Below are 57671 nucleotides of genomic sequence, written 5' to 3'. Positions count from 1 at the left end.
TTATTTTATTTTTAGTTCTATTTATTCTAGGCAATGTGATCGCTGGTGCTGTAGCAATTCAACAATCCACTGCCAACGTGGAGCGAGAGACGAAACGCAAAATGGGGAACGTAGCTACGGTGGAAATGGATTGGGAAGGTTTTGATAAAGACCATGCGGATGTTTCGGAGGAAGAACGGTCTCAAGAGGATTTTTATCCGAAACCACCAGCGCTGGATGTTTATAAGCAAATCGGTCAGTTAAGCTATGTCAAACAATATGACTATCAAATGATGGGCAGTTTAGAAACGAAAGAACTGAAAGCGTATGTACCAGAAGATGGTTCAATACAGATGGGCGGTCAATATTTCACATTGAAAGGCGGCAATTTGACACAGCCAATAGATATGCAAGAAGGGTTGATTCGTCTCGATGAAGGCGAAGGCCTAACGGAAAAAGATTTAAATGAACTGACGAATGCGGTATTGATCAGTAAAGAAGTTGCTGAACTGAATAACTTGAGCGTTGGTGATCAGTTGGTTTGGGATATCCGGACAGATATCATGATGGGCGGTGGAAGCGAGATCGTGGATGACGAAGAAAACGATGGCACAGAAGAAACTAGTGATGACAGCAACAGTGCCAGCTTTGATTATCCTGTGACGATCGCTGGAATTTTTTCGGTAGTTAAAAAAGATCAGAGCAATCAAAATGATTCATCGGATCAAAGTGGTAGTCAAAACTCCGATACGATATGGCAAGTGATGGATCAAATCAATACGTTTTATGCTAGTAATAATCTAGTCCTCGATTACACTAAGATTCAAGCAGAGAAGGTTTGGGGTGAAACAATCGATGAAGATGCAGATAACTTTTATCAACCGATCTTTGTCCTAAATTCAACGGATGACGTCGAAGCCTTTAAACAAGAAGCTGGTGCGTTATTGCCCCAATATTACCGCGTCGTTGCCAATACGGATCAATACGAGCAGATCGCCGGTGGTTTTACTCGTTTAGGAGTGATCGCAAATTACATCGTGATCATTGCATCGATCGCTACCATCTTTATCATTTCCTTAGTGGTCTTGCTTTTCTTACGAGATCGGAAACAAGAATTAGGCATCTATCTTTCCTTGGGGGAAAGTCGTGGGAAAGTCATTGGTCAGATCGTGATTGAAGTCTTGCTGGTTAGTTTAGCCGCACTGCTATTGTCCTTAGTGACCGGGAACTTATTAGGTGGTGCCGTTTCAAATACCTTGATGCAAAACGATTGGATGAGCAATCAAAATGAGATGGGCGGTGTTTATTATGGCAGTATGATGGCAGCTAATATTGATTACATGGATATCAAAAATGCTTATCAAGTATCCTTCTCAGCCGGCTACATCATCACGTATCTGCTGTTAGGTCTAGGAACTGTCTTACTCTCAGCGATTTTACCGCTATTGTATATTTTACGCTTGAATCCAAAGAAAATCATGATGTAGGAGGAACCAACGATGACTTTATTAGAAACGAAAGCAGTCGATTACTATTACCAAGACGGCGATCAGCGCCGCTATATACTGAAAGAGACCTCTGTTTCTTTTGAAAAAGGGACTTTCTATGCCATCTTAGGACAATCTGGTTCGGGAAAAACGACGTTTTTGTCCTTGATCAGTGCGTTGGATAGTCCGAAAAGCGGTCAAGTACTTTATGAAGGCACCGATATCGAAAAAATCGGGCATGAGAATTATCGCCGCGACGACATCAGTATCATTTTCCAAAGCTATAATCTGATTCCCTATTTGAGTGCAGTCGAAAATGTCTTAGTGCCGATGGCGATCACGAAAAATCAGCTACCAGACAATCAACGAGAAGTGGCGTACAATTTGCTGGATTATATAGGCATCACTAAAGAAAAAGCCGATCGTCTCGTCAATCAATTATCTGGTGGGGAACAACAACGGGTAGCGATCGCCCGGGCGTTAGCCACCAATGTCGATATCATTTTAGCGGACGAACCAACCGGGAATTTGGATGAAGAAATGGAACAAGAAATCATCGATATCTTTAAAGAGCTGGCACACGTCCACAACAAATGTGTGATCGTCGTGACCCACGCCAACGAGATCGCTCAACAAGCGGATGAAGTCTTGTATTTACGTAAAGGTGTGTTGAGCAAACATGAGTGATTTTTTATCAAATTTTAGCCCGGACAACTATGATGGCAAAAAGAAACCCACGCCCGATCGCGAGAAAAAAACCAGCGAACCTGTCGGAGATCAAAACGCAAGTGGCGCGGAGCAAGCGGGCAAACCAGCAGAGCCGACGACGGTTCACCAATCAGAAGAATCGACCGCTAGTGAGCCACTGAGTCGTTCGGCAGCCCGTCAACAAACACAGACGACTGAAGCAAAAGCGGCGAGTTCTTCGACGGAGAAGGTAGCATCAAAGGAACCAGTCAGCCGGTTTGGGAAAGAAGAAACGGAATTTGATCCGACCTACAAAAAGCGTAAGCAGAAAAAAATCTTGCTGATTGCCCTACTGACCGCCTTGGCGATTGCCGTGATTGGGATCGTCTACTATCAAATGACCCATGTGAAGGTGCCAGATTTCACTGCCCAAGATCTGTCAGAAGCGCGGACGTGGGGCATGGAAGAAGGCGTCGCTATCAAAGTGGAGCAAGAATATGATTTTGACAAAGACGTCAACCAAGTGATTGACCAAAGTGTTGATCCTGACAAAAAGATCAAGAAGGGTGCCACATTGACACTGACGGCGAGTCTCGGGCCTGATCCTGAAGAACGCTTAGAGCTGCCAGATTTTTCAGCGATGCAAGTGACCGAAGCAAAAGAATGGATCGCCAGCAATAAAGCCGAGAACCTCTCTTTGATCGAACAATTTGACGACAACGTAGCAGCAGAAGCCTTTATTAAACAAGAGGCGGCCAACAAAGAGCTTGATTTGGCGGAATACAAACGCAAAGACCGTTTGAGTGTCTATTATTCAAAAGGGAAAGAGGTCTTTGAAAAGAATATTGAAGTACCTGATTTTACGGGCAAAGCCAAGAGTGAAGCTTCTGAATGGGCGAAAAAGAATGACTTGAAATACAAAGAAGAAACCGTCTTTTCTGACAGTGTCGCCCTGGATCTGGTGGTTTCACAAGAACCAGTCAAAGGCAGCAAACTCGCGAAAAAAGATGAATTTGTGGTGAAGGTCTCAAAAGGCCAAGCATTAACCGTTCCAGATTTTTCACAATACACGATCGAAGAAGCCCAAGGAATAGAATCGAAAATCCCGCTGCAAGTCAGCACAGTCTATTCCGATCAAGTGGCGTATGGTAGTTTCTTGAGCCAGTCGGAAGAAGCAGGCAAAGAATACAGCGAAAGCGATACTTTGCCAACCGTCAAAGTCGTCTACTCATTAGGCCGACCATATTTAAAAGACATCCGTTTCCAAGCAACGGAAGGCGACTTGCCAAAACTATTCTTTGATGAATACAAATCAAAAGGCGCCAACGTCTATTACGAAATCTACTATGTCGATTCGGCGGAACCAAAAGGAACCGTTGTTGAAATGAGCCGCTACGGCGAGTTTATTCCCCTAGAAACGTGGATCACCATCGGGATCAGCCGCGGCAATCTGCAAGGCAGTACCCAAACACCGCCGGCAGATGATGGCGGTGACGATGTCGATGAACCGATCAGTACCGCTGGTTCAAACGCTACCGAATAATCCTTACTAAGTGCTTTTACAAACCGCATCAAAAAAGCAAGCACCCTTCTTTTTGGAAGGGTGCTTTTTACTTACTAATTGTAAAAAAAACACAAGCGAGCCGCTTGAAATCGCTGGGTCGATAAAGTAAACTTGATGGTAACGATAAAAAATGGCTCCGCAGTGCCATCTATAGAAGGGACGAAACAAATGATAAAAAAATTACTCGCGAATGTTGGCAGCTATAAGAAGGACAGCTTGCTGACCCCTGTGTATGTAGCAGGAGAGGTTGCCTTAGATGTCATTATGCCCCTGATCATGGCCATGATGATCGACCAAGGGATCGAAAAAGGAGACGCCGGTGTGATTCTAAGAGATGGCGGCTTGCTTTTTTTATGTTCCTTGATCGCATTACTTTTAGGAACGCTTGGCGGACGAACGGCAGCGATCGCTTCGGCTGGTTTTGCCCGCAACCTGCGGCACAATCTGTTTCGCCGAATCCAAGATTTTTCCTTTTCAAACATTGACCGCTTTTCTTCCTCCAGTTTGATCACCCGCTTGACCACTGACGTGACCAACGTCCAAAATGCTTACCAAATGATTATTCGTATTCTGGTCCGTAGTCCGTTAGTTCTGATTTTTTCACTTGCAATGGTTAGCACCATCAGTCCAGAACTTATGACGATCTATCTGGTTGTTTTACCGATCTTAGCGATTGGCCTGGCTTTAGTTATACGTTTTGCCCACCCGCTGTTTCTAAAAGTATTCCGCATTTATGACCGCCTGAATAATGTGGTGCAAGAAAATTTACAAGGGGTTCGCGTCGTGAAATCGTATGTTCGGGAAGAACAGCAAGAAGAACTGTTTGGCGAAGTGTCCACCGATGTTTATCGGAATTTCACGCTTGCGCAACGAATCGTCTCTTTCAACATGCCATTGATGCAATTTTCTGTCTATACGTGTATGCTGCTCCTGTCATGGTTTGGTGCCCAGCTGATCGTGGAACAAAGCAGCCTGACCACTGGTGAGTTAGTCAGCATGTTCAACTACACGATGCAGATTTTGATGAGCTTGATGATGATGTCGATGGCTTTCGTGCAGATTTTGATCGCACGAACGTCGGCAGAACGGGTCGTAGAAGTATTAGATGAAGAAAGTGACTTGAAAAATCCCGCCGATCCAGTCAAAGAGATCAAAGACGGCTCCATCGTTTTTGAGAATGTCGGCTTTAGTTACGCCAATGACAAAAACAAGCTGGCGCTGACGGATGCAAATCTGCGTATCGAATCCGGGGAAGTCATTGGAGTCATTGGCGGGACCGGGAGCGGAAAATCCACCCTTGTCCAGCTGATCCCGCGCTTATATGATGTGATTGAAGGGCGTGTCATCGTCGGCGGTCATGATGTTCGCGACTATGATTTAGAAGCATTGCGGGACCAAGTAAGTATGGTCTTGCAAAACAATGTCCTTTTTAGCGGCACCATCAACGACAATTTACGTTGGGGCAATGAAGAGGCGTCGGATGAAGAGATCCAGCGCGTGGCAACGATCGCACAAGCCGATCCCTTCATTCAAGAATTTCCTGATAAATATGAAACGCAGATCTCACAAGGAGGAAACAATGTTTCTGGTGGACAAAAACAACGGTTGACGATTGCTCGTGCCTTGTTGAAGAAACCGAAAATCTTGATTCTCGATGATTCTACCAGTGCCGTCGATACCAAAACCGACCGCAGTATTCGTGAAGGCTTGAAACGAGAAATCCCGGGAACGACGACGATCATTATTTCCCAACGGATCAATTCGATCGAAGATGCAGATCGGATCATCGTAATGGATGATGGCAAAATCAACGGCATCGGTACCCATGAAGAATTATTGGCAAACAATGCCATCTATCAAGAAGTGTACCATTCGCAGCAGAAAGGATTTGGTGAAGGTGAAGAATAGACAAGCAGCAAATCCCAAGCGCACATTGAAACGCTTATTGCGGACGATGTTTGGCGACTACAAAGGACAACTTCTATTCGTCGTTGTTATGATCTTATTAAGTGCCTTTGCCAACGTTCGCGGTTCGTTGTTTTTACAAGTCGTGATCGACGATCATATCACACCGCTTTTAGGGCAAGCCAATCCTGATTTTGGCGGTTTGTTTCGGGCGATCGTTCAAATGGCGATCATCTACCTGATTGGGATCTTGGCCGCACTGATCTATAACTTTATGATGGTCAAGATCAGTGAGGGTACGCAGAAAAAAATCCGTGACCAAATGTTTACGCATATGCAGTCTCTACCCGTCGGTTACTTTGATGCCCGCTCAGATGGCGACATCATGAGTCACTTTACCAACGATACGGATACGTTGCGCCAAATGATCTCCCAAAGTATTCCAAACTTGATGATGGCGGCGGTAACCTTTTGTTCTGTCTTTATCGCTATGTTCTCCATCAGTGTCCCATTGACTTTGTTCGTGATGCTGTCGATTATTTTGATGCTGAATGTGATCCGCATCATTTCTCGCCGCAGCGGCCGCTTCTTTGGCGCACAGCAACGAGATTTAGGCGCTGTCAACGGGTATATCGAAGAAATGATGCACGGGCAAAAAGTCGTCAAGATCTTCAATCATGAAAAAATCGTCATGGAAGAATTTGATGCTTTAAATGACCAACTGCAAGAAAGTGCCACTAAAGCCAATGTCAATGCCAATACCTTGATGCCGATCATGATGAACTTACTGAATGTCCAATATGTCTTGATCGCCATCATTGGGGGCCTGTTTGCCATCAATGGTGTTTCTGGCCTAACGGTCGGGATGATCGCTTCTTTCTTGCAGCTGAGCCGTTCATTAAATGGTCCTATCAGCCAGGTGTCACAACAAATCAACTTTGTGATCATGGCGTTAGCTGGTGCCGAGCGGATCTTCCATCTATTAGATGAAACGCCAGAAATCGATCATGGCTACGTCACACTGGTCAATGCCAAATGGTCGCAAGGTCAGCTAGTTGAAACCAAAGAACGAACAGGCACGTGGGCGTGGAAACATCCCCACGAGGATGGGACCATTACCTATACGGAAGTGACGGGAGACGTGCGATTTGAAGATGTTGATTTCGGCTATGTCGACAATCAGCTGGTCTTACATGATATCAATCTGTATGCAGAGCCTGGGCAAAAAGTTGCTTTTGTCGGTGCCACAGGTGCTGGTAAGACAACGATCACCAATTTGATCAATCGGTTCTACAACATCCAAGACGGGAAGATTCGTTATGATGGCATCAATATTGAAAAAATCCATCTAGAATCTCTGCGCCGCTCCTTAGGGATCGTGTTGCAAGACACCCATTTGTTTACTGGAACGATTCGCGAGAATATTCGCTTCGGAAAACTGGATGCTAGTGATGAAGAAGTGCTGGCAGCTGCGAAATTAGCCAATGCCGACATGTTTATCAACCACTTGCCAGAAAAATACGACACCGTGATCACGGGCGATGGCGAAGGGCTTTCCCAAGGGCAACGTCAGCTGTTGGCAATTGCGCGGGCAGCGATCGCTGATCCGCCAGTGATGATCTTAGACGAAGCCACCTCAAGCATCGATACCCGTACAGAGCGGATCGTCCAATCAGGGATGGACCGTTTGATGTCTGGACGGACCGTGTTTGTGATCGCCCATCGATTGTCTACGATCCAAAACTCCGATGCCATCATGGTGATGGATCATGGCCGTATCATTGAGCGGGGGACTCATGAAACGCTATTGGCGGAAAAAGGCACCTATTATCAGCTCTATACTGGAAAAATCGAATTGGATTGATCCTGCCACGGCTACGGCTTGAAGCTGCAGCGACTGGCGATCTACCTATTTTTCCCTTGTTTGCAACGACCGATTGGCAGTAAGCCAGTCGGTTTTTTTGCGCAGCTCGAAAAAATGGTATACTGTCACTGAGACAGCCGCACAACGGCGGCAGCACGTCAGCAGTTGTGCGGCGAAAAATGGATTCCATGAGGTGAAAACATGAAACTAGCATTGGCAAAGATCGTTTTAGATGATGAGTGGTATGAAGTGGTCCAATCGGAAAAAGGGCTAGTTTATTTTGGTCGGCAGCAGGATCATCATGAATTACTCAAGTTCTTTCCATTGGCTGAAATCAGTGATACAGCTGACCTTGATCCAGTAATTGAAGCGCAGCTGCAAGCGTATTTTGCAGGGGAACCAGTGACATTTACTTTTGCGTTTGATTTTGTCGGGACACCGTTTCAACAAACCGTTTGGCAAGCACTGACCCAAATTCCTTATGGACAAACCACTACGTACAGTGACTTGGCGCTGCGCATTCAACGACCGACTGCTGTCCGCGCTGTCGCAAATGCAGTGGGGCGTAACCCGATGATGATCGTGGTTCCTTGTCATCGGGTGTTAGGAAAAAACGGCCGCTTGACGGGGTACCGGGGCGGGTTAGCAACCAAACGCCGACTACTGCAACTGGAAGGGATTCCGTTTAAAGAGTAAGGGAAGCAAACTATTTATAGTAAAAAATACTAAAAAGCAATTTCATTTCCTTTTTTCTCTGGTATAATAAAATTGATTCCGGTTACAAGAAGGGGTGGAGGAAATGAACATCGTTGATTTGCAAAATGGTTCTGATATTCGAGGAATTGCGATCGCAACAGAAAAAGAGCAGGTGACACTGACAGAGCAAGCGGTTCGGCAAGTTGCTTCGGGCTTGCGCAACTGGTTGGCAACAAAGGGCAGCGGTCCTTTTCGCGTGGCAGTCGGTCGTGACAGTCGCTTGAGTGGCGAAGCACTGCAAAAAGTGTTGATGGCACAGCTGCAGCAAGAAGGCGTGGCAGTGATCGATTGCGGCTTGGCAACGACACCTGCCATGTTTATGAGTACACAGTTTGCGGATTTCGACTGTGATGCTGGTGTGATGCTGACAGCGAGTCATTTGCCTTATTACTTTAATGGAATAAAAATTTTCAGCCGCCAAGGCGGTGCCGAAAAAACGGATATCCACTATATTTTGACCCACACTACCGTTCATGAGGCAGCGGAAAAAGGAAGCTATCAGCAAAAAGACTTGCTGACGCCTTATGCCCAAGATCTACTGCAAAAAATTCGCCAAGGGATGGGAACCAATGAGGAAAAACCTTTGGCTGGATTAAAGATCATTGTTGATGCAGGCAATGGCGCCGGCGGCTTTTTTGCTGAAAAAGTGTTGCTGCCGCTAGGGGCAGATACGAATGGCTCGCAATTTTTAGAACCGGATGGGTATTTTCCCAATCATATCCCGAATCCAGACAATAAAGAGGCAATGGCAAGTATCCGCGAAGCCGTCTTGCGGGAACAAGCTGATTTAGGCATTATTTTCGATACCGATGTCGACCGCTCGGCCGTCGTGACCAAAAGCGGTGAGCCCTTGAACCGCAACAATATGATCGCTGTATTAAGCAAGATCATCTTAGCGGAACACCCTGGCACGCGTATCGTCACCAATTCGCCAACCTCTAATCATTTAAAAACCTTTATCGAAGCACTGGGAGGGCAGCAAGTACGCTATATTTCTGGCTACCGCAATGTGATCAACAAAGCGATCGAATTGAATGAAGCAGGACTGGACACACAGTTAGCCATCGAAACCAGCGGGCATGCCGCGTTTAAAGAAAATTTCTTTTTAGATGACGGGGCGTACGTGATCGCCAAGCTCTTGATGATGCTGCCTCAATTGCAAAAGCAAGGCACGACACTGGATGAGCTGATCGCGGCGTTGCAACAACCCGCCGAGACCCAAGAATTGCGCTTTGCGATCCAAAAAGCCGACTATCAAGACTATGGTCGCCAAGTGATCAAGGATCTAGCCGATCATTTGCTGCCAGGCTGGCAGATCGATCCAGAAAATGAGGAAGGTATTCGCATCAACTTGACAGCGCCTTATGGCCAAGGCTGGTTCTTGCTGCGAATGAGCCTGCACGAACCACTGCTGGTGCTGCAGATCGAAAATGATGAAGCGGGTCATCTACCGGCAGTCGTTCAAGCGATCGGTCGCTTTCTATCGCAGTATGAAGCCATCGATCAAAGCAAACTGACACAGTTTTTAGCACAGCAACCAAAAATTTGAAGAAAAGCAGGGAACTAAAATGGTGATCTTGATGCTGCTGATCATGGCAGTGACGTATGGTGTGAATTTTTTCTTGTTTCGTTACTTGAACAAACGACCAAAAATCGATGTCGTTGAACGGTTATCGATGTTATTAGGTGTCAACATGAGTGTGCTTTTTTTCGATGGGATCTTATTGTTTATCGGTAAATTACTGATCGAGACGGTAGAGATCATCGAATAACCCAATAGACATTTTTGCTTTGCCTCTCCACTGGCTTCTACCGTCAGTGGCGAGGTTTTTTAGGGTTTGCTAAAAACGGCGATTAATGTTCGCATTCGTTTTTGATATTTGATAAAGTAAAGAGGAGAAAATTACACAAAGTGAGGGAATTCACGGATATGGCAAAAATAATGGTAGTAGAAGATGAAGCGGTGATTCGCCAACTGATTATCGAAGAACTAGAAAAATGGCAGTTTGAGACCTTTGGCACGACGGATTTCCATCAAGTGTTGACTGACTTTGAAGAACAAGAGCCCCAACTGATTTTACTGGATATCAACTTGCCGGTTTTTGATGGCTACTATTGGTGTCAAAAAATCCGCGAAGCTTCCAAAGTACCAATCATTTTTATTTCTAGCCGCAATACCAATATGGATATGATCATGGCCATGAATATGGGAGCGGACGATTTTGTGACAAAACCTTTTGAGATCGACGTTCTGATTGCAAAAATCAATGCGCTGCTGCGCCGTTCCTACAACTATGTAGAAAGCAGCAGTGAAACGTTAGTGCATAATGGTTTGACCCTCAATATCGACAACAGCAGCATGTATATCAATGGCGAAAGCATCGATCTTAGCAAAAACGAATACCGCCTGCTGTATATTTTGATGAAAAATCATGGCAAGATTTTAAGTCGGGAAAAACTCTTGCGGGCCTTATGGGATGACGAGCGATTTGTAGACGACAATACCTTGACGGTCAATATCAATCGTTTGCGACGAAAAATCGAACAAGCGGGGATGAACGGCTACATTGAGACCAAGGTTGGTCAAGGGTATATCGTACCATGACAAAGTGGCGGGTTTTGCGCAGTTTTTTGAAAGATCGTTGGCTGCTGTTTATCGGTTGGCTAGTCTTTTTCGTGTTGACGGTCTTAGTTTTTTGGCTGACTCCTCATTCCCCGATGGATTGGGGCACAGTCGGCTATCTCTTTTTGATGCAAAGTGTCTTGATGGTGTTCTTTTTAGCAGTCAGCTACTTATCTAAGCGGCGTTTTTGGCAAAAAATCACCCCCAAGCCTGGAGATAGCTTGCTGCAAAACTACTTGCAAGGAGCACGCTCGGCGGAAGAAGAACGGATCGAATCCTACATCAATCAGTTGATCCGAGAGCACCAAGAATTGATGCAGCAAGTCGTCAGCAATCAAGAAGAACAAAAGGAATACATCGATTCGTGGGTCCATGAGATCAAAGTCCCTTTAGCTGCATCACGATTGCTTTTGCATTCGATCGAATTTGATATTCCCGATGAAAAATTCATCTTACTAGAAAATGAATTGAACCGCATGAACGAATACGTCGAGCAAGTCTTATACGTCGCCCGCTTGGACAGCTTTTCAAAAGATTATCTGGTCCAAGAAATTTCATTGAAAGGCGTCATCCAGCCAGTTTTACGCAGTCAGGCCAATTATTTTATCCAAAAGAACCTGCACTATGCCGTTGAAGGCGAGGATCAGCAAGTGTTGACCGATGAAAAATGGCTCGGCTTTATCTTTCGACAGCTGGTCAGCAATGCCGTGAAGTACACACCACAAAATGGTCAGCTGACGATTCGGATCGAAAAAGATGCCCAAGGGACCTATCTCCACTTGCAAGATAGTGGGATTGGCATTCCTAAAGAAGACATGCGGCGCATCTTTGATAAAGGCTTTACGGGCGAAAATGGACGCCAAACGGACACCCACTCGACGGGATTGGGGCTCTTTTTAGCGAAAAGTTTGGCGAAGGAATTAGGCATCGAGCTAACGGCTTCGTCGACAGTTGGAAAAGGAACCACCATGACGCTGTTCTTTCCGTTGTTGAGTTATTATGAGGAAAAACGTTAATCTGCTTTTTTTCGAGTATCTTTTTGTGTTTTTTGACAAAAATCACTTGTCCCTAGAACGTTTTCACTGATACACTAAAGCCTGTGTTTAAAATTGAATGGTAAGGATGAATGAAATGGAGATACTCGTTGCATTAGTACCAATGTTTGCGTGGGGCAGCATTGGTTTAGTAAGTGCCAAACTTGGCGGGGATGCGAACCAGCAAACGCTAGGAATGACGATTGGTGCCTTTTTCTTTTCGCTGGTCGTATTTTTTGTGACGATGCCAGTGATTGATGGAAAGGTGATTTTGATCGGTCTTTTGTCTGGTCTCTTTTGGTCCGTCGGTCAAAATGGTCAATTCCATGGCATGAAATATTTAGGTGTGTCTGTTGGACTGCCGCTTTCAACCGGCATGCAGCTGATTTTAAATACAGTCGCAGGTGCATTGTTTTTTGCAGAATGGACACAGACCCGCGATTATGCACTAGGTGTTAGCGCATTGATCTTGTTGGTGATCGGGGCGTATCTGACCGCTCGTCAAGATGGCGAAAGTCCGGTAGAAGCTGGCAGCAAGATGCTTGATTTTCCTAAAGGATTTCGAGCATTGATCTCATCAACGATCGGTTACGGCGCCTATACGATTTTGATTACTTGGGCAGGATTGGACCCCTTGGCGATCATTTTGCCACAAAGTGTCGGGATGCTGATCGGTGCCAGCCTATTTGCTTTAAGGAAGACGAAGGTCGACCGTTTTGTAGGGAAAAATACTTTGTCAGGGTTGTTATGGGGCATCGGAAATGTCTGCATGCTGATCACGGTTCATCAAGTCGGACTCGCGGTGGGCTTCTCATTGTCGCAGATGGGGATCATCATTTCAACGCTAGGCGGGATTTTTATTCTCGGCGAAAAGAAAACCAAGAAAGAACTGCGTTATGTGGTGATTGGTTGTCTGCTGGTGATTATCGGTGGTGTTTTGCTGGGGTATATGAAAGCAACATAAACTTATATTTTTGAGGAGGAGTTATGGATTTATTTCGAAAAAAAGTCATACAACGGGAAAGTGTGACGAATTTAAAAAAAGAGTTGAAGTTAAAAGATTTGATTATGTTGGGGATCGGCGCCATTATCGGCACAGGTATCTTTGTTGTTACAGGGACTGCTTCTGCTGAGTATGCCGGACCGGCATTGATTCTTTCCTTTGTTGTAGCTGGTATCGTTGTTGTGTTATCAGGGCTTTCTTTTGCGGAATTTGCTTCTCGGATCCCTGTTTTAGGGGGCGCCTATTCGTATCTGTATGTCGTTTTTGGTGAATTTACCGCGTGGCTGGCAGGCTGGTTTTTGATTTGCGAGTTCTTATTGGCCGTTTCTTCGGTGGCATCTGGCTGGTCAGGCTATGTGCAAGGCTTCTTGGCCAGTGCGGATATCCATTTACCAACCGCTTTGACGGGCGGTTATGATCCAAGCAAGGGGACCTACATTGATCTGATTGCTGGTTTAGTCATTATTTTTGTAACCTTATGGGTCAGCCAAGAAGCGAAAAAAGCGTTGCGTTTGAATAATGCCATGGTATGGGTGAAATTCGGCGTGATCCTCTTGTTTATCGTCTTTGGTGCCTTTTTCGTGGAACCAGACAACTGGCAGCCCTTTATGCCCTTTGGTTTTTCAGGCGTCTTTAATGGTGCAGCGTTAGTCTTCTTTGCTTTTCTTGGCTTTGATGCCGTCGCAATGGCGGCGGAAGAAGTTGAAGATGCAAAGAAAAATGTCCCTCGGGGGATCATTGGGTCCATTGCGATCGCAACAGTCCTTTATATCATTGTCACACTGATCATGACGGGAATCGTGCCGTTTGCTGAATTAGGAGTCAATGATCCGGTGGCTTTTGCGATGCGTTATGTCGGTCATGGAGTGGTCGGATCAATCATTTCCGTAGGGGCGATCTTGACCTTATTAACAGTGACGATCGCTATGATGTACTCCTTGGCGCGTCTGTTATATGCCATCAGTAAAGATGGGTTATTGCCAAAAGCCATGCAAGCCATCGATCCTAAGCATAAAACACCAAAGAAAGCGACCTACATCGCTGGTGTTTTTGCTTTCTTCTTTGCGGCAGCTTTCCCGTTGAATATCTTGGCAGAATTGACCAACATTGCGGCATTGTCGTATATGATCTTAATGTCCTTAGGGATCATCAAGCTGAGGAAGATGATGGGGCCACCTGCTAAAGGTGAATTTAAAGTACCTCTGGTACCTTTATTGCCTTTGTTGTCCGTTGCCAGCTGTCTCTTCTTGATGACCCGTCTAAAAACGGCGACCTGGATCGTTTTTGGGATCTCTTTAGTGATCGGAATCGCGATCTATTTTGTATATGGCTATCGTAACAGCGAATTAAATGAGAAAATCGACGAATAAGATAGTGAAAAGACAAAGACCCAGATGTGGTCTTTGTCTTTTTTTGTGAACTATAGCAAAGCCTCCCAAAGAAATCTTTTGGGAGGTATGTTCTTTTGTTATTCACATTCCGATGATTGCTTGAGTCGATCATTGAAACAACAGTCTTTTTTATCAAAAGTTCCCTACGATTTTGCTTTTTTTGAAAAAATTTGCAAATGACAGATTCACTAAAGGTTCATCCAGTATGCTTTTGTTAGAGAAAAAAAGAGAGGATGTTGGCAAGTGAATTATATGAAACGAGCATGGCTGAGTGTGACGAGAAAGCGAGGGAAATCTGCGATATTGTTTGCTGTTATTCTGATATTAGGAAATGTGATCGCTGGCGCAATTGCGGTCAATCAATCGACTCAAAATGTCGAAAAGCAGATCAAAAACCAATTAGGCTCACTGGCAACGATTGAGATCGATTATGAAGCGTTGATGGCAAATAGTGATAGCGGCGCAAGAATGGAGGAGATTCAGCCGTTGTCAGAAGAGCTGATCAAGCAGATCGGTGAACGCTCCGAAGTCAAGCAGTACGATTATTTACGAGAAACAATGATTGCTGTTGAAAACTTCAAACCCTATAGTTTCAGCCCATAAGAGGAAGATGAGAATGTCATGATCGTTGGGGGCATGCCTTCTGCGGTCTATTTAACAGGAACCAATCTCCTACAGCCGTTAGATTTTGAAGAGGATACGGTGAATTTAACGCAAGGTCGCTTCTTTAACGAAGAGGAGCAGCGTACGGGAAAACGTGTCGGTTTGATTTCTGAAGAGCTTGCTCAGGAAAACGGCTTGACCGTGGGAGACACTATGGTCTTAGATGGACAGTTTGTCGATTATTCGTCAGGGATGGACCCTGAGAAGCAAAAAGGCAATGATTACCCAATCGAAATCGTCGGGATCTTTAAAAATACCAGCTTAGAACAAGCGAACGATCAAGGACAAGATGGCATGGTCAGCTCATTTGCATTTGATGATCGGCCCTTCAATCGTATCTATATGCCCAATGATGCTGTGAAAACGATTGTTGAAGAGGAACGTGCGGGCCAGCAAGCGGCGTTTCCAGCGACAGATTTCGGTTCTGATGAGGAGTTCTTCACACCGCAATTCATTTTGAATCAACCAGAAGATGCAGAGCAATTCAAACAAGAGGTGACACCGCTCTTGCCAAATGGCTATAAGGTCAATGCCTCTACGGATGAGTACGATCGTGTGGGAACCAGCATGAATCGCTTATCACAAATTTCTTCATATGTCGTAGTGATTGCGGTGATTGCTTCCTTGATTATTATCTCCTTGATCATTGTGTTGTTTACCCGAGATCGGAAATATGAGTTAGGCATCTACCTTTCGTTAGGGGAACGACGGAAATACGTGTTTGCACAAATCGTGCTCGAACTCCTGTTGATTGGTGTCAGCGCAATGCTGATCTCCTTGGTCACAGGGAATATGCTGGGCAAGATGGTTTCTGAATCTTTGTTATCCAGCAGTATGCTAGAGGCAAATCAAGCAGGGGTGGAGCAATTCTTTGTGGGCGTTGCGGGCGTACCGAAAATCGATCAAGCAACGATCAACGAAGCGTTTCGCGTTCAATACACCTTGCCTTATATCATTGCCTTTTTAGCGACCGGGATCGTGACGATCTTACTTTCGGCAGTGGTGCCGCTATTATATATTCTGCGTTTGAATCCGAAAAAAATCATGCTGTAAGGAGCGAAGAACATGGCAATTTTAGAGACCAAAGAGATGACGTATTACTACCAAGATGGTGAGAATCGTCGGAAGATTTTAGATAAAACCAATATCTCCTTTGAAAAAGGTAAATTTTACACGATTTTAGGGAAATCAGGCTCTGGAAAGACCACCTTTCTTTCCTTGATCAGCGCATTGGATCAACCAACCGATGGGGAAGTATTTTTTGAAGGAAAAAATATCAAAACGATCGGCTATGAAGAGTATCGCCGCAACAAGATCAGTTTGATTTTTCAAAGTTACAACTTGATCCCATATTTGACGGCATTAGAAAATGTCCTTGTTTCGATGGCGATCTCAGACAACAAGCTCCCCGATCAACACGATCAAATTGCGTATCGCTTGTTGGATTATATCGGAATCACCTCCACGAAAGCTGATCGTTTCGTCAATCAGCTCTCCGGTGGGGAACAACAGCGGGTCGCCATCGCTCGTGCCTTAGCGACCAATGTTGATATCATTTTAGCCGATGAGCCGACGGGAAATTTGGATGAAGGCATGGAGCAAGAAATCGTGGATATTTTTAAAGATTTAGCTACTTTACACAACAAGTGCATCATCGTAGTGACGCATTCGACTGAAATTGCCAAGCAGTCGGATCAGACCTTTTATTTGAAAAACGGCGAGTTGACGGCCTATGAGTGATTTTTTATCGAAGTTTGAAGAAGAACCGAAAGAGCCAGACAAGGAATCAGCTACAGCTAAAGCACCTTCTTCCCGTGCTTCCCGCAAAGAAAAAGGTTCAGCTTCTTTAGAAGAGGGGATCGAACACGATCCCTCCTTCAAAAAGAAACGGCGGAAAAAACGACTGCTGGGGCTTGGTGCATTACTCGGACTACTTCTACTCAGCGGCTTTTTATTTTTCCAATTGGCGTACGTCCGACTGGATAACTTTGTGGACAAAGAGATCTCAGAAGTCAGGGAATGGGCGGCGGAACATGATCTTGCGATCGATGTGACGCCTGCCTATGATGAAGCCCCAGCCAATCAAGTGATCGCCCAAGAAGAAGCCGCCAGAAGTCGAGTCAGAAAAAGAAGCACCCTGCATCTAACGGTGAGCCAAGGCCCAGATCCAGAAGAGAAATTGGCATTGCCAGACTTTATGGAAATGACGAGGGACGAGGCAGCAGAGTGGATCGAAAAAAATCAAGCCAGCAATTTGACGATCGTCGATGAATACCACGATGAGATCGAGGAAAAAGCACCGATTCGAGTAGAATTTACTAATAAAGAAGTCTCGCAAGAAAACTATCATCGTCGAGATGTCGGACGAGTCTTTTATTCTAAAGGCGAAGAAACCTTTGAAAAAGATATTGAAGTACCAGACTTTCGTGATAAAACCCGTGCAGAGGTAGAAACATGGGGGAAAGCCCATGAGCTGGAGCTTGAAATCAAAGAACAGGCTTCGGATACTGTGGAAGAAGGCAAAGTCATTGAACAAAGCGTGGCACCAAAAGAAAAAATCGCGAAACGGGATGCGTTTCAAGTAACGATTTCTCTAGGGAAAGGGGTCACCGTACCAGACTTTTTAACGATTTTACCAGATGATGCCCAGGCCGCTGTTGAGGGTGTCACTGTGCGGATGCGGATGCAGTTTACTCAGAGTCTGCCTTACGGACAATTGATCTCGCAAAGTGAGACCGCCGGGACCGTTTTAACCAGCAAAGATGACCAAGGCATTGAAGTCGTCTATTCAGCAGGTCAACCGTATATCAAAGATTACCGTCGAAGTGAGCTCCTTGAAGGGGATCTGCAAAAACTTTTCTTTGATGAATTCCGTTCAAAAGGGGCGAACATCAGCTATCAAGTCCGTTATGTCAATTCAGCAGAACCCTACGGGACAATCGTGGGGATGAGCAAGTTCAATCAGTTTTTACCGTTAGAAGATACGATCACCTTCGATATCAGCTTAGGCAATCAGACAGCCCCAGCGGCTACTGATCCAGAATAGCCGAGCGGATTTATCGATAACCTGCAAAAAGGAGGAAACCCATGCGTCATCAAGAGAATTTTCAAGACCTTAGGAAAAAGCTGTTTGTCTTTTTGTTAAGCGGTATGGTAGCATTGTTGCTACACATGTGGATTCATCAATCCAGCGAACACGTGCGGATCGTTTCAACAGAACGGTTTATTGGAGAACAATTGGAATGATCCTACAGGAATAATTGTGCTTACCGAAAAGTGATTGAAAAAAAGAAATGATGAGTGTAAAAGGGGGACTGACCGATGCGGATCTTATTCGTAGAAGATGAGCCATCGATCGCAGAAGCGGTTGCCAGCTTATTGAAAAAACAGCATTATTCCGTTGATTTGGCGTATGATGGCGAGACTGGGTTGGACTACGCAGCAAGTGGGGTGTATGACCTTCTCGTTTTGGATATCATGCTGCCAAAAATCGATGGGATCACATTACTAAAGACGTTACGCAAGCAAAATATTCGCACGCCGATTATTATGTTGACGGCCAAAAGCGAAGTTGATGACAAAGTGCTCGGCTTGGATGCAGGGGCAGATGATTACTTGACGAAACCCTTTCAAATGAAAGAGCTGCTGGCACGGATTCGTTCATTAAGTAGAAGAAAAGACTTGGATTATCAAGAAGACCAGTTAGCATTTGGCAACGTGGTCTTGGCGCGTAATGAGCTGCAGTTGGCTACGACGACCAATCAAGTGGTGCTGTCACCCAAAGAAATGAAACTGATGGAGCTATTTTTATCCAGACCTAAAGTGATTTTATCAAAAGAAACCATCATCAATAAGATTTGGGGCTTTGATCCCGATGTGGAAGAAAACCGCGTTGAGATCTATGTGTCTTTGCTGCGGAAAAAACTGACGCTACTTGAAGCGGATATCGGCATTCGCACGATCCGCAATGCGGGGTATATTTTGCAGAGCAAGGAGCCGCCATGTTAAAAAAATTACGGAATAAAATGCTGTGGTTCAATATGGCGTTGATCTCAATCATTGTCTTAGGTGCCTTTACCTTTATCTATATTTTGAACGCCACCCAAATTGAAAACGAGATCCAATCATTGATCTCGCAAGAAGCCAACACCTTAGCTGCGGTACCGTTGGATGAGGAGGAGGCCCGGCAATCACTGACAGACCCAGAGTATCCAATGATATTGACCATCACGAATAGTACCAGTGAGTTCAGAGAAATCGCTCTAGTCGACGTGGATCAAATGGATGTCGTGATCCAAAGTATTGATGAGGGTGTCGATGAGAGTGACCTTTATGAAGCCTTGGTCGATGCCGCAACGAAACAAGAGGAGATTCCCAATGAAGTGAAGGTAAATGACCGAGACTGGCGGTATGCGCTCTTTTTGGTGACTTCCATTAGTCATTATTCGATCAATCATGATTCGACGGGGGAATATTCCACCAGCATCAATAATTACGAGCCTTTTTATCAAGTGCTGTTCTTTGATGTCACCGACTACAAAACCAGTCTAAGCAACTTAAGAACCACGCTTTTGCTCATCGGGGTCTTAGCCTTAGTCAGTATTTATATCGCTAGCTTTTATGTCGCCAATCGGGCATTGCGTCCAGTTGAGCTGGCTTGGCGCAAACAAAAAGAGTTTGTCTCTAACGCTTCCCATGAGTTGAAAACACCATTGGCGATCATTCAAGTCAATGCTGAGGTATTAGCTGGTAGTCCAGAAGAAACCTTGGAAAGCCAAATGAAATGGCTGGAAAACATCCAGTTAGGTTCCGAACGGATGGATGAGCTAGTAAATAGCTTATTGATGCTGACCAAATTCGAAAGTGCCGAGCAAGAAGTCGTGCGTTCGGTAATCGATGCAAGCCAAGTCGTGCAAAGTGTTTATCAAAGCATGGAGGCCATTGCGCTGGAAAAAGGGATCCACTATCAGGAACAGATTGCTAAACAGGTGCGCCTTGAAAGCAATGAGCAAGCCTTACGGCAATTGACCATGATTTTGGTAGACAATGCCTTGAAATATACACCTACTGGAGAAACCGTCACAGTGGCTCTCGTTGAACGCCAACGAAAAACGGTGCTGCAAGTGTCCAACAGTGGTTGCCCGATCCCAGAAGAAAAAATTCCCTATGTCTTTGATCGCTTCTACCGCGGGGATCCTTCTCGCAACCATCAAGACGGTGGCTATGGGTTAGGTTTAGCCATCGCCAAAGCCATCACAGAAATGCTGCAGGCGCAAATCAGTTTGACGGTGGATCAAGACGGCGTCAATCACTTTGAAGTTTCATTTCATTGAAAAATGAGCTTTACCGTTAGGAAATAAAAGATATGTCGCTGCGCTCATCAAATCTTTTGCCGCATTTCGAGAAAGCGAGACTTTCTCGAAATGCGGCTATTTATGCAGCAAAACGCATTTTTTAGGAGAAGGGGACACCAAGGGAAAAAAGTTTTTTTATTTCTCCTTGCAATTTTCACAAAGTTCGGCTATGATAGGTGTGTAATCGGTTACACAGGAGGGGAGCAACATGCCAACAATTAAAGATGTCGCCAATTTAGCTGGACTTTCCGTGGCGACAGTTTCAAGAGCCATGAATGGGACTGGCTATGTGAGCGAAAAAGCCCGTGACAAAATCCATCAGGCGATCAATGAACTGAATTATTCCCCCAATGAAGTCGCACGTTCGCTGTATCAGAAAAAGTCAAAATTGATTGGTTTGCTACTTCCTGATATATCCAACCCGTTTTTTCCGCTAGTAGCCAAAGGCGTTGAAGACTTTCTACAAAAAAAAGGCTATCAAGTCATCCTTGGCAACATTCAAGAAGACAATGAGAAAGCCAATGAATATTTACGTGCGTTTGAGCAAAACAATGTGGCGGGGATTCTTTCCGCTGTCGAAAATAAAAATCGTACCCAAAGCAATATTCCGACGGTCGTCTTGGATCGGATCGATCAAGATGTCGAATATGGGGTTTATTCGGATGACCTTCAAGGCGGCGAACTTGCTGCTGAAGCGATCTTAAAAGGTGACCCCAAAAAGGTAGTCGTGATTGCTGGGCCTGAATCTGTCACCCGTGCTCGGGATCGTTTATTGAGTGTTGAATACACATTGAAAAAAGCACAAGTTCCTTATGCACTAGTGAAATCCACATCCTTTCTCTTAGAGGATGCGACCTTGACAGCGAAACAAGTTTTTTTAGAACATCCCACTGTCGATAGTGTGATTGCCCCAAGTGATACCCATGCGATTGCCATCATGCAAGAGGCTTATCATCATGGCGTAAAGATCCCAGAACAACTTCAAGTGATCGGCTATGACGATATTCCCATCAGTAAATTGGTGGTGCCACGCTTGACGACGATCCATCAGCCTGCTTATCAAGTAGGTTACAAAGGAGCAGAAATGCTCTTTGCATTGATCAACGATCAATTTATTGAAAAGAAAAAAATCATCCTTCCTGTTCATTTAGAAGAAAGAGAGACAGTAAGAAATGGAGGAACGCCAATTGAATAAGATCATCGTCATTGGTAGTATGGCAACAGATTTTGTAGTCACTACGAAGGTGAAACCCAATCAAGGAGAAACGGTTTTTGGGGAAAAATTTGACACGAATTTTGGCGGCAAAGGAGCAAACCAAGCCATCGCCGCTAGCCGTTTAGGCGCAGAAGTAGCAATGCTAGGCCATGTAGGAACCGATCGTTTCGGAAATGAAATCGTCGAAAACTTAAACGTGAACGGCGTTTCTACGGAGAATGTGGAACCCGTTACACATTTTCCATCTGGTGCCGCGCACATCATTTTGCATGAAAATGACAATAGCATCATTGTCATACCCGGTGCCAATAATGCGCTTGATTTAGCTCGCTTTTCCGAAATAAAAGGAAACATCACAGAGGCTGATTTAGTGATTTTGCAAAACGAGATTCCCCAAGAAGCCAATGAAGCCATCATCGACTGGTGTTGGGAAGCAAAAATCCCTGTTTTATATAATCCAGCACCTGCGAGAAAGCTCAATCCGCGTATGTTATCTAAGGTGGGGTATCTGACCCCTAATGAACATGAGTTTAAGTTACTTTTCCCCAATCAAAAGCTTGCTGACGTTTTAGCAGCCTACCCTAATCGATTGATCGTTACCCTAGGTGCCAAAGGAGCGATTTTCCACAACGGGAAGTCGGAGGTCTTAGTTCCTGCCTTTCCAGTTGCTGCGGTCGATACTACGGGAGCTGGTGATACCTTCAATGGTGCATTAGCAGTAGGGATTTTAGCAGGTGTTCCCTTAGAAAACGCCATTGCCTTTGCCAACTTAGCAGCAGCAATCTCCGTCAAAGGATATGGTGCTCAAGGCGGAATGCCTACATTAAAGGAAATGAAGGAGAGTCCATTGTATGAAGAAGCATGGGGCATTAAATAGTGAGATCGACAAATTATTGGCGGATTTAGGCCACACTGATCAGCTTACGATCGGGGACTTGGGGTTGCCAGTACCCACAGGGGTGAAAAAAATCGATCTGGCATTAAAACTAGGTAGTCCGAGTTTTGAAGAGGTGTTATCGGTAATGCAACAAGAGATGGCAGTCGAGGCGATCGTTTTAGCAGAGGAAATAAAAACGGAGAATGCGGAGCAGTGGCAATTGATTCAAAAAACGTTCCCGAATGTTCCGATTCGTTTTGTTCCACATGAGGCATTCAAAGAAGAAACAAAGGAAAGCAAAGCCATTATTCGAACAGGGGAAGCGACACCCTATTCAAACATTATTTTACAAGCAGCCGTTATCTTCTAAAGAGACAGGAGGAAATCATGTGCAAGTCGAGATGAGCAATATTGAGAAATCCTTTGGGAAGAATCAAGTGTTAAGAGATGTCTCACTAACATTGTACCCTGGAGAAATCCATGCCCTAATGGGAGAAAATGGGGCAGGCAAGTCAACGTTGATGAACATTTTAACTGGGTTACATGCCAAAGATGCAGGGACGATTTTGATCGATGGCAAAGAAACGAACTACGCCGATCCGAAGGAAGCCGAACAAGCCGGTGTGAGCTTTATCCATCAAGAAATGAATAACTGGGAACAGATGACTGTATTGGATAACTTATTCTTGAATCGGGAATTGAAAACCACCTTTGGGCTACTAGATACGAAGAAAATGGCAAGCAAAGCGCAGGCAGTCTTTGAACAATTAGGGATTCAGATCCCCCTTCAAAAAGAAGTGGATGAACTTTCAGTCGGGCAACAGCAAATGATCGAGATCACGAAAGCGCTGATGACTGATGCCAAGGTGTTGATCATGGATGAACCGACTGCTGCCTTGTCGGATAAGGAAATTAATAATTTGTTTCAAATCATTCGTCGCTTGAAAGAAAACGGCGTAGCGATCGTTTATATCTCTCACCGAATGGAGGAGATTTTCAAAATAAGTGACAAGATCACTGTGATGCGGGATGGTCTATCGATCGATACGAAAAAGACGGAGGATACGACGATGGAAGAGGTCGTGAAGAAAATGGTCGGTAGAGAGTTAGCTGATTATTATCCAGAAAAACAAGCGCAGATCGGTGAAGTCGTTTTTGAAGTAAAAAATTTAACAGCAGCTTCTAAAGTTTACCAAGGCATCAATTTTCAAGTCAGAGCAGGTGAGATCCTTGGGTTTTCAGGTTTAATGGGTGCTGGACGCACAGAAGTCATGCGAGGAATATTTGGTTTAGATGAAATTGAAAGCGGTACCTTAATCGTCGAAGGGCAAGAAGTGAAAAACTCTTCGCCTTCAAAGGCAATCGCCAATGGCTTTGGCTTTCTAACAGAAAATCGGAAAACGGAAGGCTTGGTCTTAGACTTTTCCCTGACCGATAATATCAGTTTGCCCAGCATTGATAATTTTGTCAAAACAGGCATGGTCGATAGCAAGACTGAAGCCAGTTTCGTTGCGTTAATGATCGAGCGCTTACGCATCAAAACGATGAGTGCCCAGAATTTAGCCAGCGAGCTTTCTGGTGGAAATCAGCAAAAAGTGGTTTTGGCGAAGTGGATCGGTGTCGGACCAAAAGTATTGATTTTAGATGAACCGACACGCGGAGTAGACGTAGGTGCCAAACGAGAGATTTATCAGCTGATGAATGAGTTAGCGGAACGTGGTATTGCGATTTTGATGGTTTCTAGTGATCTACCAGAAGTGCTAGGTGTCAGCGATCGCATCATTGTTTTACACGAAGGAAAAATATCAGGGGAACTCTCTCGGCAAGAAGCCACACAAGAGAAGATCATGACGTATGCGACAGGAGGAAACTAATATGGAAAAAAGTGGTATGAAAACAAAACAACTCTCGGAATCAATTAGTAAATTGGGACCTTTACTCGCTTTGATTGCTCTAGTGGCTGCTGTCACTGCCTTAAATCCAAGCTTTTTATCACCCAGTAATTTGTTGAATCTTTTGCGGCAAGTCGCAGCGAATGGCTTTATTGCATTCGGAATGACCTTTGTCATTTTGACTGGGGGCATTGATTTGTCTGTAGGGTCCACCTTGGCACTTTCCAGTGCCTTGACAGCAGGAATGATGGCCAATGGGGTGTCACCTTTAGTCGCTATTTTGATTGGGTTACTAAGCGGAGCGATCCTTGGTGCGTTGAATGGACTACTGATCTCAAAAGGAAAAATGGCGCCGTTTATCGCAACCTTAGCAACGATGACGATCTATCGGGGCGCTACCTTAGTGTACACCAATGGAAATCCAATCACTGGACTAGGTGACAGCTTTCTATTCAGCTTTATTGGTCGTGGGTATCTTTTCGGGATTCCTTTTCCAGTCGTATTGATGTTTCTCGTGTTCTTTCTTTTGTTCTTGTTGCTTCATCGCACCGCCTTCGGACGAAAAACCTATGCCATCGGTGGCAATGAAAAGGCCGCTTTTATTGCTGGGGTGAAAATCGATAAGATAAAACTGATCATTTATTCGATCTCTGGATTGATGGCTTCAATCAGTGGCATGATCATCACTTCTAGGTTGAATTCTGCGCAACCAACAGCAGGGCAAGCCTATGAAATGGATGCGATTGCAGCAGTCGTTTTAGGTGGTACGAGCTTATCTGGTGGAAGAGGCAGAATTTTTGGCACGTTGATCGGGGCATTGATCATTGGTACGTTGAACAATGGTCTAAATCTATTGGGTGTCTCAAGTTTTTATCAACAAATCGTTAAAGGGATCGTGATCGTAATTGCAGTGTTACTGGATCGGAAAAGGAAATAAAAAATAGGAGGATCTATTATGAAAAAAATGTTTTTATTGGCAGCAGGCGTATTGGTACTTTCTGGATGTGGAGCGGCAACATTGGACAACGGTGGCAGTAGTGAGACACAAAGTGAGGAAAAAGCAGCTTCAGAATTGACAGTTGGTATATCGATCTCCACCCTCAATAATCCGTTTTTTGTTTCCATGCAAGAGGGGATCAATCAATTGGCTGAGGAAAATGACACCGATGTACGCTTTGTTGATGCCCAAGATGATACTGCCAAGCAAAGCAATGATATTGATGATTTGATCCAACAAGGCGTGGATGTGCTTTTGATCAATCCCGTTGATTCTGCTGCTATCGTCCCAGCTGTTGAAGCTGCTAATAATGCCAACATCCCAGTTATTGCCATCGACCGTAGTAGCGATGGAGGAACGCTTTTGACGACTGTTGCCTCCAATAACGAAGAAGGTGGAAAAATGGCAGCAGAATTTATTCTCGAACAATTAGGGGAAAACGCAAAAGTGGTAGAACTTGAAGGCGTCCCTGGCGCTTCTGCAACCAGAGAGCGAGGAAAAGGCTTTGATGATTATGCCAAAGACAAACTGGATGTTGTTGAAAAGCAATCCGCAAACTTCAATCGAGCAGAAGGATTAACGGTTATGGAAAATATCCTCCAAGCCAACAATGACATTCAAGGCGTCTTTGCTCAAAACGATGAAATGGCTTTAGGGGCAGCCGAAGCGATGGGAAGCCGAGAAGGCGTAGTGATTGTCGGGTTTGACGGTACTGAAGACGGACTCAAAGCCATCGAAGAAGGTAGAATGACGGCAACGATCGCTCAAAAACCAGAAGAAATGGGCCGCCTTGCATTGCAGGCAGCGTTTGACCATTTCCAAGGAAAAACAGTCGCTGAACAAATCGATTCACCATTAGAGTTGGTGAAAAAATAGGTAGACGCTCAATGCAGTTCCTACTTTCAACATCGAAAGCCCCTCTTTGGCTGACCATTTAGGTCACCAAAGAGGGGCTTTCTTTCATGTGTGGCGTTTCGCTTACTTGTTGCTAGTTAAATCCAATAAGCGGTCTTTCAAGTCTTCTTCTAGATGACCCAATTCCACTTCGGCAGCACGACGTTTTTCTTTTCCTTCTTTTTGGATCCGTAATGTTTCTTGGATCGTTTCCACAAGGTCGTTTTGTGTTTTTTGCAAGGTTTCGATATCGACGATGCCGCGCTCGTTTTCTTTCGCTGTTTCAATAGCAGAAACTTTCAACATTTCTGAGTTTTTCTTCAATAGATCATTGGTGGTCTCAGAAACTTGGCGTTGTGCCGTAACGGCATCTTTTTGACGCAATAAAGTCAAGGCAATGACCACTTGGTTTTTCCATAGTGGGATCGCTGTATTGACAGAAGCTTGGATTTTTTCTGCTAGTGCTTGGTTCGTGTTTTGGATCAGGCGAATTTGCGGTGCCTGTTGGATCGTGATTTGACGTGCCAAGCGCAAGTCATGAGTCCGTTTGTCTAAACGATCAAGAAATTGCGTGTAATCGTTGGCGATCTGTACGTCCATTTGATCATTCGTTTCTTCTGCTTTTTTCATGGCTTCAGGAATGATTTTGGTTTGCAATTCTTGCATCTTCAACTCGCCAGCGGCAATGTAGATGTTCAATGCATCAAAGTAATCTTTGTTCTTTTGATACAACTGTTCCAACATCATGTTGTCTTTTAGCAAACCGTCTTTTTCTTTATCCAATTTGACGGCGATCTTGTCGATTTGGGCACCGATTTTTTGGTATTTAGCGGTGATTTCAAAAATGGATTGTTTTACTTTACCAAACATTCGCTTGAATAAGTTGCCTTCCCCTGCACGCAGTTCGTCTGGATTGGCTTCTTGCAAGCGATACATCAACTCCGTCAATGAGTCGCCCACAGGGCCGATATCAGCTGCTTGGACATGGTTCAACATGGATTGGGAAAACTCTCCAAGTTTGGTTTGGGCAGCTGCACCATAGGTGATGACCGCTTGCTGGTCGGTCGCATCGATTTTGCTGGCTAATTCTTGGGCCTGTGCTTGACGCTCTGGCGGTAATTTGTCAATCAAACGCGGTGCCGTTTGCTGTTCTTTCAGCTGACTGATTTCCGCTTGTTGAGTGGTGGTCAAAGTGTCGACAGGGGTTGAAAATGGGTTGTTCAATAAATCGTCAAGCGTATCCGTTACGGGTTTTACTTGATTTGGTGTTTCACTCATAATAACTCCTCCTAATAATTGTCTGCTTTCGAAAAAAATCTAGCCTGGGCTAGATTTTTTTTTAGATTCTTTTCTTGTTGCCAATCAGAATCTATCCCTATTCATTATCTCGTTTTATGCTTTGTTTGGCAATGGATAACTCAACATCCATGTCATCAAGATCGTCTGCTACAAATTGGGAGTAGTCTTTGGCGATCAAGGAAGCCATTTGCTCGATGATTTGGGTGCTTTCCTCGATTTTATCATAGGTCTCACGACTTTTGATCTCATGGCTATTGATTTCAATGAACTTATCGGTCAAATCGACCATGTTGGGCAAGTGGGTATAAAGGAAATGACTTGCCAAAGGCAGTTTGGTCGGTTCTTTCACGAGTTCTTTGAAAAGAGCTTTTGAGGCACGCAAGGCATCGTGACGCAAGTCAATGGCTTTTAACTTGTTATTGCTAGTGATATTTTTTTGGTATTTATCGATTTGGTGTTTCGTCTGATTCATCGTTTCACGGAACAATTCGATCTCACGAGCAGTCATTCCGCTTTTCAAGTAATGGGCTTCTCGTTCTCTCGTTAAAGAAGGCAAAACTTGTGGATCGGCTGCTGGAACTTTACGCCCTCTAATACCGACGTAGACTAAAATCGCACCGACGATTAATAATAGGCTCGCAAATGAATCGCCTACTACGTTAAAAATAATACTGATGAGGACGATCGCACCAACGATCAGCCAGATGTTTTTTTTCATTTTTCCTCCTCCTAAAAATCTCTTGGACAAGTAGATTGGGTTATTCGACATCTTTATTTTAGCATGTTCACTAAAAGAAAAATATCAGACTTGGGGTGGATTTTCCGATTTTTAGTAAATTCATAAGCTTTCTTGCTATTTCTTAAGAAGATATTTTTTCTAAATTATGCTAAAGTGTTTGATAGATAAGACGTATGAGGAAAGTTAGGTGTCGATAGATGTTAGAATTTAAAGATTTTGAAGAAAAAACGATCCAACGGAATGAAATTTTCCATGGCAAGATCATTGATGTGGTCGTTGATGATGTCTCCTTGCCAAATGGCGGGACCAGTAAACGCGAACTAGTCTTTCATCCTGGTGGTGTTGCCGTGATCGCCTTGACAAGTGAGAACAAAATGCTGTTCGTTCGCCAATTCAGAAAACCGTTAGAGCGAGTGATTTTAGAGATACCAGCAGGAAAAATCGATCCAGGAGAAGGCGCTCGTCCAGATTTGACTGGCGCCCGGGAATTAGAAGAAGAGACTGGCTATCGTGCAAAAACGCTGGAGCACGTTTCTTCTATGTACCTTTCACCAGGCTTTGCTAATGAGCTCTTGCATGTCTATTATGCCAAAGAGCTGGAAAAAGTGACAAATCCCTTACCGCAAGACGAAGATGAAGTGCTGGAAGTCTATGAATTGACCTTAGAGCAAGCACAAGCCGCTATCGCTGATGGAACGATCTGTGATGCGAAGACCGTGTTTGCGATCCAATTTTGGGAGTTGCTGGAATTGAAACGGAGGAACGGACTTGCCTAAAGAACCATTGATCACCCGCAGTGAGCTTCGACGCAGACGCGAAGAAGAACAAGCGGCAGCTGAACGCAATCAGCAAATCGTAGAAAAGCAAAGCAAGAAAGAATGGAAACAAAAAGAAAAACAAATTGATAACCACTACCGAAAAGTGCGCAAGAAAAACAAAGAAATCACGAAGACCCGTGCCGGTGAGAACCAAAAATCTCGGGATCTGAACCGTTTTTTAATGAAAGCCATTGTGATCGTCACTTTATTGTTAGTCGTCGTCGGTTTGGCGATCTTTTTGTTGTGATTCTTCTAGTACTAAGAAAAAGCCGCCCCTGCATCTTCTGCAAGTGCGGCTTTTTTTGTTATTCGGTCGGCTTTTTGAAAATAGCTAAAAACATGGCCGCTGGCTGATTCATGAACAAATCCACTAGATAAAGGGTTCCTCCTGGCTGTAGCAAGGCGTATAGTTTTTCCATCATAGCGGCTGTATCAGGAATATGCAGCAAGACGAGAGATAGCAGCACCGCGTCTGCTTTTGCTTGTAAGGATTCTTGCAGCAGATCGTGGATAGTTGCAGAAGCATTGGCCAGCTGCAGTTGGTTGATTTTTTTTTCAGAAACCTCGATCATGTTAGGGGCAGTATCCCAGATGGCTAAGTGATGGACATAAGCTGCTAAGGGCAGACTTACTAGGCCGGTACCGCCGCCGATATCGATCAGAGTTTGGTGCTGGTTGTCTTTAAAATAAGGTTCAAGGGTTTGGGTGACTAATTGTGCTAACGCGATCCGTTCAGGGGTATCGTATTTTGCTGCCATGGCGTTGAAAATTTCAGACATAAGTGCCTCCTTTTATAATGACAAAAAACTGTTCGTTTCGTCAAAACTAGTTTATCATGAAAGGAGAAAAACACGTCAGTAGATACGTGGGAATTTCTGTTGTTTTTCATTTTAAAGGATGAAAAATAAACGAGAAGCAGGAGGCAAACACATGAAAATTGGTATTATTGGTGCAATGGAGGAAGAAATCAAGGCGTTGCGGGAACAGTTGATTTCACCGCTTTCTTGGGAACGCGGCGGCGCACTATTTATTTCAGGAAGTATCGGCAATCATGAAGTGATCGTCGTTCGTTCAGGTATTGGCAAAGTTCTGGCATCGATCACCACTAGTTTACTGATCCAACAATACGGGGTCAATATGGTGATCAATACTGGATCAGCTGGTGGGATCGGTGCCGGTTTACAAGTAGGGGATTTAGTGATCTCAGATAAAGTGGCCTATTTTGATGTCGATGTGACGGGCTTTGGTTATGAATATGGCCAGCTGCCTGGTGGGATGCCTTTGTATTATGAAGCCAGCCGCTATTTGATCAGTGAGATGACAAAAGCCGCAGAAGCGACCCATCATACCGTGAAAAAGGGACTGATCGTTACTGGTGACAGCTTCATTCATGACCCGCAAAAAGTACAGGAGATTTTAGGACATTTTCCAGATGCCTTGGCTTGTGAGATGGAAGGAGCCGCGATCGCACAGACCGCGCAGCAATTCAATATTCCTTTCTTGATCGTGCGCGCGATCAGCGACACCGCCGACCACGCAGCAACCGTCTCTTTTGATGAGTTTATCTTAGAAGCTGGCAAGCGTTCCGCTGAAATGGTCTTGGCATTCGTTGAAACATTAAAGTAACTTAAAAAACAAGAGAGCCGATTCGTAAGAGGAGGAAGGAAGCATGAGAGCATTACTATCCATTGATTATACGTTTGATTTTGTTGCAGATGAGGGACGATTGACCACGGGTGCTGCTGGGCAAGCGATTGAAGCTGCCTTAGTGGCTCGGACGCAAGCCTTTATCGAAGCCGGTGAGTATGTCGTTTTTGCCATTGATCGTCATGAGGAAACAGACAACTATCATCCTGAAAACCGCTTGTTCCCACCCCACAATCTTGCGGGCAGTACGGGGCGACATCTCTACGGCCGTCTAGCACCGCTTTATGAAAACTATCAGGAAGCGCCAAATGTCTATTGGATCGACAAGCGTCATTACTCCGCCTTTAGCGGTACCGACTTGGACATCCGTCTGCGGGAAAGAGGGATTACGGAATTGTACCTGACCGGCGTTTGTACCGACATCTGTGTCTTGCATACAGCAGTGGATGCCTATAATTTAGGCTACCAACTGGTGATCGATGCAGATACCGTTGCCAGCTTTGACGCGGTCGGACATGAATGGGCACTACGCCATTTTGAAAATACCCTGGGCGCGAAAATCATTTCTGCGAAGGAGGAAGCATAAATGGGATGGATGGATCAATTAAAAGCAAATTTCAGTTTCAGTGAACTGACTAGCCTTTATCAAGCGTATCAAAAAGGGGATCTTGATGTAAAGGCGTTGTTGAACAATGACTTCTTACAAAAGTATACGGATTTTCAGAACTTGGATGAGTTTATGGCTAAATTAGGCATCCAGAATGAAAACCAAATCTTCGACTTTCTAAAAGACCGCCCCAATCGGCAAAAAGCCGATCAAGTCGTCAATGAGCATTCCCAATTTGATTCTGTGATCAGTATGATGAAAAAAGCTTTACAGAAATAAACAATTGGCGAAGAAAAAGCGCAAGCAGATTTTTCTGCTTGCGCTTTTGTTTACCAGATCTGCACACGATCTTCTGGTGCACGATACATAGGGTCACCAGGTTTGATATCAAAGGTTGTATAGAATTCATCGATATTTTGAACTTGGATATTGGCACGTAGTTTCGCTGGTCCGTGGACATCGATCGATAGTAAGAGCTGTTGGTATTGTTCTTTGGCTTTTGTACGCCAGATCTTCGCCCAATTGGTGAAGAAGTCTGCTAAAGAAACATCGCTTTCTTTTTGCGCTGCTTCTAGCGCACAGCTTAGTCCGCCTGCATCGGCGATGTTTTCAGAAACAGTCAACGTTCCATTTACGGTACCGCCGGCAAAGGGCAGTCCATCAAACTCGTCGATCATCGCTTGAGCTAAGCGTTCAAAGTGGGCCAAATCTTCCTCTGTCCACCAATTGTTTAAATTACCATATTCATCAAATTTTGCTCCGTTGTTGTCAAAGGCGTGGGAGATCTCATGAGCAATGACCGCACCGATCCCCCCATAATTTGCGCTGGTGGATTGTTCCAAACTATAAAAAGGTGCTTGTAAGATTGCCGCTGGGAAAACGATCACGTTTTTAAATGGGTGATAGTAGGCATTCACGGTAGCGGCGGACATTTCCCATTCCTCGCGATCCACGGGCTGCTGCCATTTTTTGAAGGCATCTTCTCGGAACAAACGATTGAAATGCAGGGCATTTGCCAGCAGACTTTTCTCTTCATCGGTATGCAATTGGTCATAAATGGCAGGAACTTGATCAGGATACCCGACATGGATGCCTAAACGATTCAATTTGATGATCGCTTTTTGGCGAGTTTCTTCACTTAACCACGTGTTGTTGCGCAAACGCTCTTGGTAGACAGCAATCATTGTTTCCACCATGTGTTTGACGTCTTTTTTCGCCGTTTCCCCAAAGTATTTGCGTCCATAATAATCACCGATCACTTGACTAAAATGACCCATCGTTAAGTAATAAGCCGCTTTTTGTTGGGGAGCCGCTTCATCGATCCCTGATAAGTAGCGACTGTAGGTTCCGCCTAACTGACGCAATTCTTCACTCAGATAGCTAGTATAGCGCAAGCTTTGGTTGACGATCATCCAGCCTTTCAAGAGTTCAAAATGGCTATCAGAAACAATAATGTCAAAGGCTTCAAAGTAAGCGGGTTCCGTTACGATCAGCTCTTCTGGTGTCCCTGGTAAAAGGGCCGTCAAGAGTTGTCTAAAATCGATCTTGCTGGCTTGCTTTGCAAATTCTTCCAAGGAGCGAGGATTGTAATTTTTGCTATAATCCGCACTTTCTTCCGCACTGCGGACGTGAGGGGCGATCAATTTATCAAAAGCGATCGCTTGCTCTACCAACGATTCCGCTTCTGCTTGGTCTTTTCCATAAGCAACTAAAACGTTGACGGCCATCTCAAAGTAGACTTGCAGCATTTCGCTTGCTTGGGGATTTTCTGTGTAATAAGTTTTATCCGGCAAAATAGTAGCAGGCGGATAGACCGACAAAGTATTCATTTGCGCATTTTTCATGTCTGCATCGACATCTAGTTGGAAAGGCAAGGCAATGCCCTCTAAAACGAAACTTGCCAGTTGCTGATTCAATTCCTCGTAAGAAGGCAACGCTTCGATTTTTGCTAATAGTGCATTTGCTTCAGTAGCGCCAGCTGCCTCTCTTTGGGCAAAATCGCTGGCTAAGCGGTAAAAAGCCACAGCATCCTTCATGCGGCCTTTTGGCGTAGCATGGGGATCGTGTGCCATATTTTCAAATTCTGCGATCATTAAGGAATCGATTCCGTCAACGAGATCTTGGAATCCACCCGTAGCGGGTTTATCTGCTGGAATAACAGCGGTTTCCAGCCACTCGCCATTTACATAGTCATAAAAATCATCTTTTAACAAGGTTGTCATGTCTTTCGCTCCTCTCGCTTTCTACTATTATGAAACAAAATCTGTAAGGACGCAAAGAAAAGTTTTCTAGACGAAAAAGGGTTTTGATCCAAGTAGGAGGAGAATCTAAGGTATAATAAGAAAAAAGGCAGGTGAACGAGATGGAACAAGTAGAGTGGAAAGGGATCGCCGAAGAGCGGTTTCGTCCGTATAAGCAGTGGGTCACTCCTTCGGGGTATTTATGCGGCACCTATGCGGCAGCCGTCTTTTTGGCCTACTATCAAGATTACATCGATGAAACGATCATCCCGAAAGCGTTTCGCCGAAAAAAACAACGGGATCTGACAGTAGTGACGGAAATGCTGCGGGTGCTGATTCAGCCTCATGGGTTGCCGACGATCGCTTGGCAGGTCAGTCATGGATTGACTCGGTTTTTCGATCAATTCCAATTGCCTTACCGCGGACGTGCGACTGTTGTTGGCGGCTGGCATCGAGCGTGCAAACGAATCGATGAAGGCAAACCGGTGATCATCGGTATTTTGAAGCCTTTAGGCAGCACATATGGCAATCATTGGGTCGTGGCTTACGCCTACGCTGAAACCGCCAGCGGAGAACGCTATTTTAAAGTTCATGACAACTGGGGCAACTACAAAAAAGTGATTCCCGCCAGTTGGGTAAACGGTACCGTCACACTTCCTTGAACGAGACGGTTAAAAAAACAGTCACTTTGTGCTAGAATAGAAGAAAACAACCACATTCATTGGAGGCAATCATGGGCGAAAGTTATAAAGATAGTTCGTTGAAAATTTTTAGTTTAAATGGAAATTTACCATTAGCAGAAAACATTGCGAAAGTTTTCGGTACAGAACTAGGGAAGTCAAAAGTGACACAGTTTAGTGATGGAGAGATTGCCATCAATATCGAAGAAAGTGTGCGGGGCGACCATATTTATATCATTCAATCGACGAATGAACCCGTCAATGATCACTATTTAGAGCTATTGATCATGATCGATGCGATGAAACGGGCTAGTGCGAAGACCATCAATGTCGTTTTGCCTTATTACGCATATGCGCGGCAAGACCGAACCGCCAACCCGCATGAGCCGATCACTGCAAAATTGATTGCCAATATGCTGGTGGAAGCAGGGGCTTCTCGAATCTTGACGCTTGATCTGCATGCCGTCCAAGTTCAAGGATTTTTCGACATCCCAGTGGATAATCTCTTTACGATCCCATTGTTTGCCCATTACTATCGCGAACAAAAAATGACGGGTGACGACTATGTCGTGGTTTCACCAAAAAACAGCGGTGTCCAACGGACCCGTAGTTTGGCAGAATACTTAGATACAGCGATCGCGATCGTCGATCAAGATGAAGCTGATGGCGGCTATGTGATCGGTGATGTCGTTGGGAAAAAATGTATTTTGGTTGATGACATTTTAAATACCGGCCATACATTGGCAAAAGCGGCAGACTTATTGAAGGAAGCTGGTGCCAGCGAAGTGTATGCTTGTGTCTCTCACGCCTTGCTTTCACCGCCTGCTAAAGAAATTTTGGATCAATCAGCGATTGAAAGTATTTGTGTCACCGATTCTTGCTGGACCAGCGAAGAACGCCATCCAGAAAAACTGCACTACATTTCTTGTGCCAAATTGATGGGGGAAGCCGTTCGCCGCATTCACGAAAATACACCAATGAGTCCATTGTTCCGCCTGGAAAGCAAAGAGTATAAATAAAAATATGAAAAGCACCCGCTATCCTTAGGGACAGCGGGTGCTTTTGCATGTAAGGGGAAGTGGACAAGACCCAGCGGATCAGTTCAACTGGTTGCGGTTTAAGACCGTTTCTCGTTTGATCAGCTTATGTGGTACGACCAGCTGTACGCCGTTTGAATCTTCATGATTCAATTGCGCCATCAGCCGTTCGGTAGCGATTTTTCCTAAGGACAACACGTTGATATCGATACTAGTCAAATACGGATGGGTCAAAGTAGCAAAGATCGAATTGTTGAAACTGATGATGGATAAATCGTCGGGGACTTTGTAGCCATACATCGTTGCTAATTGAATGATCCGCACAGCGAACAGATCATCAATCACGACGATGGCCGTTGCTTGGGATTCTTTGATCGTTTCTTCAAACGTGACGTAATCTTCCGCTTTTTCAAAGGTCAATGCTGGATAAAAGGGGAGATTTGCCAGCATCATGGCTTTTTGGTAGCCGAAGAAACGCTCGAAATACAGGTTTTCATGGGTCGTATTGGTAGCAAATAATATCTTCGTATGCCCTTGGGCGATCAGATGCTCGGTTGCTTGCTTGCCTAACAACTGGTTGTCATTATCGACAAAAACGATTTTGTCTTCATTGCTGTATGGTTGACCAATCAAAGTAAAAGGGACTTCTTTTTCGACCAGATAGTCGATGATGGGGTCTTTTTCATCGGAATAGACCAAGATAAAGCCATCTACTTGTTTTTGCAGGTGCATCCGTTCCACGTTTTTTAGTAATGTAGCAAAGTCACGGGCGGAGGCAACGGCAACCGTCATTTGATGATGGCGGGCCTCTTCATTGATGGCTTCGATCGTTTCTAAATAAAAGGGGTTTCCTAGTCGTTCTTTCGAATCAAGAGGCGGCAAGATCACGCCGATGGCACTGGATATCTGTTTGCCGAGATTTCGAGCCGCAAGATTGGGGACATAGCCCATTTCTGCCATTACTTTGCGCACTTTCTTCTTGGTATCTTCAGAAATGCTGGGATGATCGTTTACGACACGAGAAACCGTGGATGTAGCGACGCCAGCCTTTTTGGCGACATCTTTGACCGTAATGCTCACTGATTTCCCTCCTTTTTTAGCTTATAGTATCACAAAGTGTCGGCACAAGGGTAGAGCCAATCAAAAGAAAGAAGAAATGCAGACATTTCTTCTTTCAGAAGGCTTGTTTAGTTGATCGCTGTACTGATTTCGTCTTCTAAAACATAATCTTTGCCATACAACTTGATTGGCAATGCCTCACCGCTGATTTTCTTCAATGTCACCGTTGACTCATTGACGGAAACAAAGAGCAGACGTCCACGATAGTTGATGTGGAAGGCGTAGCGGCTCCAAGTTTTAGGTAAGAATGGCGCAAACCCTAAGTGATCGTGATCGGTTTTCATTTGAGCAAAACCTTGAACGATCGCTAACCAGCTGCCGGTCATAGAAGTGATGTGCAAGCCATCATCGGTATCATTGTTGTAATTGTCCAAATCAAGACGAGCAGTCCGCTCATACATTTCCAACGCTTTTTCTTCCATGCCTAATTCCGCTGCTAAAATCGCATGGATACTTGGAGAAAGGGAAGATTCATGCACTGTCATCGGCTCATAGAAATCAAAGTTCCGTTGTTTTTCTTCTTTGCTGAATTGATCGCCGAAGAAGTAGATGCCTTGCAAAACATCGGCTTGCTTGATAAAGCAAGAGCGCAAGATATGATCCCACGACCAATTTTGGTTTAACGGCAAATGTTTTGGATCAAGATCGGAAACGGGCATCAAGTCTTTGTCTAAGAAGGTATCATGCTGGACGAACACACCAAGCTCTTGGTCTTCTGGGAAGTACATATTGTCGATGATGTCTTGCCATTTGGCTTGTTCTTCGTCAGAGATCGTGACAGTCGCTTCGTCTTTGAAGGCTTCATAGCTGGCTAAGGTATAAGCTAAGACCCAAGTAGCCATTTTATTGGTGTACCAGTTGTTATTGATATTGTTTTCGTATTCGTTTGGTCCTGTAACGCCATGGATCATGTATTTTTGCTGGCGTTTTGAATAGTGGACACGATCTGCCCAGAAACGTGAAATCGCGCTTAACACTTCTAATCCTTCTTTTTTCAGGTAACTTGTATCGCCAGTATAATTCGTATAGTTGTAGATGGCATAAGCGATGGCACCGTTTCGGTGGATTTCTTCGAAAGTGATCTCCCACTCATTGTGGCATTCGATCCCAGTGAAGGTCACCATTGGGTAAAGGACACCTGCTAAGCCTTGTTTTTGCGCATTGATATGGGCTTGCGGCAATTGGTTGTGACGGTATTTCAACAAGTTACGGGTCACTTCTGGTTTTGCTAATGCCAAATACAATGGAACTGCATAGGCTTCGGTATCCCAGTAAGTCGCACCGCCATATTTTTCACCAGTAAAGCCTTTCGGTCCAATGTTCAAGCGCTCGTCTTCGCCATAATAGGTTGAAAACAATTGGAACAGGTTGAAACGAATCCCTTGTTGCGCCGCAGCATCGCCTTCAATGATCACATCAGCTAAATCCCAGCGGGCTTTCCAAGCAGCGACTTGTTCTGCACGCAACGCATCATAATCTGCTTTGTATAAAGTGCCTAATTCGGTGACTTTTGCTGGATGATCATGAGCGGGAACATCACGACTCGTAACGATCAAGACTTCTTTGATCAATGAGAAGGTGTCACCGGCTGTTCCAGAAAAGGCAAAGGTATCAGCAACGCAAAGCTCGCTTTTCACGGAATCGATCGGTGTTTGGCTATGACGCATAGCAGAAGTGACAGTAAAGCGTTCAATGTCAAAATTATTTTCTACGGTCCGAGTGGTCAAGTAATGGAAGGTTTCGGTTTGACCATGAGCCAATTCTTCCCAGAAACGTTCGTCGTAGTTGCTGTCTTCGTTATGGACATTGTTATCTAGTTTAGAAACGACTTTGATCTCAGCGTCGCCTTCAATGATCTCAGCGTCCATCTTAATGAGGGCAAGTTCACGTTTTACGATGCTCAAGAAGCGTTCAAAAGAGAATTTTACGGTGGCGCCTGCCAAAGTGACAGTAAAGTTGCGGCGTAAAATCCCAGTTTCCATGTCTAGTTCTAAACGGAAATCACTTGGGCTGATTTTTGCTAAGTCGACTAATTGGTCATTGACAAATAGGTCCATTGCAATAAAGTTGACCGCGTTGATCACTTTGCCAAAATAGTCAGGGTAGCCGTTTTTCCACCAGCCGACACGGGTTTTGTCTGGGTACCAGACACCAGCGATATAAGTACCTAAGTGATGATCGCCGCTGTATTGTTCTTCAAAGTTGCCGCGCATTCCCATGTAGCCATTCCCGATACTTGTTAGCGACTCTTGCAGTCGACGATTTTCTTTATCTAAGGTAGATGTCGCGATTTTCCATGGATCGATCTCGAACAATCGTTGGATTTTTTTCATGAAAGTCCCTCCAGAATCTTTTTGATATCTCTATCATAAGCGCAAACGATTGCATCGTCAAGTGAAAGTTGTTGCGTTTAAAGAATTTTCTATTAGGAAACATCGAGAAAGAGAGATTCAGTTATATAAAGGCGAAAAAGCGAATAGAATCCCTTTTGATATTTCTGGGTTTACAAAATCTTTTTTCTCCGTTAGAATGAACTCATTAAGAAACCGATTGCGTAAATCGATTCAGGGAAGGAAGAAGGAAGATGAAAAAATTATTGAGCTTCGAATTTTGGCAAAAATTCGGAAAAGCGCTAATGGTGGTTGTCGCTGTTATGCCAGCTGCTGGTTTGATGATCAGTATTGGGAAAACGATCCCAATGATCAATGCCGACTGGGCATTTTTGATCACTACAGGAGGCGTCATTGAAAACATTGGTTGGGCAATTATTGGGAACCTGCATTTATTATTTGCATTAGCTATTGGTGGTAGTTGGGCTAAAGAGCGAGCTGGTGGGGCATTTGCTGCTGGGATCGCCTTTATTTTGATCAACCGAATCACTGGTTCGATCTTTGGTGTGACGAGCGCGATGTTAACCGAAGAAGGCGCCTTTACCCATACGTTATTTGGGACGAAGATCATGATCGACGGCTTCTTTACTAGTGTATTAGAAGCACCTGCTTTGAACATGGGTGTCTTTGTTGGGATCATCGCCGGTTTTGTGGGAGCAACAGCTTACAACAAATACTATAATTTCCGCAAATTACCGGATGCGCTTTCCTTCTTTAACGGCAAACGCTTCGTACCTTTCGTAGTGATTGCTCGTTCAGTAGTCGTCGCATTAGTGTTATCGATCGTTTGGCCCTATATTCAGGCAGGCATCAACAACTTCGGTTTATGGATCGCGCAATCACAAGAAAGTGCGCCCGTTTTAGCACCGTTCTTATTTGGAACCTTGGAGCGGCTGCTCTTACCATTCGGGCTGCATCACATGTTGACGATCCCGATCAATTACACCGAATTAGGTGGAACTTACACGATTCTTTCTGGCGCACAAGCCGGCACCCAAGTCTTTGGACAAGACCCATTATGGCTTGCATGGGCAACGGATCTAGTGAACATGCGCAATGCTGGCGATACGTCACAATATCAATTTTTATTGGAAAACTTTGTTCCTGCCCGCTTTAAAGTTGGACAAATGATTGGTTCATCTGGGATCTTGATGGGCTTGTCTTATGCCATGTATCGCAATGTCGATGCGGACAAACGGCACAAATATACCTCTATGTATTTATCAGCTGCTATCGCTGTCTTCTTGACAGGGGTAACGGAACCGTTGGAGTTCATGTTTATGTTTGCTGCCGTACCGCTTTACATCGTTTATGCAGTCGTACAAGGGGCTGCGTTTGCGATGGCGGATATCGTCAACTTACGGGTCCACTCTTTTGGGAATATCGAGTTGTTGACCCGTACCCCAATGGCGATCAATGCCGGCTTAGGACAAGATTTGATCAACTTTGTGTTAGTGACCATCGTCTTTGGTGTTGGGATGTATTTCTTGGCCAACTTCTTGATCAAAAAATTCAACTTTGCAACACCAGGTAGAAACGGCAACTACGAAACAGAAGGAGCCAGCGATGCGCCAGCAACAGCTTCGGCGGATGGCAATTTGAATCCAGATTCGCAAGTCGTGAAAATCATTCATTTATTAGGCGGACGTGAAAATATCGCCGACGTTGATGCATGTATGACCCGTTTACGGGTCTCTGTGAAAAATCGAGAAGCGGTCGGCGATGAAAAAGCATGGAAAGCCGCAGGGGCTTTAGGCTTGATCGTAAAAGACAACGGTGTGCAAGCAGTCTATGGACCGAAAGCAGATGTCTTAAAATCAGACATTCAAGATATCTTAGATTCTGGTGTCACGATTCCCGAACCGACGGCTAGTCAAGCACCAGTAGAAACCACTACCCATCAAAGCCAAGGCGTGACAGCTGAACTAGCTGCCGTTGCCACTGGAGAAGTGATGCCGATCACCTCTGTCAAAGACCAAGTGTTTGCGGAAAAAATGATGGGTGACGGTTATGGCGTGCGCCCAGAGCAGACGACAGTTGTCGCACCAATCAGCGGGAAAGTCACCAACATCTTCCCAACGAAACATGCGATTGGCTTGCTTTCTGATGAAGGCATCGAAGTATTGGTTCACATGGGCTTAGATACCGTTGACTTAAACGGTGCCCCCTTTACGGTAGCTGTCACTGAAGGACAACAAGTGGCGGTGGGTGACAAGTTAGCGGAGATGGATCTCGCTGCAGTAAGTGCTGCTGGCAAAGACACCACCATCGTTGTAGTGTTGACCAACAGCGATCAAATCGATTCCTTTGAATTGACCCAAATCGGTAAGCAACAAGCAGCCGCAGTTGTTGGAATCGTAAAACTATAATAAAATGACAAGCGGGTCGACTCTTTTGTTGACCCGCTCTCTTTTATTTTTTAAAGGAATCGTACAAGCAAACCGAGAGAAGGAGCCTTATTCATGAAGGTATTAACATTGAACACCCATAGCTGGTTAGAAGAAAATCAGCTAGAAAAATGCAAGATGATCGCACAAGAGATTGCAACAGGCGACTATGACATCATCGCCTTGCAAGAAGTCAACCAAACGATCGCTGCTCAAACCATCGTTCCTGATGGGCTATATTGCCCCACAGATACGCTGGTGGAAATCAAGGAGGACAATTTTGCTTTACGCCTAGTGGAAGAACTGCAACTGTTAGACTGTGATTACTACTGGTCATGGACCTACAGTCACGTAGGCTATGACATTTACCACGAAGGCAATGCCTTATTGTCCAAACAGCCCATCATTGCCAAAGAATACCTTGCTTCACAAGCCACGGATGTCTGGGATCATACCACACGCAAAAACCTGAGCGGCGTGACTGAAGCCGATGGACAGATCGTACAAGTCGTTAGCTGTCATTTTTCTTGGTGGCAAGACGGTAAATTTGCCTACGAGTGGCAACAGACAGAAGCATTTTTAGCAGAACGGGCAGATACCTTATTGATCCTAGGAGATTTCAACAACGATGCGGCCAGTTCTGGTCATCAACTCGTCCTTGACAGCTCCTTACAGCTGCAAGACAGCTTTTTAACGGCTACCGAAACGATCGGTGAAGCCTCTGTCGTTAAAGCAATTGATGGTTGGCAAGACAATCGAGAAGCATTGCGGATCGATTATGTTTTTGCATCCAATGACCTGCAAGCAACGGAATATGAAGTCGTTTTTGACGGAACGCGTACTCCGATCGTCAGCGATCACTTTGGAATCAAAGTGGTTTTTGCTTAAAAAACAGATCCAAACTAGCAGAAGCGACAGCAAAAAAGCAGTGTCAACTGGCACTGCTTTTCTTTTTGGGGAAGTTAAATCGCTGATCGAACAAGGAGGAAAAAGAATAAACTCAATAAAAGAATGAATGCTAATGCCCCATAGGTAAAACTCTTTTCGCCCCAAGTTGCGTTTTCCTCCTGACTCGAAAGACTTCTTCTTGTAAAAAAGACGAGTCCTGCGCCGATGACATTCGCTGTCAGCAACTGTTGAAAGAAGATCAGGAATAAATACTGACCCAAAAGGCCTTTTTTACTCATGGAAAACCGTTGAATAAAGTACAGGCAAGCCCCTTGCAGCAAAAGGAGACTACTTAACAAGACCCCTAAAGCGGCTAACGGTTGCGAGCTGAGGTACTGGGCAAAGGTCATCCCATGGTTGAAGGCAGTCAAGGAAAGATAAAGATAGTAAGCACCAGCAATCAAAAGCCAATAACTCAGTAAAATCAATGGAAACGCCCATTTTCGTTTAGTCATGGTTGCCCTCCTGTAAAGTGAATAGTCCGTAGGAACGGATCAAATAATCAATCAAGCAGCTTAGTCCAATCAAAGACTGGCTAGGGATTTTCTTGCGACCGATTTGAAAAAAATCGCAATAATAGGTCAGGTGAAACGTTGAATGGCGAGCAAAATAATTATCTCCTGGCGCACTCAATGTCAAAACGGGAATCTGACGAATCGCAAAAGTCGTCAGATTCTCTTTGACGTTTTCTGTTTCGCCGCTCAGTGAGGCGATGATCACACAATCTTCGGCAGTGATCATCGGCATGACCATATCAAATTCCGTTTTGTTCGGCAATACGATCACTCGTTTTTCCATAGAAAGCATCATTTTGGAAAACTCCTCCAGTGCTTTCTTTTGGGAAAACCCAGTTGGGTAGCAGTAGATGGTTTTGCTGCGGTCAAACAAGCGGTTGAGAGCAGCTAAGTCTACCGTTTTTACATAGTTGAGGGTGGCGAAAATATCCTCTTGTTGCTTTTCAAAAATCGTTTTTTGTTGCGAAATCGTTGTTGCCTGTTCTTGCTGATGCCGTAGAAAATATTTGAACTCGGAATAGCCAGAAAAACCAAGTTTTTTCGTCAACCGTAAAATAGAAGACTTGGAGACGTGAACCTGCTCGGATAGCTCGACGATCCCCATAGATAGAACGGTGTCGCCGTTGGAAAGAATGTAGTTTAGAATGCCACGATCAAGTTCACTTAACTCTGATTGGTGCTGTTGAATCAAATACTGTAATTTCACAAAAACCCCTCCTTATGGATTAAGTATAGCTGAAAAGCCAGGAGGGGAGGCGAAGAACGCTGGCTAGTGTAATTCTGGCCAAAAGGCTTGATTTGCTTCAATCAATTCATCGAGTAATTCTTTGGCTACACGGGCATTTGGAACCACTTTTGAAAGAATCAGTGCTTGCCATAATTTCTGGTAAGAACCCTCTGCCCAAGCTTCCACGACTAATTTTTCTACGGCGACTTGTTGCTCCATCAATCCTTTTTGGAAGCGAGGGATCTTGCCTTGTGTGATTGGTTCTGCCCCGTTACTGCCGACGATACAAGGCACTTCCACCATTGCCTGTTCATCAAAGTTGACGATCGCTCCTTCGTTAGGCACGATCAACAGCATCCGTTCTTGCGTGTTATAAGCAATCGCTCGTGCAAGGTCCACGATGTAGCTGGCGTGTTCATCCACTTCAAGCGTGGTGTCAGTCGCTGTCTGGTTTTCTACGATGCGTTGGCATTCACCAAAGACGTGTTTTTCGCGGCCAGCCATGACTTCATTTGCCCGTGTAAAAGATGGGTTGGTGTGCGCCACTTCATCTTGAGGGAAAAAGTAATATTTCAAGTAGGTATTTGGCAAAGTGGATGGATCAACTTCGTACACTTCTTTTGCTTTGGCAAAGGTGTGCATCCAGCTGGCATCAGCATGTTGGCTCGCTTCGATTTCTTCTGGCAATGAATAGCCGTATTTTGCCACATGCGCCTGGATCTGCGGCAGCAAATCATTGCCAGCTTTGTCTCGTATATCTGTCCACCAGCCAAAGTGATTCAAGCCATAATAGCGAACCACCAACTCTTTGCGAGAAGCTAAACCGATCGCTTGCGCCATCCGTTCTTCGATTCCCACTGGCATATCACAAATATTAATGATCTTGGCATCAGGGCGCAATTTACGAGTCGCTTCTGCGACGATCGCTGCAGGATTGGTATAATTCAACATCCATGCATCAGGGGAATATTTTTCCATGTAATCGACTAACTCCAAGACACCGCCGATAGAGCGCATCCCATAAGCGATCCCGCCAGGACCACAAGTTTCTTGGCCGACCACACCATATTTCAAAGGGATTTTTTCATCCTTTTCGCGCATCGCATACAAGCCAACTCGGATATGCGCCATCACAAAATCGACATCCTGAAATGCGGTTTCGGGATCAGTGGTTGCTAAAAAGTTGATTTCTGGTGCGCGTTCTTTTAATAAAATCTCGCAAGCTTGCGCAACTTTTTCTTGTCGTTCTTCCAAATTGTCGTAAAACTTGATTTGGCGAATCGGGAAACGATCCAAGTGTTCCAAAAGCATCAAGACGATTCCTGGGGTAAAGGTACTGCCGCCTCCGGCGATCACGATTGAAAATTTTTTCATTTTTGTTTCCTCCTTAGTCTGATACAGCTAATAATTTTTCGAATTGTTCTCTCACTTGTGGCACATCCAGACCAACGATCACTTGGAAGGCGTTGCCGTTGCGAACGACACCATGGGCACCAGCGCCTTTAAAGATGTCATCTGGCAGCACTTGGTCTTGATCTTTGACGGTGATTCTTAGGCGAGTGGCACAATTAGTGACTTTATCAATGTTGTCGCAACCGCCAAACCCTTCTAAGTAGACTGCGGCTTGTTCGGTGTAGCGATTGGCACCAGCAATCACTGGCGTTCCAGTGTTGGCTTGTTTTTCTTTGTAATCTTTTTTGGTGTATAGTTTGACTTCGCTATTGTTTTCTTCCCGTCCTGGTGTGGCTAACTTAAATTTGAGGATCAAGAAGCGGAAAACAAGGAAATAAAGGGCAGTAAAGGCTAACCCGATCACCAGCTGCGTGAAGATCATACTGCGATGATTTTGAAATAGCGGAATCCAGACCTTCGCCAACAGATCGATCAAGCCGCCCCCCATATCTCCAACGACCCCGAAGGCAAACATCGTTGCCGCCATGGTCGCTGCTAAAACAGCGTGCACCGCAAAGAGGGGTGGTGAGATAAAGAGGAAGGTGAATTCCAATGGCTCAGTGATACCAGCTAAAACGGCAGTTAAAGTGGCAGGGATCAAAATCGCTAAGACCTTCTTTTTGTTCTCGGGCTTGGCTGTGAAATAAAAAGCAGCAGCGATCCCTGGTGCAGCAAAGATCTTAGAATTGCCATGTAAAGCAAAGCCCCCTTCAGGGAAAAGCTCTTTCAATGGTCTGGTGGATTGGGCAAATTCTTGTAAATGTGCCATCCAGTATTTGGAGATTCCTTCTTCGACGACAGCGGGACCAAAAACAAAGGGGGTATACACGAAATGATGGAGACCTGTGGGAATCAATATTCGCTCTAAGAAAGTATAGAGCCAGACCCCAAAGACCCCAGCACTTGCTAGAAACCCTTGCATGGACCCAATGCCAGCTTGGACTTTCGGCCAAATCAATGCGATCAAAAAAGCAACTGGCAGCATTAAAAAGAAACCGAGGATCACGACAAAGGAAGAGCCTTGGAAGATTCCGAGAAAATCAGGCAGCTTCGTATCGAAAAACTTGTTGTGAAGATAGACGACGATCGCCGAAATAAAAATTGCTCCGATAATACCAGTATCTAATGTTTTAATGCCAGCGATCATTTTCAAGCCACTCTCACCGCCGGGATCAGCTGCAAAGTTGACACCGAAGAAGTTACCAAAGTACTCGATCATGCCAGAAATAAAATAATTACAAGTAATATAGACGACAAAGGCTTCCATTGCCGCTCGCGCATTGGCTTTTTTTGCGAGACCGATCGGTAATCCAATGACAAATAATAATTCCATTTGGTTGAAGACCGTCCACGCTCCGTTTTCAATGATCGTCCAAATGTTGTACCAAGTAGAGCCTTCAGTGGCGATACTCCCCACAAGCATCGGATTTTTAAAGATAATACACAGCGCGACCATGATCCCTGAAAAGGAAAACAAGAGGACCGGGGTAAACATCGCACCGCCAAACCGCTGAACTTTTTCCATCATAATTTCTTAACATCTCCTTTCAATTTTTACTACAACCTCAGTATAGAAAAGAAAGATAGCGGTTACAATGAAGCAAGGAAGCATAGGAACGTAGAAGCAAACAAAGAGAAAAAGTGGCAACTGCGGGGAAATTTCCCATAAAAAAACAAACCTGCGAAAAACAGGTTTGTTTGCTACGTACGTGTATTTAAATTTCGACGTTGCCATAACGATTGGCAAGGGCGGTGCGGATCAAGCGCTCTGCCAAATGCTCATTTCTTGCAAGGAGCGGTCCGTGGAAGTAAGAGCCGAACACATTGCGGTAAACCACGCCTTCGGTTTGGTCTTCGCCATTGTTTCCTTGTCCTTGGATGACTTTCCCCAATGGTTTTTCCCCTTTACCTAAGAAAGTACGGCCATTATGGTTTTCAAAGCCATAATAGGTCTCATCGAATTCTTCATTGTGGATCACGATGTCACCGATGAACCGATTGTTTTCTTGGCTTAAGGTGTAATGATCCAAGGCACCGATCCCATTGATTTTCTCGCCGTTGGCACCGATGTAGTAATGACCCAGCAATTGATAGCCGCCGCAGATCGCCAGCATGACGCCATCATTTTCGATATAGCTGGTCAGGGCTTCTTTTTTTGATTGGATATCTTGTGAAACGATCACTTGTTCAAAATCTTGTCCGCCACCGAAGAAGACGAGATCATATTTTTCAGGATCGAAGGGCTCGTGAATGCTGACGACCTCTGCGTTGAAGGTCACGCCTAGTTTTTCGGCCACGTAGCGCAGCATCAAGAGATTGCCGTTGTCGCCATAAGTATTCAAAAGATTTCCATACAAGTGGGCAACATTCAGTTGATACTTAGTCACGACTCATTCCTCCTTTGATATAGCCTTTTTCCGCAAGCTTTTTGCGTAGCTGCAAGACTGCAGTGTAAGTCGCTAAAATATAGACTTTTTCTGTTGGTAAGTCTGCAATTTGCTTGATGACGTCATCAAGTTCAGGGGTTTCAATGATTTTTTCTTCAGGGATCCCCGCAACTTTTAGCCGCAACGCCATATCTTTGTGACGATCACCACCAGCGATCACTTGAGGAATCCCCATATCGGCAAACGCTTCATGGTCGCCATCCCAAATCCAGCTGACGTCGATCCCATCTGCGTAGTTGGCATTCAACAAGCTGACTAGCGAGAAAGGATAGGGCGACAGGCCGATCATATCGATGACTTGGTTCAAACCAACAGGGTTTTTAACTAAGACTAACGTACATTCTTTGTCCCCAATGCGGATCACTTCTTGACGACCAAAGACTTTTTCGTCATAGGCCAAACCAGATTTGATTTTTGCAGGTGCTACGCCATAATATTCCGCAACCGCAGTTGCCGCCAGAGCATTGTAGACATTGTACATCCCACCAACTTCGATGCGATAGTCATTGCCATCGATCACAAAATCAGCAGAGGTGTTGTCCATTGCGGTCATTTCCGTCAGTTTATAATCCAATTCTGGTCGATGGAAGCCGCAATTTGGGCAGTAGTATTTTCCAAGATTGGCATAGGTGATCATTTTATAGTGTAAAATGTGATGACACTCAGGACACAACACGCCATCCGTATTGTAATGGGCCATCTGCTCTTCATCTGGCAAATGATCAAATCCATAGTATTTCCGCGGATTGACAGTTGCTACCGAATTGAACAGTGGCGAATCCCCATTGCAGAGGATCGTAGCTTCTGGTGAGTTTGCGGCACCTTCAACGATCATTTTATAGGTCGTATAGATCTCGCCATAACGGTCCATTTGATCGCGGAAAATATTAGTGAAAACGAACAATTCCGGTTTGATGTACTTCGTTACTTTGCTGAGACTGGCTTCATCGATTTCTAAAACCGCGAATTTTTTGCCTTTTTTAGGGCGTGCCGATAGAAAGGTTGAAACGATCCCTTGGACCATATTGGCGCCGGTGGGGTTCGTCAATACTTCATCAAATTCTTGGCGCAAAATATTGACAGTCAAGGCAGTCGTCAATGTTTTGCCGTTGGTGCCTGTGATCACGACGACTTGGTAATCTTTCGCCAAATGATCTAATATATGTGGATCAACTTTTAATGCTAATTTACCAGGCAGGCTTGAGCCGCCTTTGAAAAAGTTCTTTAATACCCATTGAGAGGTCTTACCGACTGAAACAGCCAGATGACTTCGTATTCCCATAATGTAACCCTCCATTAGAGCGAATGCTTTCATTGTGCAAATTCAATTTATCATACCATATACCAAGAAAAAGGTTAAATTGCTTTTGCGATTCTTTAAATTTCTGCAAAGACCATTCTGATAAATGGCTCTTTTACTTGCGATGATCAAAGGCTTGAAAAGCAAAACAGCAAACCTGGCAGAAGGTTTGCTGCTGCTTTAACCGATAATGATTTTTTCCGTTGGGTACTCGTAGCCTAAGTCACGTGTTTCTTTTGGTACGAATAACATCAAGGTGTACAGCATACCGACACGGCCGATAAACATCAAAAGAGCAATCACGAGTTTGCCGATGGTTGATAAATCGCCCGTGATTCCTAAAGAAAGCCCTGTGGTTCCAAATGCCGAGGAAACTTCAACAATGATGGCGATCAAAGGGATATCCTCGATGGCGGTCAAGAATAAGACACAAAAGAAGCACATGCCCATCGAAAGCATGAAGACCACCACTGATTTGCGGACGTCATCTTGATCGATCCGGCGACCGAAGATATTGATATTGTCCTCACTTTTCAAGAAGGCATAGAGGTACAGCCCAATGATGGCAATGGTCGTCGTCCGAATCCCCCCACCAACAGAGCTGGGACTACAACCAATAAACATCAGCAAGGAGAAAACGATCAACGTCGTGGTTTGGAAGTTGCCTAAGTCATGGATCTGCAGGCCAGCATTCCGCGTTGTCATGGAATAAAACATGCTGTTCATCCACATACCGCTAAAGCTGTAATCTTTGAACAAATAATCTTTCTCAAGGAAAAAGATCGCTAATGTACCGCCGACAAAGAGGATCACGAAAGCCAAAACAGCAATTTTTGTGAATAAAGAAAAGCGAAACGGCAAGCGGCGGCGTTGTTTTTTCGTTTTAAAAAGGACCCATTCCCGAAAGTCCATGATCACTGGAAAACCGATCCCCCCGATAAAAATCAAAATCATGATACACGTCAGGAAGAAATAATCATGGGAAAACGGCAAGATGGAATTGCCCGTCACATCAAACCCTGAGTTGGTCACAGCAGAGATCGCTTGATAAAACCCATAAAAGATCGCATCTCGCCAATTGTCATAATAGCCGTAAAGATGAAAATAAACAGCGAAGATCGTACCTGCTACCACCTGACAAACTAAAATGATTGTAAACGTCGTTCGAATCATCCGAACGATCCCACTAAGCTTTGGCTGATTCATATCCGTCATGATCAACTGGCGCTGCTTTAAACTGATTTTGCGCCGTGAGACGATCGCAAAAAAGGTCGAGATCATCATGATCCCTAAACCGCCGACTTGAAAGAGGACTTCCAATAAGATGACCCCGTGGTCGTTAAACACGTCATTGATCGGAAAAGTAGTCAGCCCTGTGACACTGACCGTGCTGACCGCCATAAAGAACAGATCGATAAACGCGACATGAGAGCCGGGTTCTCGAAAGAAGGGGAGTGAAAAAAGCCCCAAAGAGACCACCGTCATCACGATATAATAAAAAACAATCACTTGGATTGAAGACACATTCTGGGAAATAAACGTCTTGCTCCTGCGCTGCGTCAAGCGGGCAAAGCGGGTAAAGTTCATTACAAAAAACCCCTCACTAAATAAACTATCCCCAGTATACCAAAGAACCAAGTAGATTTGAAAGAAAGCAGGATAGAATTCATGAGCAGCAGAAATTGTGCAAGGAAAAGCTTTTGGAAAGTATCGTTGGGTTAGAGGAAACGATCAGGCTGTGGTTCTTGCGGCAGCTTGATTGCTTAAGAAACTTAAAAACTCGAAGCAAATCAGTAAGGATTTCACGATTTCAGAAGAAAACGCTGGCAATTTATGAGAAGATAAAAGAAGAAAAAGATAGCAGCGACGATCCGCACGGAACAATAGCGAGAAAGCGGACAAAAAAAGCGCATCAAATTTTTTGAAAATCGAGACGGAAATGGGGAGTATCATGAAGAACGTGAAAATTATTTTTTTCGATGTTGATGGCACACTGATCGATATGAGCAAAAAGCAAATCTCTGAAAGAATGTTAGCCACATTAAAAGCCTTGAAGAAGCAAGGGATCCTGTTGTGCATTGCGACTGGCAGAAGTCCCATTGCGTTGCCGCAATTTGAAGGCGTGACCTTCGATGCGTTTTTGACCTTTAACGGGTCGTATTGTTTTAATCAAGCCGAGGGGATCCACCAAAACCCCATTCCTAAAAAAGATGTTCAGCAAATCATTGAAAATGCGACGGCGCTCAAGCGTCCAGTAGCGATCGCTACGAAGGACCGAACGGTTGCCAATGGCAAAGATGCTGATTTAGTTGAGTATTTTTCCTTTGCCCACCAAGAAGTGATCGTGGCAGAAGATTTTGATGAGGTGATCCAACAGCAAGACATTTTTCAAGTGATGCTAGGCTCAGGGAAAGAAGACTACGCCAAAGTGATGGCAAATACCACGGAGGCGAAAATCACCGCCTGGTGGGATCGCGCAGTCGATATTATTCCAGCCAGCAGTGGGAAAGGAAGCGGCATTGCCAAAATGCTGGCTTACTATGGCTTGGATAAATCTGAAACCATTGCCTTTGGCGATGGCAACAATGACATTGAGATGCTGGAGGCAGTCGGCTGGGGTCTCGCAATGGCCAATGCTTCGGATGAGTTAAAAGCAATCGCCGATGAAGTGATCGGTCACGTAGCCGAGGAAGGCATTTATCATTACTGCTTAGAAAACGGGCTGCTGGGTGAAGTCGTGCAGTGATGGACAATGCGCCAGTTGCTGTTGCCCGTTAAGAACATGCGCAGCCAGGATCGCTACTGCGTGTCTGTTTGATCAAATAAAAAAACTGTTTCCGAAATGTATTAGGGAAACAGTTTTTTTGATATAAAGTTGTTTAGCAATGAGTACGGTTTACAGCGCCTCCACTGCTTCGATCGCCTGATAGACTTTTTCGGGTGTGATCGCAGGATCGATCAAAATAAAGGTTTCTTCTTCTTTGACAGCATAGGTCAGAACCGAGGCGAAGTAATCCCGATCAAGGCGCGTCACGTGGAGATCCTTCAGCTTCATTGGCAAGTGCAAAGCTTTGTAAAATGGCCGTAATTCTTCAATCACATCAAAATCATTGGTATAGGCAAGCTGGACCCAAATGCAGTAGGCGACTTTATTGCCGTGCAAGACACTATGGGTCTCACTCAAATAAGACAAGCCGTCATGCAGCGCATGCGCACCAGATGTGCGGCCAAATTCGACTGCAAAACCACCAACTTCGCCTGCCAAAGCAATGATCGCATCGGTGATGCGGGCAAAGGCGGGGGTCAGCTGCCCGACTTCTAGGTCTTTGACAGCTTGGATCGCATCGGCAATCAGCAAGTTTTTGATCAAAAGAGCGCTTTGGAAACCTAGCCGTACTAAGGCAGTCTTGTCGTCTTCTGCCATGTTGCGGACGATGGCTTCCATTTCATAATATTTGGCTAACGTATCAGCGATCCCAGCGATAAAGTAATCAACGGGTGTGGCTAGTAAAAAACGGGTGTCGACGATCGTCATGTAGGCACCTTTTTTGGCATAGTCGATTTTACAAATCGTATGATCAGGGTAATAGGCGACGATCACAGGGGTAAAGGGTGCACAGTTAGAAACCAATGTAGGGATCACGATCAATTCTGCGCCAAGGGTTTGGGCGGTGATTTTTGCTGTATCAGCGACTTTGCCGCCGCCGATTGCCACTACCGCATCCGCTTGCTGGATCGCTTCAGCTAAGGCTTGCGCATTTTCATAACTCGATGATCCATCGTAGCGGTAGATCGGATAGTCAAATGAATGGGGGTAATAGGCTGAAAACACATCGAATGACTGCTCCCCAGTGATCACGGCAACTTCTTGGAACTCACTTAAATACTCTGGCAAATCAGCTAAGACCCCATCGCCAGTAATATACCGATTAGGACCTGGACGGACTTCATTGGCTAACATCAAACAAACACTCCTTTATAATCGTCAGAATTTTCTAATCAGTGTATCGCGAAAATGCCCTGACTGTCAATTTCCTTTTGGCAAAAGAAACAGAAAACAGCCGATCTGCCTTATGAGCAAATCGGCTGTTAATGATGAATCGGGAGGCATGCTCCAAAAATGTTAGGCCCAGTTTTGGCGAATAAAGCCAGCTCGACCGGAGCCTTCGCTGTAAGCATTGTAATGGGCTGCATTTTTTTTGTAAAAATCTTGATGGTAGTCTTCTGCAGGATAAAAAGGTTCTGCTGGTTCGATCTTCGTTACGATCGGACGGTCAAAGCGGCCGCTAGCTTGCAACTGCGCCTTTGATTTTTCCGCAATCGCTTTTTGTTCTTCACTATTGTAAAAAATCACTGGACGATAGGAATCACCACGGTCGGCAAACTGACCAAACGCATCCGTGGGGTCTGTCTGCTGCCAATAGATGGCAACCAATTCTTCATAAGAGATGACCTCAGGATCAAAGGTGATCTCAACTGCTTCGGTGTGACCGGTGGTTCCTGTCGCTACTTGTTGGTAGGTTGGGTTAGGCACATGGCCGCCAGTAAAGCCAGAAACCACTTTGAGGATGCCTGGCAGCGAGTCAAAAGGTTTCACCATGCACCAAAAACAACCGCCAGCAAAAATTGCCGTATCTTTCATAGGTATTCCTCCTTTGCTTCTATGGTATGCTTCTAGTAGAGAAAAACAAGAGATATGCTTGTAAGAAGGAAAAAAGCAGAAAATGAGTTCTTTACGAGAAAACAAAATGAGAAAGAGAGGCACAACCAATGTTAGATAAATCAATTCCATATGCAGAAATCTGGATGAAGCGAGCGCACAAAAGCACACCGATCCAGCCTGTTCAATCCGATAACTATTCATTACGCAGCTACCAAGCAGGAGACGAAAGGCACTGGGCACGGATCGAAACATCCGTCGGAGAGTTTGACAATGAGGCCGAGGCATTGGCGTATTTTGAAAAAGAATTTATGCCTGAGCAAGCACAGCTAGGACAGCGAATGTTTTTTGCCCTTGATCAATCAGGTACACCGGTCGGTACGGCTACCGCTTGGAAAAAAGCCAAGCAAGACGGCACACCGGTTCCACTAGTCCATTGGGTAGCAGTAATGCCGCAAGCTCAACGTCAAGGGATCGCTCGCGGCTTGGTCACGCAAGTCGTTTCTGTCTTGGAGGCAGCCAACGAGCCGATGTATCTTCATACGCAAACCTGGAGCCATGCAGCAATCAAGCTCTATCAGCAGCTCGGATTTGTGATCATTGCAACGGATATCAATGGGAATGAAAATCCAGAATATCCGCTGGCTTGTCAAGTATTGGCAGAAGTTGCTCAAAAAGCCAGAAACGAGTAAGAGATGGCGGCGGCAAAAAATCCGTTAATTTTTCGTAAAACTCTTGCGTAAAAGGCGGCAGGTGTCGAATTTAAGTCTGTAAAAATTCTCCTTTTTCAAGTATAATACCAAAGGAGTATGAGGAAGGATGGGCGAGATGGCACAGCTTTTTTTTAAATATGGCGCAATGAATAGTGGGAAAACGATCGAGATATTGAAAGTTGCTCACAACTATGAAGAACAAGACAAACCAGTCGTGATCATGACAAGTGGATTGGACACCAGAAGCGGTGTGGGAAATGTTTCAAGCCGCATCGGCTTAGAACGAGACGCGATCCCGATTTTTGATGAAACGGATCTGTTCCATTTGATCAAAGACCTCGGTTACAAACCTTATTGTATTTTGATCGACGAAGCACAGTTCCTAAAGAAGCATCACGTGCTGGCTTTCACCAAAATCGTGGACGAGTTAGGTATCCCTGTGATGGCCTTTGGTTTGAAAAATGATTTCCGCAATGAATTATTTGAAGGCTCAAAATACTTGTTGCTTTACGCAGATAAAATCGAAGAGATGAAAACCATCTGCTGGTTCTGTCATAAAAAAGCAACCATGAACTTGCACTATATCGACGGAAAACCCGTTTACGAGGGCGACCAAGTACAAATCGGCGGTAACGAAGCGTATTATCCTGTTTGCCGCAAACATTACTTTCACCCGGGAATGAAAAAAGAAGGAGAATAATCAATGTACGATCAGTTACAAGCAATCGAAGACCGTTACGAAGAATTAGGCGAATTACTTAGTGATCCAGCCGTGATCTCTGACACCAAACGCTTCATGCAGCTTTCAAAAGAAGAAGCCAATACACGGGAAACGGTGGAAGTCTACCGTCGTTACAAAGAAGTCGTTGAGGGAATCAAGGATACCGAAGAAATGCTTGGGGAAAACCTTGATGCGGAAATGGCAGAGATGGCCAAAGAAGAACTCTCTGACTTGAAAAAAGAAAAAGATGTTTTAGAAGAACGCATCAAAATCTTGTTATTGCCAAAAGATCCGAATGATGACAAAAACATCATCATGGAGATCCGTGGTGCAGCAGGCGGCGATGAAGCAGCCTTATTTGCTGGCGATCTTTTCAATATGTATCAAAAATATGCGGAAAACCAAGGCTGGAAAGTCGAAGTCATGGATGCCAACGTCACTGGGATCGGTGGGTACAAAGAAGTCATCATGATGATCACTGGCGACAACGTCTTTTCAAAATTGAAATATGAGAGCGGCGCCCACCGAGTGCAGCGGGTACCGTCTACCGAATCACAAGGCCGAATCCATACGTCTACGGCAACGGTCGTGGTTATGCCCGAAGCTGAAGAAGTCGAAATCGATATCGCAGACAAAGATATTCGGACCGATATTTACCATGCCTCTGGTGCTGGTGGTCAGCACGTCAACAAAACAGCTTCTGCTGTTCGTCTGACGCACTTGCCAACAGGGATCGCTGTTGCGATGCAAGATGAGCGTTCACAGCTGAAAAACCGTGAGAAAGCGATGAAAGTCTTGCGGGCACGGGTCTATGACCAAATGCAGCAAGAAGCACAAAGTGAATACGATGCAAACCGTAAATCAGCAGTGGGTACCGGCGATCGTTCTGAACGGATTCGCACCTATAACTTCCCGCAAAACCGCGTAACAGATCACCGTATCGGGTTGACTATTCAAAAATTGGATCAAATTTTAGCTGGAAAACTCGATGAAATTGTTGATGCACTGATCGTTTACGATCAAACATCAAAATTAGATGAGATGCAAAATGGCTAAAACCTATCGAGAAGTCCTTTCACGGGCTTCTTCTTTTTTAGAAACGAAAGGGCTGGACGGGTATGCGATCCAATACCTGTTTTTACAGCGAAAAAACTGGCAGCAACTCGATTGGCTGCTGCAGATGGACCAACCCATCTTAAGGGAAGATGAGGCACAGATCGCAGCAGATCTTGAACAGCTGTTGCAGCATGAACCACCGCAATATTTATTAGGGTATGAAGAATTTTATGGGCATCGCTTAAAAGTGACCCCTGCAACCTTGATCCCGCGTCCAGAAACCGAAGAGCTGGTGGAAAAGTGTTTGGCAAAATTACCAGCAGATCAGCCGCTGCGAGTCGTAGACATCGGCACAGGTACTGGAGCGATCGCCATTGCCTTGAAATTAGCACGTCCCCAGTGGGCCGTGAGTGCCGTGGATCTTTCAGCAGAGGCATTAGCCGTTGCTAAAGAAAATGCGGCAGCCTTAGGCGCGGAGATTCGCTTTTTCCAAGGAGATACCTTAGAGCCCGTGGCAGATCAGCAATGGGATCTGATCGTTTCCAACCCACCGTATATCAGCGCTGAAGAGTGGCCGCTGATGGATATCAGCGTAAGAGAAAAAGAGCCTAAAATGGCGCTTTTTGCACAAGAACAAGGATTGGCGATCTATAAGCAATTGGCACAGCAAGCACCGAATTGTTTGGCGCCTAACGGGCAAATGGCGCTAGAAATCGGCTTTCAGCAAGGACTAGCTGTTCAACAGCTTTTTGCAGCCGCTTTTCCCAACAAAGAAATCACCGTAGTAAAAGATCTTGCGGGGCAAGACCGGATGGTGTTCGTCAGTCATCCACAAGATGTGGATAAATAAATTTTTTTTGCTACAGAAAAATTGCAAAAACCTTATGAAATGAACAACTTCTAAATAAACCGAGTTATAAACAGGGTTATCCACACTTGACAAACGACTTATCCACAAAATGTGGAAAAGAAACGAGAAAATGTTGATAAGTGTGGAAACTTCTCAAAAAAGGATGTGGATAAATTGTGGAAACAAAAATTTTTGATCAAACACAGTTGAACGAAGCTGCAGCTATTTTAGCTGAGGGGGGATTGGTGGCGTTCCCGACGGAAACCGTCTATGGACTAGGGGCTAGCGCGCTTTTGCCCACGGCTGTTGCGCAAGTATATCAAGTCAAAGGGCGACCTAGTGACAATCCTTTGATCGTTCATATTGCCGAGCCAGAGCAGTTGGAACCGTTTGTGGATAACAAGCATCCTTTTGCTGATAAATTGATGGAAACTTTCTGGCCTGGGCCCTTAACCTTGATCTTTTCGATCAAAAAAGACAGTTTACCTAGCATTGTTACTGGCGGCTTATCCACAGCGGCTTTTCGGATGCCAAACAACACCAAGACGTTAGCGTTGATCAAACAAGCCCAACAGCCATTGGTTGGTCCTAGCGCGAATACCTCTGGTAAACCAAGCCCAACATCAGCTGCGCATGTTCAGCATGATCTGGCAGGCAAAATCGCTGGCATCTTGGATGATGGGGTGACGCAGATCGGTGTCGAATCAACGGTCTTAGATTTGAGTGACCCAACGGCGCCGCCGATCATCTTACGTCCTGGTGCGATCTCTAAAGAACAGCTTGAAGCAGTTTTACAAACAAAAGTCCTCGTCGATCAGCACTTAGTAACAGAAAGTGAAGCACCCAAAGCGCCGGGCATGAAATACAAGCACTATGCACCGAATACCAACGTTATGATGGTCAATGATCAAGATTGGCCGGCAGCCATGGCTTGGGCAAAAGAGCAGCAGTTTAAGGTAGGAGTTTTAGCTGGACCAACGATCGCCGAGCAAGTCCGCTTTGAAGCTGCAGCCATCTATTTATTTTTTGATGACAGTGTGGAAGCCGCGACAAAAGGGCTGTTTGCTGGTTTACGGGCGTTAGATGAATCGATTGCTGAGTTAGATGTCTTATTTGCACCCACGTTTCCAGAA

General features: G+C 44.9%; 53 protein-coding genes and 1 pseudogene (2 of these 54 running past the window's edge). 39 read left to right on the top strand and 15 right to left on the bottom strand.

The annotated features are described in order from the left end of the window. The 24 genes and pseudogenes from QN079_RS14905 to QN079_RS14785 all read left to right on the top strand — a co-directional run. Nucleotides 1-1466, top strand: the 3' portion of a protein-coding gene (locus QN079_RS14905; protein WP_123834773.1) for an FtsX-like permease family protein. 76 nt of this gene lie to the left of the window's left edge; only the last 1466 of its 1542 coding nucleotides appear in the window; the start codon falls outside the window, past its left edge; it ends in the stop codon at nucleotides 1464-1466. A 12-nt stretch (nucleotides 1467-1478) separates the two neighbouring features. Then, nucleotides 1479-2153: an ABC transporter ATP-binding protein gene (locus QN079_RS14900; protein WP_005227776.1), complete on the top strand. Its 675-nt coding sequence runs from the start codon at nucleotides 1479-1481 to the stop codon at nucleotides 2151-2153. Further along, nucleotides 2146-3696 (top strand): PASTA domain-containing protein, encoded by a 1551-nt coding sequence (locus tag QN079_RS14895; RefSeq protein ID WP_289230040.1) that lies wholly within the window; start codon nucleotides 2146-2148, stop codon nucleotides 3694-3696. Before QN079_RS14900 ends, QN079_RS14895 begins: the two co-directional genes overlap by 8 nt. A gap of 189 nt (nucleotides 3697-3885) precedes the next feature. Further along, nucleotides 3886-5625: an ABC transporter ATP-binding protein gene (locus tag QN079_RS14890; protein WP_010749042.1), complete on the top strand. Its 1740-nt coding sequence runs from the start codon at nucleotides 3886-3888 to the stop codon at nucleotides 5623-5625. Continuing rightward, nucleotides 5564-7486 (top strand): ABC transporter ATP-binding protein, encoded by a 1923-nt coding sequence (locus tag QN079_RS14885; protein ID WP_005227782.1) that lies wholly within the window; start codon nucleotides 5564-5566, stop codon nucleotides 7484-7486. The genes QN079_RS14890 and QN079_RS14885 overlap by 62 nt, the downstream gene beginning before the upstream one ends. A gap of 201 nt (nucleotides 7487-7687) precedes the next feature. Beyond that, nucleotides 7688-8182: a methylated-DNA--[protein]-cysteine S-methyltransferase gene (locus tag QN079_RS14880; protein ID WP_142424911.1), complete on the top strand. Its 495-nt coding sequence runs from the start codon at nucleotides 7688-7690 to the stop codon at nucleotides 8180-8182. Nucleotides 8183-8285: 103 nt separating this feature from the next. After that, nucleotides 8286-9791, top strand: a complete 1506-nt coding sequence (locus QN079_RS14875) for a phosphohexomutase domain-containing protein (RefSeq protein ID WP_289230039.1) — start codon at nucleotides 8286-8288, stop codon at nucleotides 9789-9791. Between the two features lie 19 nt (nucleotides 9792-9810). Beyond that, nucleotides 9811-10014: a hypothetical protein gene (locus QN079_RS14870; protein ID WP_005227790.1), complete on the top strand. Its 204-nt coding sequence runs from the start codon at nucleotides 9811-9813 to the stop codon at nucleotides 10012-10014. 158 nt (nucleotides 10015-10172) lie between these two features. Beyond that, on the top strand, nucleotides 10173-10847 hold the full coding sequence (sapR, locus tag QN079_RS14865; RefSeq protein WP_005227794.1) for a two-component system response regulator SapR: 675 nt from the start codon (nucleotides 10173-10175) through the stop codon (nucleotides 10845-10847). Next, the gene (sapS, locus tag QN079_RS14860; protein WP_159160641.1) at nucleotides 10844-11881 is read left to right on the top strand and encodes a two-component system sensor histidine kinase SapS; all 1038 of its coding nucleotides are present in this window, start codon (nucleotides 10844-10846) and stop codon (nucleotides 11879-11881) included. The genes sapR and sapS overlap by 4 nt, the downstream gene beginning before the upstream one ends. Before the next feature lie 115 nt (nucleotides 11882-11996). Continuing rightward, nucleotides 11997-12863, top strand: coding sequence for a GRP family sugar transporter (locus tag QN079_RS14855; protein ID WP_289230038.1), 867 nt, complete (start codon nucleotides 11997-11999; stop codon nucleotides 12861-12863). Between the two features lie 23 nt (nucleotides 12864-12886). Then, nucleotides 12887-14272 (top strand): APC family permease, encoded by a 1386-nt coding sequence (locus tag QN079_RS14850; protein WP_213354811.1) that lies wholly within the window; start codon nucleotides 12887-12889, stop codon nucleotides 14270-14272. Nucleotides 14273-14545: 273 nt separating this feature from the next. Next, nucleotides 14546-16009: pseudogene (locus QN079_RS14840) on the top strand (ABC transporter permease). Between the two features lie 12 nt (nucleotides 16010-16021). Continuing rightward, nucleotides 16022-16696, top strand: a complete 675-nt coding sequence (locus tag QN079_RS14835; RefSeq protein ID WP_005227805.1) for an ABC transporter ATP-binding protein — start codon at nucleotides 16022-16024, stop codon at nucleotides 16694-16696. Next, a complete protein-coding gene (locus QN079_RS14830) occupies nucleotides 16689-18002 on the top strand; it encodes a PASTA domain-containing protein (protein ID WP_289230035.1) in 1314 nt (437 codons plus the stop codon). The genes QN079_RS14835 and QN079_RS14830 overlap by 8 nt, the downstream gene beginning before the upstream one ends. Before the next feature lie 41 nt (nucleotides 18003-18043). After that, entirely contained in the window at nucleotides 18044-18202 is a 159-nt protein-coding gene (locus QN079_RS14825) for a hypothetical protein (RefSeq protein ID WP_005233508.1), read from the top strand. Nucleotides 18203-18277: 75 nt separating this feature from the next. Next, complete coding sequence (locus QN079_RS14820) at nucleotides 18278-18964, top strand: response regulator transcription factor (protein ID WP_015510460.1); 687 nt, start codon at nucleotides 18278-18280, stop codon at nucleotides 18962-18964. Further along, entirely contained in the window at nucleotides 18958-20289 is a 1332-nt protein-coding gene (locus QN079_RS14815) for a sensor histidine kinase (RefSeq protein ID WP_151195738.1), read from the top strand. The genes QN079_RS14820 and QN079_RS14815 overlap by 7 nt, the downstream gene beginning before the upstream one ends. A gap of 229 nt (nucleotides 20290-20518) precedes the next feature. Beyond that, nucleotides 20519-21505: a LacI family DNA-binding transcriptional regulator gene (locus tag QN079_RS14810; RefSeq protein ID WP_289230034.1), complete on the top strand. Its 987-nt coding sequence runs from the start codon at nucleotides 20519-20521 to the stop codon at nucleotides 21503-21505. Next, nucleotides 21498-22403, top strand: a complete 906-nt coding sequence (gene rbsK / locus QN079_RS14805; protein WP_034857599.1) for a ribokinase — start codon at nucleotides 21498-21500, stop codon at nucleotides 22401-22403. Before QN079_RS14810 ends, rbsK begins: the two co-directional genes overlap by 8 nt. After that, nucleotides 22378-22773, top strand: a complete 396-nt coding sequence (gene rbsD, locus QN079_RS14800) for a D-ribose pyranase (protein ID WP_060792556.1) — start codon at nucleotides 22378-22380, stop codon at nucleotides 22771-22773. Before rbsK ends, rbsD begins: the two co-directional genes overlap by 26 nt. Nucleotides 22774-22792: 19 nt before the next feature. After that, nucleotides 22793-24277, top strand: a complete 1485-nt coding sequence (locus QN079_RS14795; protein ID WP_034857601.1) for a sugar ABC transporter ATP-binding protein — start codon at nucleotides 22793-22795, stop codon at nucleotides 24275-24277. Between the two features lies 1 nt (nucleotide 24278). Then, nucleotides 24279-25232, top strand: coding sequence for an ABC transporter permease (locus QN079_RS14790; protein ID WP_086337773.1), 954 nt, complete (start codon nucleotides 24279-24281; stop codon nucleotides 25230-25232). 18 nt (nucleotides 25233-25250) lie between these two features. Next, nucleotides 25251-26168, top strand: a complete 918-nt coding sequence (locus QN079_RS14785; protein WP_289230033.1) for a D-ribose ABC transporter substrate-binding protein — start codon at nucleotides 25251-25253, stop codon at nucleotides 26166-26168. Between the two features lie 102 nt (nucleotides 26169-26270). Here QN079_RS14785 and QN079_RS14780 read toward each other — a convergent pair whose 3' ends face one another. After that, nucleotides 26271-27464 (bottom strand): toxic anion resistance protein, encoded by a 1194-nt coding sequence (locus QN079_RS14780; RefSeq protein WP_005227814.1) that lies wholly within the window; start codon nucleotides 27462-27464, stop codon nucleotides 26271-26273. Nucleotides 27465-27561: 97 nt separating this feature from the next. Further along, nucleotides 27562-28203, bottom strand: coding sequence for a 5-bromo-4-chloroindolyl phosphate hydrolysis family protein (locus QN079_RS14775; protein WP_010749055.1), 642 nt, complete (start codon nucleotides 28201-28203; stop codon nucleotides 27562-27564). Nucleotides 28204-28421: 218 nt separating this feature from the next. Between QN079_RS14775 and QN079_RS14770 the strand changes: the two genes are divergently transcribed. Together QN079_RS14770 and macP are read left to right on the top strand one after the other, a co-directional pair. Then, nucleotides 28422-29000, top strand: a complete 579-nt coding sequence (locus QN079_RS14770) for an NUDIX hydrolase (protein ID WP_005227818.1) — start codon at nucleotides 28422-28424, stop codon at nucleotides 28998-29000. Then, a complete protein-coding gene (macP, locus tag QN079_RS14765; RefSeq protein ID WP_005227820.1) occupies nucleotides 28993-29289 on the top strand; it encodes a cell wall synthase accessory phosphoprotein MacP in 297 nt (98 codons plus the stop codon). Before QN079_RS14770 ends, macP begins: the two co-directional genes overlap by 8 nt. Before the next feature lie 58 nt (nucleotides 29290-29347). On the opposite strand, the gene QN079_RS14760 is transcribed toward macP, so the two are convergent. Beyond that, a complete protein-coding gene (locus QN079_RS14760; protein ID WP_289230032.1) occupies nucleotides 29348-29821 on the bottom strand; it encodes a class I SAM-dependent methyltransferase in 474 nt (157 codons plus the stop codon). 151 nt (nucleotides 29822-29972) lie between these two features. On the opposite strand from QN079_RS14760, the gene QN079_RS14755 reads away from it, so the two are divergent. Genes QN079_RS14755 through QN079_RS14745 form a run of 3 tightly spaced genes read left to right on the top strand, consistent with a single transcriptional unit; the run spans nucleotide 29973 to nucleotide 31575 of the window. Beyond that, complete coding sequence (locus tag QN079_RS14755; RefSeq protein ID WP_005227823.1) at nucleotides 29973-30668, top strand: 5'-methylthioadenosine/adenosylhomocysteine nucleosidase; 696 nt, start codon at nucleotides 29973-29975, stop codon at nucleotides 30666-30668. 43 nt (nucleotides 30669-30711) lie between these two features. Continuing rightward, on the top strand, nucleotides 30712-31275 hold the full coding sequence (locus QN079_RS14750) for a cysteine hydrolase family protein (protein ID WP_005227824.1): 564 nt from the start codon (nucleotides 30712-30714) through the stop codon (nucleotides 31273-31275). Continuing rightward, nucleotides 31276-31575 (top strand): hypothetical protein, encoded by a 300-nt coding sequence (locus tag QN079_RS14745; RefSeq protein WP_005227832.1) that lies wholly within the window; start codon nucleotides 31276-31278, stop codon nucleotides 31573-31575. A 50-nt stretch (nucleotides 31576-31625) separates the two neighbouring features. Here QN079_RS14745 and QN079_RS14740 read toward each other — a convergent pair whose 3' ends face one another. Then, nucleotides 31626-33518 carry a M13 family metallopeptidase gene (locus QN079_RS14740; RefSeq protein WP_289230031.1) on the bottom strand — a complete coding sequence of 631 codons (1893 nt, stop codon included), beginning with the start codon at nucleotides 33516-33518 and terminating at the stop codon, nucleotides 31626-31628. Between the two features lie 140 nt (nucleotides 33519-33658). Here QN079_RS14740 and QN079_RS14735 point away from each other — a divergent pair, with 140 nt between their 5' ends. Both QN079_RS14735 and QN079_RS14730 read left to right on the top strand, forming a co-directional pair. Continuing rightward, complete coding sequence (locus QN079_RS14735) at nucleotides 33659-34198, top strand: C39 family peptidase (RefSeq protein WP_005233534.1); 540 nt, start codon at nucleotides 33659-33661, stop codon at nucleotides 34196-34198. Between the two features lie 71 nt (nucleotides 34199-34269). Further along, on the top strand, nucleotides 34270-35235 hold the full coding sequence (locus QN079_RS14730) for a ribose-phosphate diphosphokinase (protein WP_289230030.1): 966 nt from the start codon (nucleotides 34270-34272) through the stop codon (nucleotides 35233-35235). 78 nt (nucleotides 35236-35313) lie between these two features. Here the strand turns inward: QN079_RS14730 and QN079_RS14725 are convergent, their stop codons facing one another. After that, nucleotides 35314-36333, bottom strand: a complete 1020-nt coding sequence (locus tag QN079_RS14725; RefSeq protein ID WP_005227844.1) for a LacI family DNA-binding transcriptional regulator — start codon at nucleotides 36331-36333, stop codon at nucleotides 35314-35316. A 107-nt stretch (nucleotides 36334-36440) separates the two neighbouring features. Further along, on the bottom strand, nucleotides 36441-38705 hold the full coding sequence (mdxK, locus tag QN079_RS14720; protein WP_289230029.1) for a maltose phosphorylase MdxK: 2265 nt from the start codon (nucleotides 38703-38705) through the stop codon (nucleotides 36441-36443). 251 nt (nucleotides 38706-38956) lie between these two features. Here mdxK and QN079_RS14715 point away from each other — a divergent pair, with 251 nt between their 5' ends. Together QN079_RS14715 and QN079_RS14710 are read left to right on the top strand one after the other, a co-directional pair. Beyond that, complete coding sequence (locus QN079_RS14715) at nucleotides 38957-41131, top strand: PTS transporter subunit IIBC (RefSeq protein WP_005227848.1); 2175 nt, start codon at nucleotides 38957-38959, stop codon at nucleotides 41129-41131. Between the two features lie 93 nt (nucleotides 41132-41224). After that, on the top strand, nucleotides 41225-42037 hold the full coding sequence (locus tag QN079_RS14710) for an endonuclease/exonuclease/phosphatase family protein (RefSeq protein WP_289230028.1): 813 nt from the start codon (nucleotides 41225-41227) through the stop codon (nucleotides 42035-42037). 74 nt (nucleotides 42038-42111) lie between these two features. Here QN079_RS14710 and QN079_RS14705 read toward each other — a convergent pair whose 3' ends face one another. The 7 genes from QN079_RS14705 to QN079_RS14675 all read right to left on the bottom strand — a co-directional run bounded on the left by QN079_RS14705 (nucleotide 42112) and on the right by QN079_RS14675 (nucleotide 50176). Continuing rightward, the gene (locus tag QN079_RS14705; RefSeq protein WP_005227852.1) at nucleotides 42112-42552 is read right to left on the bottom strand and encodes a hypothetical protein; all 441 of its coding nucleotides are present in this window, start codon (nucleotides 42550-42552) and stop codon (nucleotides 42112-42114) included. Beyond that, nucleotides 42545-43318 carry a MurR/RpiR family transcriptional regulator gene (locus tag QN079_RS14700; protein ID WP_010749064.1) on the bottom strand — a complete coding sequence of 258 codons (774 nt, stop codon included), beginning with the start codon at nucleotides 43316-43318 and terminating at the stop codon, nucleotides 42545-42547. Before QN079_RS14700 ends, QN079_RS14705 begins: the two co-directional genes overlap by 8 nt. Nucleotides 43319-43381: 63 nt before the next feature. After that, complete coding sequence (locus QN079_RS14695; RefSeq protein WP_289230027.1) at nucleotides 43382-44713, bottom strand: 6-phospho-alpha-glucosidase; 1332 nt, start codon at nucleotides 44711-44713, stop codon at nucleotides 43382-43384. A gap of 13 nt (nucleotides 44714-44726) precedes the next feature. Beyond that, nucleotides 44727-46319 (bottom strand): alpha-glucoside-specific PTS transporter subunit IIBC, encoded by a 1593-nt coding sequence (locus QN079_RS14690; protein WP_289230026.1) that lies wholly within the window; start codon nucleotides 46317-46319, stop codon nucleotides 44727-44729. 187 nt (nucleotides 46320-46506) lie between these two features. Further along, on the bottom strand, nucleotides 46507-47178 hold the full coding sequence (locus tag QN079_RS14685; RefSeq protein WP_005227859.1) for a type 1 glutamine amidotransferase: 672 nt from the start codon (nucleotides 47176-47178) through the stop codon (nucleotides 46507-46509). After that, nucleotides 47171-48520 carry a Mur ligase family protein gene (locus QN079_RS14680; protein WP_005227862.1) on the bottom strand — a complete coding sequence of 450 codons (1350 nt, stop codon included), beginning with the start codon at nucleotides 48518-48520 and terminating at the stop codon, nucleotides 47171-47173. Before QN079_RS14680 ends, QN079_RS14685 begins: the two co-directional genes overlap by 8 nt. A gap of 198 nt (nucleotides 48521-48718) precedes the next feature. After that, nucleotides 48719-50176, bottom strand: coding sequence for a TrkH family potassium uptake protein (locus tag QN079_RS14675; RefSeq protein WP_261369851.1), 1458 nt, complete (start codon nucleotides 50174-50176; stop codon nucleotides 48719-48721). A 313-nt stretch (nucleotides 50177-50489) separates the two neighbouring features. On the opposite strand from QN079_RS14675, the gene QN079_RS14670 reads away from it, so the two are divergent. Further along, nucleotides 50490-51284 carry an HAD family hydrolase gene (locus QN079_RS14670; RefSeq protein WP_353957173.1) on the top strand — a complete coding sequence of 265 codons (795 nt, stop codon included), beginning with the start codon at nucleotides 50490-50492 and terminating at the stop codon, nucleotides 51282-51284. A 150-nt stretch (nucleotides 51285-51434) separates the two neighbouring features. Here the strand turns inward: QN079_RS14670 and QN079_RS14665 are convergent, their stop codons facing one another. Both QN079_RS14665 and msrA read right to left on the bottom strand, forming a co-directional pair. After that, complete coding sequence (locus QN079_RS14665; RefSeq protein WP_081116873.1) at nucleotides 51435-52499, bottom strand: iron-containing alcohol dehydrogenase family protein; 1065 nt, start codon at nucleotides 52497-52499, stop codon at nucleotides 51435-51437. A gap of 162 nt (nucleotides 52500-52661) precedes the next feature. After that, nucleotides 52662-53180, bottom strand: coding sequence for a peptide-methionine (S)-S-oxide reductase MsrA (gene msrA / locus QN079_RS14660; RefSeq protein ID WP_289230025.1), 519 nt, complete (start codon nucleotides 53178-53180; stop codon nucleotides 52662-52664). A 128-nt stretch (nucleotides 53181-53308) separates the two neighbouring features. Here msrA and QN079_RS14655 point away from each other — a divergent pair, with 128 nt between their 5' ends. From QN079_RS14655 to QN079_RS14635, 5 genes are all read left to right on the top strand, one after another. Beyond that, complete coding sequence (locus QN079_RS14655; RefSeq protein WP_289230024.1) at nucleotides 53309-53890, top strand: GNAT family N-acetyltransferase; 582 nt, start codon at nucleotides 53309-53311, stop codon at nucleotides 53888-53890. Between the two features lie 136 nt (nucleotides 53891-54026). Further along, nucleotides 54027-54611, top strand: a complete 585-nt coding sequence (locus QN079_RS14650; protein WP_005227882.1) for a thymidine kinase — start codon at nucleotides 54027-54029, stop codon at nucleotides 54609-54611. A gap of 3 nt (nucleotides 54612-54614) precedes the next feature. Beyond that, entirely contained in the window at nucleotides 54615-55688 is a 1074-nt protein-coding gene (gene prfA, locus QN079_RS14645) for a peptide chain release factor 1 (RefSeq protein WP_005227884.1), read from the top strand. After that, nucleotides 55681-56538 carry a peptide chain release factor N(5)-glutamine methyltransferase gene (gene prmC, locus QN079_RS14640; RefSeq protein ID WP_289230023.1) on the top strand — a complete coding sequence of 286 codons (858 nt, stop codon included), beginning with the start codon at nucleotides 55681-55683 and terminating at the stop codon, nucleotides 56536-56538. Before prfA ends, prmC begins: the two co-directional genes overlap by 8 nt. A gap of 176 nt (nucleotides 56539-56714) precedes the next feature. Continuing rightward, nucleotides 56715-57671 carry the 5' portion of an L-threonylcarbamoyladenylate synthase gene (locus QN079_RS14635; RefSeq protein ID WP_016609911.1) on the top strand. It continues 72 nt past the right edge of the window, so the window shows 957 of its 1029 coding nt (coding positions 1-957); the start codon lies at nucleotides 56715-56717; its stop codon lies off the right edge, out of view.

It is taken from the genome of Enterococcus sp. FZMF, from assembly GCF_030263915.1.
GTDB lineage: Bacteria > Bacillota > Bacilli > Lactobacillales > Enterococcaceae > Enterococcus_D > Enterococcus_D casseliflavus.
The sequence above is the reverse complement of the archived record's forward strand: the minus strand, read 5'-3'. Positions and strand labels throughout refer to the sequence as shown.

Excerpts from the sequence above, each read along its gene's own strand:
- QN079_RS14755 (WP_005227823.1), top strand. The coding sequence starts at position 29,973 with ATGAAAATTGGTATTATTGGTGCAATGGAGGAAGAAATCAAGGCGTTG.
- QN079_RS14705 (WP_005227852.1), bottom strand. The coding sequence starts at position 42,552 with ATGACTAAACGAAAATGGGCGTTTCCATTGATTTTACTGAGTTATTGG.
- QN079_RS14680 (WP_005227862.1), bottom strand. The coding sequence starts at position 48,520 with ATGGGAATACGAAGTCATCTGGCTGTTTCAGTCGGTAAGACCTCTCAA.
- sapR (WP_005227794.1), top strand. The coding sequence starts at position 10,173 with ATGGCAAAAATAATGGTAGTAGAAGATGAAGCGGTGATTCGCCAACTG.
- QN079_RS14815 (WP_151195738.1), top strand. The coding sequence starts at position 18,958 with ATGTTAAAAAAATTACGGAATAAAATGCTGTGGTTCAATATGGCGTTG.
- QN079_RS14735 (WP_005233534.1), top strand. The coding sequence starts at position 33,659 with ATGGAACAAGTAGAGTGGAAAGGGATCGCCGAAGAGCGGTTTCGTCCG.
- prfA (WP_005227884.1), top strand. The coding sequence starts at position 54,615 with ATGTACGATCAGTTACAAGCAATCGAAGACCGTTACGAAGAATTAGGC.
- mdxK (WP_289230029.1), bottom strand. The coding sequence starts at position 38,705 with ATGAAAAAAATCCAACGATTGTTCGAGATCGATCCATGGAAAATCGCG.
- QN079_RS14650 (WP_005227882.1), top strand. The coding sequence starts at position 54,027 with ATGGCACAGCTTTTTTTTAAATATGGCGCAATGAATAGTGGGAAAACG.
- QN079_RS14835 (WP_005227805.1), top strand. The coding sequence starts at position 16,022 with ATGGCAATTTTAGAGACCAAAGAGATGACGTATTACTACCAAGATGGT.
- QN079_RS14890 (WP_010749042.1), top strand. The coding sequence starts at position 3,886 with ATGATAAAAAAATTACTCGCGAATGTTGGCAGCTATAAGAAGGACAGC.
- QN079_RS14710 (WP_289230028.1), top strand. The coding sequence starts at position 41,225 with ATGAAGGTATTAACATTGAACACCCATAGCTGGTTAGAAGAAAATCAG.
- QN079_RS14730 (WP_289230030.1), top strand. The coding sequence starts at position 34,270 with ATGGGCGAAAGTTATAAAGATAGTTCGTTGAAAATTTTTAGTTTAAAT.
- msrA (WP_289230025.1), bottom strand. The coding sequence starts at position 53,180 with ATGAAAGATACGGCAATTTTTGCTGGCGGTTGTTTTTGGTGCATGGTG.
- sapS (WP_159160641.1), top strand. The coding sequence starts at position 10,844 with ATGACAAAGTGGCGGGTTTTGCGCAGTTTTTTGAAAGATCGTTGGCTG.
- QN079_RS14875 (WP_289230039.1), top strand. The coding sequence starts at position 8,286 with ATGAACATCGTTGATTTGCAAAATGGTTCTGATATTCGAGGAATTGCG.
- QN079_RS14785 (WP_289230033.1), top strand. The coding sequence starts at position 25,251 with ATGAAAAAAATGTTTTTATTGGCAGCAGGCGTATTGGTACTTTCTGGA.
- QN079_RS14895 (WP_289230040.1), top strand. The coding sequence starts at position 2,146 with ATGAGTGATTTTTTATCAAATTTTAGCCCGGACAACTATGATGGCAAA.
- QN079_RS14880 (WP_142424911.1), top strand. The coding sequence starts at position 7,688 with ATGAAACTAGCATTGGCAAAGATCGTTTTAGATGATGAGTGGTATGAA.
- QN079_RS14790 (WP_086337773.1), top strand. The coding sequence starts at position 24,279 with ATGGAAAAAAGTGGTATGAAAACAAAACAACTCTCGGAATCAATTAGT.
- QN079_RS14740 (WP_289230031.1), bottom strand. The coding sequence starts at position 33,518 with ATGACAACCTTGTTAAAAGATGATTTTTATGACTATGTAAATGGCGAG.
- QN079_RS14855 (WP_289230038.1), top strand. The coding sequence starts at position 11,997 with ATGGAGATACTCGTTGCATTAGTACCAATGTTTGCGTGGGGCAGCATT.
- QN079_RS14750 (WP_005227824.1), top strand. The coding sequence starts at position 30,712 with ATGAGAGCATTACTATCCATTGATTATACGTTTGATTTTGTTGCAGAT.
- QN079_RS14695 (WP_289230027.1), bottom strand. The coding sequence starts at position 44,713 with ATGAAAAAATTTTCAATCGTGATCGCCGGAGGCGGCAGTACCTTTACC.
- QN079_RS14780 (WP_005227814.1), bottom strand. The coding sequence starts at position 27,464 with ATGAGTGAAACACCAAATCAAGTAAAACCCGTAACGGATACGCTTGAC.
- QN079_RS14820 (WP_015510460.1), top strand. The coding sequence starts at position 18,278 with ATGCGGATCTTATTCGTAGAAGATGAGCCATCGATCGCAGAAGCGGTT.
- rbsD (WP_060792556.1), top strand. The coding sequence starts at position 22,378 with ATGAAGAAGCATGGGGCATTAAATAGTGAGATCGACAAATTATTGGCG.
- QN079_RS14810 (WP_289230034.1), top strand. The coding sequence starts at position 20,519 with ATGCCAACAATTAAAGATGTCGCCAATTTAGCTGGACTTTCCGTGGCG.
- QN079_RS14830 (WP_289230035.1), top strand. The coding sequence starts at position 16,689 with ATGAGTGATTTTTTATCGAAGTTTGAAGAAGAACCGAAAGAGCCAGAC.
- QN079_RS14670 (WP_353957173.1), top strand. The coding sequence starts at position 50,490 with ATGAAGAACGTGAAAATTATTTTTTTCGATGTTGATGGCACACTGATC.
- QN079_RS14870 (WP_005227790.1), top strand. The coding sequence starts at position 9,811 with ATGGTGATCTTGATGCTGCTGATCATGGCAGTGACGTATGGTGTGAAT.
- QN079_RS14900 (WP_005227776.1), top strand. The coding sequence starts at position 1,479 with ATGACTTTATTAGAAACGAAAGCAGTCGATTACTATTACCAAGACGGC.
- QN079_RS14825 (WP_005233508.1), top strand. The coding sequence starts at position 18,044 with ATGCGTCATCAAGAGAATTTTCAAGACCTTAGGAAAAAGCTGTTTGTC.
- QN079_RS14770 (WP_005227818.1), top strand. The coding sequence starts at position 28,422 with ATGTTAGAATTTAAAGATTTTGAAGAAAAAACGATCCAACGGAATGAA.
- QN079_RS14745 (WP_005227832.1), top strand. The coding sequence starts at position 31,276 with ATGGGATGGATGGATCAATTAAAAGCAAATTTCAGTTTCAGTGAACTG.
- QN079_RS14885 (WP_005227782.1), top strand. The coding sequence starts at position 5,564 with ATGCCATCTATCAAGAAGTGTACCATTCGCAGCAGAAAGGATTTGGTG.
- QN079_RS14665 (WP_081116873.1), bottom strand. The coding sequence starts at position 52,499 with ATGTTAGCCAATGAAGTCCGTCCAGGTCCTAATCGGTATATTACTGGC.
- QN079_RS14850 (WP_213354811.1), top strand. The coding sequence starts at position 12,887 with ATGGATTTATTTCGAAAAAAAGTCATACAACGGGAAAGTGTGACGAAT.
- QN079_RS14775 (WP_010749055.1), bottom strand. The coding sequence starts at position 28,203 with ATGAAAAAAAACATCTGGCTGATCGTTGGTGCGATCGTCCTCATCAGT.
- QN079_RS14690 (WP_289230026.1), bottom strand. The coding sequence starts at position 46,319 with ATGATGGAAAAAGTTCAGCGGTTTGGCGGTGCGATGTTTACCCCGGTC.
- QN079_RS14715 (WP_005227848.1), top strand. The coding sequence starts at position 38,957 with ATGAAAAAATTATTGAGCTTCGAATTTTGGCAAAAATTCGGAAAAGCG.
- QN079_RS14655 (WP_289230024.1), top strand. The coding sequence starts at position 53,309 with ATGTTAGATAAATCAATTCCATATGCAGAAATCTGGATGAAGCGAGCG.
- QN079_RS14760 (WP_289230032.1), bottom strand. The coding sequence starts at position 29,821 with ATGTCTGAAATTTTCAACGCCATGGCAGCAAAATACGATACCCCTGAA.
- prmC (WP_289230023.1), top strand. The coding sequence starts at position 55,681 with ATGGCTAAAACCTATCGAGAAGTCCTTTCACGGGCTTCTTCTTTTTTA.